The 57671-nt window shown below is 50.2% G+C and carries 29 protein-coding genes (1 of these 29 running past the window's edge); 10 read left to right on the plus strand and 19 right to left on the minus strand.

The window, feature by feature from the left end:
- Together VIS48_10225 and VIS48_10230 are read right to left on the minus strand one after the other, a co-directional pair.
- Positions 1-1907 (minus strand): cohesin domain-containing protein (locus tag VIS48_10225; protein ID HEY9166524.1); only part of this gene is annotated, 1907 nt, incomplete at its 3' end.
- Positions 1908-1972: 65 nt separating this feature from the next.
- Positions 1973-7294, minus strand: a complete 5322-nt coding sequence (locus VIS48_10230; protein ID HEY9166525.1) for a right-handed parallel beta-helix repeat-containing protein — start codon at positions 7292-7294, stop codon at positions 1973-1975.
- Positions 7295-8839: 1545 nt separating this feature from the next.
- On the opposite strand from VIS48_10230, the gene nagB reads away from it, so the two are divergent.
- Both nagB and VIS48_10240 read left to right on the plus strand, forming a co-directional pair.
- Positions 8840-9622, plus strand: coding sequence for a glucosamine-6-phosphate deaminase (nagB, locus tag VIS48_10235; GenBank protein HEY9166526.1), 783 nt, complete (start codon positions 8840-8842; stop codon positions 9620-9622).
- Between the two features lie 126 nt (positions 9623-9748).
- Positions 9749-11032, plus strand: a complete 1284-nt coding sequence (locus tag VIS48_10240; protein ID HEY9166527.1) for a GlmU family protein — start codon at positions 9749-9751, stop codon at positions 11030-11032.
- Positions 11033-11164: 132 nt separating this feature from the next.
- Here VIS48_10240 and VIS48_10245 read toward each other — a convergent pair whose 3' ends face one another.
- Positions 11165-12574 carry a C45 family peptidase gene (locus tag VIS48_10245; protein HEY9166528.1) on the minus strand — a complete coding sequence of 470 codons (1410 nt, stop codon included), beginning with the start codon at positions 12572-12574 and terminating at the stop codon, positions 11165-11167.
- Between the two features lie 203 nt (positions 12575-12777).
- On the opposite strand from VIS48_10245, the gene VIS48_10250 reads away from it, so the two are divergent.
- Positions 12778-13935 carry a uroporphyrinogen decarboxylase family protein gene (locus tag VIS48_10250; GenBank protein HEY9166529.1) on the plus strand — a complete coding sequence of 386 codons (1158 nt, stop codon included), beginning with the start codon at positions 12778-12780 and terminating at the stop codon, positions 13933-13935.
- A 2-nt stretch (positions 13936-13937) separates the two neighbouring features.
- On the opposite strand, the gene VIS48_10255 is transcribed toward VIS48_10250, so the two are convergent.
- Genes VIS48_10255 through VIS48_10265 form a run of 3 tightly spaced genes read right to left on the minus strand, consistent with a single transcriptional unit; the run spans position 13938 to position 18737 of the window.
- Positions 13938-14783 carry an ROK family protein gene (locus VIS48_10255; GenBank protein ID HEY9166530.1) on the minus strand — a complete coding sequence of 282 codons (846 nt, stop codon included), beginning with the start codon at positions 14781-14783 and terminating at the stop codon, positions 13938-13940.
- Between the two features lie 28 nt (positions 14784-14811).
- Complete coding sequence (locus tag VIS48_10260) at positions 14812-16095, minus strand: MFS transporter (protein HEY9166531.1); 1284 nt, start codon at positions 16093-16095, stop codon at positions 14812-14814.
- Positions 16096-16127: 32 nt separating this feature from the next.
- On the minus strand, positions 16128-18737 hold the full coding sequence (locus VIS48_10265) for a sugar-binding domain-containing protein (protein ID HEY9166532.1): 2610 nt from the start codon (positions 18735-18737) through the stop codon (positions 16128-16130).
- A gap of 243 nt (positions 18738-18980) precedes the next feature.
- Here VIS48_10265 and VIS48_10270 point away from each other — a divergent pair, with 243 nt between their 5' ends.
- On the plus strand, positions 18981-20483 hold the full coding sequence (locus VIS48_10270) for a peptide MFS transporter (protein HEY9166533.1): 1503 nt from the start codon (positions 18981-18983) through the stop codon (positions 20481-20483).
- Positions 20484-20638: 155 nt separating this feature from the next.
- Here the strand turns inward: VIS48_10270 and VIS48_10275 are convergent, their stop codons facing one another.
- The 13 genes from VIS48_10275 to VIS48_10335 form a co-directional block, all read right to left on the minus strand.
- The gene (locus VIS48_10275; protein HEY9166534.1) at positions 20639-23647 is read right to left on the minus strand and encodes a glycoside hydrolase family 3 N-terminal domain-containing protein; all 3009 of its coding nucleotides are present in this window, start codon (positions 23645-23647) and stop codon (positions 20639-20641) included.
- Positions 23644-24579, minus strand: coding sequence for a BadF/BadG/BcrA/BcrD ATPase family protein (locus VIS48_10280; protein HEY9166535.1), 936 nt, complete (start codon positions 24577-24579; stop codon positions 23644-23646). Before VIS48_10280 ends, VIS48_10275 begins: the two co-directional genes overlap by 4 nt.
- Before the next feature lie 127 nt (positions 24580-24706).
- Positions 24707-27304, minus strand: coding sequence for an Ig-like domain-containing protein (locus VIS48_10285; protein ID HEY9166536.1), 2598 nt, complete (start codon positions 27302-27304; stop codon positions 24707-24709).
- Positions 27301-28770, minus strand: a complete 1470-nt coding sequence (locus tag VIS48_10290) for a transglutaminase-like domain-containing protein (protein ID HEY9166537.1) — start codon at positions 28768-28770, stop codon at positions 27301-27303. Before VIS48_10290 ends, VIS48_10285 begins: the two co-directional genes overlap by 4 nt.
- A 30-nt stretch (positions 28771-28800) precedes the next feature.
- On the minus strand, positions 28801-31200 hold the full coding sequence (locus VIS48_10295) for a T9SS type A sorting domain-containing protein (protein HEY9166538.1): 2400 nt from the start codon (positions 31198-31200) through the stop codon (positions 28801-28803).
- A 115-nt stretch (positions 31201-31315) separates the two neighbouring features.
- Complete coding sequence (locus VIS48_10300; protein ID HEY9166539.1) at positions 31316-33628, minus strand: Ig-like domain-containing protein; 2313 nt, start codon at positions 33626-33628, stop codon at positions 31316-31318.
- A gap of 28 nt (positions 33629-33656) precedes the next feature.
- A complete protein-coding gene (locus VIS48_10305; GenBank protein ID HEY9166540.1) occupies positions 33657-34289 on the minus strand; it encodes a hypothetical protein in 633 nt (210 codons plus the stop codon).
- A 78-nt stretch (positions 34290-34367) separates the two neighbouring features.
- Positions 34368-36740, minus strand: coding sequence for a family 10 glycosylhydrolase (locus VIS48_10310; GenBank protein ID HEY9166541.1), 2373 nt, complete (start codon positions 36738-36740; stop codon positions 34368-34370).
- Positions 36741-37075: 335 nt separating this feature from the next.
- Positions 37076-38449, minus strand: coding sequence for a T9SS type A sorting domain-containing protein (locus tag VIS48_10315; protein ID HEY9166542.1), 1374 nt, complete (start codon positions 38447-38449; stop codon positions 37076-37078).
- A gap of 137 nt (positions 38450-38586) precedes the next feature.
- Positions 38587-39843 carry an IPT/TIG domain-containing protein gene (locus VIS48_10320; GenBank protein ID HEY9166543.1) on the minus strand — a complete coding sequence of 419 codons (1257 nt, stop codon included), beginning with the start codon at positions 39841-39843 and terminating at the stop codon, positions 38587-38589.
- Positions 39844-39901: 58 nt separating this feature from the next.
- Positions 39902-40951 (minus strand): PorV/PorQ family protein, encoded by a 1050-nt coding sequence (locus VIS48_10325; GenBank protein ID HEY9166544.1) that lies wholly within the window; start codon positions 40949-40951, stop codon positions 39902-39904.
- A 5-nt stretch (positions 40952-40956) separates the two neighbouring features.
- Positions 40957-43506 (minus strand): T9SS type A sorting domain-containing protein, encoded by a 2550-nt coding sequence (locus tag VIS48_10330; GenBank protein HEY9166545.1) that lies wholly within the window; start codon positions 43504-43506, stop codon positions 40957-40959.
- Positions 43507-43612: 106 nt separating this feature from the next.
- Positions 43613-46663 (minus strand): TonB-dependent receptor, encoded by a 3051-nt coding sequence (locus tag VIS48_10335; GenBank protein HEY9166546.1) that lies wholly within the window; start codon positions 46661-46663, stop codon positions 43613-43615.
- A 1136-nt stretch (positions 46664-47799) separates the two neighbouring features.
- Here VIS48_10335 and VIS48_10340 point away from each other — a divergent pair.
- The 6 genes from VIS48_10340 to VIS48_10365 form a co-directional block, all read left to right on the plus strand.
- Entirely contained in the window at positions 47800-51006 is a 3207-nt protein-coding gene (locus VIS48_10340) for a TonB-dependent receptor (GenBank protein HEY9166547.1), read from the plus strand.
- 8 nt (positions 51007-51014) lie between these two features.
- Positions 51015-52433 (plus strand): glycosyl hydrolase family 18 protein, encoded by a 1419-nt coding sequence (locus VIS48_10345; GenBank protein HEY9166548.1) that lies wholly within the window; start codon positions 51015-51017, stop codon positions 52431-52433.
- Positions 52434-52474: 41 nt separating this feature from the next.
- Entirely contained in the window at positions 52475-54634 is a 2160-nt protein-coding gene (locus tag VIS48_10350; GenBank protein HEY9166549.1) for a hypothetical protein, read from the plus strand.
- 37 nt (positions 54635-54671) lie between these two features.
- Complete coding sequence (locus tag VIS48_10355; GenBank protein HEY9166550.1) at positions 54672-55700, plus strand: PorV/PorQ family protein; 1029 nt, start codon at positions 54672-54674, stop codon at positions 55698-55700.
- A gap of 82 nt (positions 55701-55782) precedes the next feature.
- On the plus strand, positions 55783-56736 hold the full coding sequence (locus VIS48_10360; GenBank protein ID HEY9166551.1) for a GNAT family N-acetyltransferase: 954 nt from the start codon (positions 55783-55785) through the stop codon (positions 56734-56736).
- 67 nt (positions 56737-56803) lie between these two features.
- Positions 56804-57671: the 5' portion of a DUF5009 domain-containing protein gene (locus VIS48_10365; GenBank protein ID HEY9166552.1), read on the plus strand. The gene runs 269 nt beyond the window's last position; only the first 868 of its 1137 coding nucleotides appear in the window; the start codon lies at positions 56804-56806; its stop codon lies off the right edge, out of view.

Genomic DNA, 57671 nt, shown 5'->3' on the forward strand with positions numbered 1-57671 from the left:
CTGATGCCTTTTGACGTCGCTGCCACTCCACTCGTGTCATAAGTAGTCGTGGCAAATGTCGAGTCAGTAGACACCTGCAATCTATAGCTCGTCGCCCCAGCAGACGCATTCCATGTCATCGTTGGGTTTGTCGGTATCCCCGTTGACCCGTTTGCCGGACTCGATAATGTCGGTGCAGCGGGCGCTGTCACTTGCGATGCAGTGACAATCCCATTCACAGGAAGTACCCGGGGGTTTCCTTCGTTGAAAAGGAACTGCGAGACATTCAATCCTGATGACCTTCCCAAGGAGACATACGACGGGACAAAGAACCTCAATTTACAGACAACGCCCGGACCGGTGAGACTGGTAGTCCCTGCTCCAGCAAGGATTACTTGTGTTCCGGAAATGTTGACCGAATAAGTCCACCCGCTGGAGTTCGTTCCGGCACTTACGACTCCAATCGCATGAACGACACTTGAATCAAAAGTTACTGTCGCTTGCAGGCTCTGAACGTGTTTGCCGGACGACAATGCAGACACGTATACAGGGACATCGACCGTATCGCCTATAACATCTGTTGTGTCTGCAATCGATACCCGGGCATCGTAAATCTGAATCGCTCCCGAGACTCCGCTTCCGCCGTAAGTATCTATGGCTTGAACCGTAACTGTTCCGCCCTTTATCGCAGTTAAGTACCCGCTGTTCCTGATCGAAGCGAGCGTGGAATCACTTGATGTCCATGTGTATGGCGGAGTCCCACCGGATGCGGAAAAGAGCAAACTATCTCCGGCAACCATGCTGGCCGTCGAAGGGGTAATATTCAGAATTGCCAGATTTATCGTCTGAAAGTTTCCATTACTGGAATTTCCCAGCAAACTTTCATTGAAAGTAATTGCGCCAGGAGAAATCGTTGTTCCGCCAGTATTTATTTTCGACACCTTAAACTGGAGGTAAACGAGTACGCCGCTCCCGCTCAACGGAGTACTTCCAGCAAACGATAAATTTAGGAGCCCACTGCTGCTGTTATTGAACGCAACGGCGGGATAAGAAGAAAGGAGACTCCCGGTCTGGACAACTCCTGTAGGAGTCAGGATGTTCTGATTGAACTGGACTTGAAAAGATCCTGAGGTGACATTCAATCCCGTTAAGTCGGTTGAATAGACTGGCAAGTTGAACGTCTGACCTTGAATGAATGAAGTGTCTCGAACATACAACCGGAAGGCCCTGATCTCTACGACTCCGTTGATAGTGTCAATCGTCCCGTTAAAATCCCTCGGCACTACCTTTGTAAATCCCATGTGAGTCGCAGATAGAAGTCCGTTCGAATCAATCGATGCTACTGATGGATTTGTAAGCGACCAATGATAAGGCGCTGTTCCGTTGTATGCGGTAAATTGTTCTTGATCGCCGACTGTTAACAACCCACTTGTGGGAGAAACGTTGATGGTTGGGGGAGCTGCTATATTGACGGAGCCGTTTGTGGTTACAATTGCGGGAGTCCCTTCATTGAAATAATTGGAGGCACTTCCTCCGGAAAATGACAGCGATATGTATCCGGAATTCAAAAGTCTGAAGCGAATGTAGATCAACACACCGGTCCCGGTAAGGGCGGTTGTGCCGGCCGCGGCTATCTTGATGATGCCTGGAGTGGTTCCGTTGTAACTTACTGAACCGAGTGTCTGGCTTAGTGTTCCTATCGATATTACGCTGTCAAGCGACATGTAAGTTGAATTATAACTCAGCTGAATCTGGTACGACTTTACTCCCAATCCTGTAAGGCTTGAATCCACGTAGACCGGCACAGTAATCTTATTTCCGCTGACACCACTTGTGTCTGGAATAGACAACCTCACTTGTGCCATGGCCGCAGATGAGCAGGCAGCCAGCAGGAGCAGAAGCGTCATATACTCTAAAGTTCTAACCATTTAACACCTTTTTGGGCTGAACTACGGCTCACCTGGAGGGTGAGCCGTAGCTGGACTTTGGTTGATTACTTAAGTAGTAAGAGTTTCTTCACCTGCGAGAATTTGCCGGCGGCGATCCTGTAGAAATACACACCGCTGCTGACCTGCACGCCGGAGTTGTTCGTTCCGTCCCATGTCGCCTTGTAATTTCCGGCGTTCTGGTTAGCGTCTACGAGCGTTCTGACTACCTGGCCGGTGATGCTGTATATATTCAGCACGACATGAGTGTTGTCGTCCGGAAGCTGGTAACCGATTGTCGTAGTCGGATTGAAGGGATTAGGATAATTCTGGTCAAGCTGGTACGACGTCGGCTTTCCGATTATCTGGATTTCGCCGGGAGTCGCGAGTTTCGTCAGATCGGTTTCATTCGCCAGGAACTTCGTGATAGAGATCTTTGACGTGAATTTGCCGCGCAGGTCGTACGGCACCGCAAATGTTACGTATGCGATATCGCCATCGCTCTGCATCATCGTCGAGCCAGCCATGGCGAGATGGAGAACTCCCCTCCCCTTGTCATCGTAATAGCTGATCTGCATATCTTTCGCGCCGTCGGATATCTTTGCCGTGCTGAAGGACATCATCGCCGGATCGTATTTGAGAACAAGGTCGACCGATGCCACGCCTGCTACGTTTTTCAGATTGACGGGGACTGTAAATGAATCGCCGTGCGCGGCAGTTGTATTCCCGATCGAGAGCTGCACGCCGGAGACTTTCTCCAGAGTGAATATGTCCCTGGTCGCGGGAGTGATCTTAGTGGTTTTGGCGCCGACCTCCGCTGGGAATCCTGAAATCAAATTAACGACATACTGCAAAATGAGAGAGGCATCATAAGCGGTAATGCCGCCATTGCCGCTTACATCCGCGACAGACTGCTGGATGGCGTTCAGCGTATCGCCGCTCGGATTGACAACATATTCCAGAATGAGTGATGCGTCGTAAGCTTGAACAATTCCGTTGAGGCTTACATCACCCATGAGCGGGTTCAGTGCCCCGTTGACACGGTATGAGCCATAGTTGACGGAATCAGTGATCGCTTGCCCGGTACCTCCAGGGTTACTGGCAATTGTCGGTCCCGAATTCGATCCCCACCAATTCCACCTTGCATCAATTGTAAAAGACTTATTCACGTTATTAACACCATAGTTGGTGTTGTTATAAAGATCGCTGTAATTAATCACCGGATTCGATGCCCCAGTTGCGGTGACACCGTTGTAGTTGTTCGTTATCGCGCAATAAGTAATTGTCGGACTTATGCTGTTTGCGGTGATTGCGGAACTGCCATTGCCAATGCCGGCATACTTGAAGATGCAATGACTAAACTGGCACAACGGGTTCAGCGATTGATTGGTAAATGATATCCCGCTCCAACCGGGATAATAGCTGTTCGGCGAGGTAGCTGTACTATCAGCATTCGAATCGCCCCCGTAATTATCGTCACGCAAGTCGGTAAAGACTATCGTGCTGTCAGGAGTCGAACCTCCGACAGCCATGAGGCCTTTGTTGACAGTTATTCCAGTCCCGGGGAAAAATTTCAAAATTACACCCGGTGCAAAAGTGAGAACCGCGTTGGTCGCAATCGTATAATTTTGAAACAGGTAAGGGATATTGTTATATCCGGCAAAATTCTTCTTGGACAAAGTAACGTCCTGCACCAACGTTTCGCCACTAAGGACACCAATCCCTCTGTAGGTCGTGCCGCTGATCGAATCGCTCAATGTGGATCTCGGATAAGAGACGAGAGATGTTTGCATCGGAGCATAAGTCAGATTCCGGAAGAGGCAGGAATCCAATGAGGGATTCGAAACACCGTTGAGGTAGACTCCCCAATTCGTCTTGTCAAACGTGCAATGCGTGATACTGGGGGATGCCTGTTGCAGATATATTCCTCCGTCCGTGAATCTGAAGACAGCGTATTGCAAAACACTCAGGCTATCCGTGCTCACATCCGCGAAATAAACCCGATTCCCTCCTTGAATAGATGGGTGCGTACTGGAACCATCCTGGTTTGTATCAAACGGGTTTCCATAATTATCATCTGTGGGATCAGTGAATACTACGTTCTGGACCGCCGTGCCATCAATTGCAAGCGCACCGTTTATCACCCAATTACCGCCTTTGAATACCACTCCAGCCGGGATAGTTATGGTTGTTCCCGTGTTGACTGTGCATGTCCCGTAAAGTAGATACGTAATGTTTGTGTATCCCGCCAAACTACGAATCGGCACGGTGTCACTTAAGGAGTAAGTCTCCGGTATTACGCCAATGGCCATGTAACCGACGTTGAGAGCTGTGATATTAGAGAATGTCGGGTTTGAAAACATGCTCATCGTAACCGGCGTCAATGCAATATTATTCATCTGGACATTTGAGACAACCGGATGTCCACTCCCGAATACTCCCACGGCAGACGTACTGGATTGTTCGATGGTGGTCGAATCTACGACTGCTTTCGCGTTAAAATCACGGACAGTACCATAATTGCTGTAGGTGTTACTTCCTCCGTATCGGATGACGCAGTGAATCAAGGAATTTAGGCTGTCTGAACTCGAGGCGTCAAAATCAATCGTGCTCCAGTTTCCTTTTGAGGGAGCCGTCGCATTTCCGTCGTTGTTTGTATCTCCACCGAAAGAGTCATCCTCGATAGAGGTAAAGACCACAGGTTCAGTGGCAGTTCCGTCCGCAACGAGTGCCCCTTGAACGGTAATTCCACTGTAGTAGCTCGGGAATTTTATTACAACACCAGGCCGGATTGTCAGGCTAGCGCTTGGCGCGACTGTGAGGCCGTTCACGATATAAGCGATGTTGGTGAAACCGGCGATGCTTCTTTGTGCAAGATTGGCATTTGATGAAAGCGTTCCTTCCAGAATATCAATTCCGTTACTACCGTTCGCTGCAAAGGTTATGTTCGTAAATGTAGGATTAGACAGCAGGGACATTGCTATAGGATCAAGCCGTGAATTCTGAAGAACGACATTTACAATCTGCGGAGTCGAGCTGTTCTCGCACCGCACTCCATAATCATTAGAGTTTGAGATTGTTGAATTAGATAGTCTGCTCCCTGCATCGGTATATGTCACTCCTCCCCAGCTACCGTTCCCCCCAAATTGGATAAGGCAACTATCCAAGACTGAGAACGAATCATCGCTGGCGGCCTGGAATCTGATTGTGCTCCAGTCGCCGCGCGCAGGAGATGTGGCGGAGCCGTCGCCGTTAGTATCTTTGGGATTTCCGTAGTTGTCATCTTTCAACGAAGTAAACACGACATCACCCGCGGCGATTGTCCCCTTGGCTTTGAATCCGCCGTTGACGTAAATCCCCGCGCCGTTAGACTTAATTACCACACCAGGATCTATAATTACATTTGTGCCGGTATTTATCGTAAGGTCGCCGAGAAGTATATAAGTAATATTTGCAAACCCCGCAACGGTTCTCTGGGTTACTTCGCCATTCGCTGCGACATATTCACCGAGGATGCCGAGTGCTTTCCACGACGTATTAATGAACTGTATCCCTGAAAATGTTGGATTTGCAGAAACCGACAAAGCAATCGGAGTGTATTGAGTATTGAATATCGTATCACTCATAATTTTGGGATTAGACGATAACGCGGCATATATGCCATAGGTCACATTTCCAATGTTGCAATTGGAGACCGTAGGGCTTGCATTGAATGTCTCAATCTCGCCGCCTGAATAATATGTACCATTATAGTATTGGGAATATGGCTGGTTCCCATAAGTAAGTCGGCAATAGTTCAAGACTGAACTGGAGTCACTCCCCGGCTGGAAAATGATCCCTCCCCAGTCTCCGTCGGCCGGGACTGTCGCGTTCCCATCTCTGTTTGTGTCGTGTGGATTTCCAAAGTTGTCGTCTTTGGCGGATGTGAAAACAATTAAGCTGTCCGCAGTCCCATTTGCAACGAGCTTGCCTTGCACTACGATTTGCTGACCACTGTTGTAGGCTTTGATAACGATTCCCTTATTGATCGTCAGCATGAGACCGTTAGGTATGATGATCTGAGCAAGGAGAAGATACGTAACGTTTGGAATGCTGGTCACGGACCGAATTGGAAGTACCGAGTTGGCAGGGAGAGTCCCACCTAACAATCCGATTGCATCATAAGTATTGTTTGAAAATGAAAATACATTATTTGTAAAGACTGGGTTCGCTGAGAAAGACATCGCGATTGGGACAAGCTGGCTGGAACCGATGGTGTTGTTCGTAAAATTCGGATTTGACACCCCCTGCATCATCGCTCCATAATAGTTGGTATTCAGGCTGCAGCTGTCTATTGTGGGGCTAGCATTGATCATTGAAATACCGCCAACATTTCCGCCGCCTGCAAAATATACCCAACACCGCCTCATTACCGAGAGCGAATCCATTGGTGAACCGTTAAAATAAACTCCGCCCCAGTTTCCTAGCGAGGGAGCGGTTGCAGTTCCGTCGGCATTGGTATCCCCGCCTAAATTATCGTCTAAATATGATGTGAAGTAAATCCCTTGTCCTGAACCTGCTATTGCAACTAAGGCCCCGCTTACGTATAAATAGCCGCCATTAAATTTTAGAATATCCGTACTTGCAATCTGAAGCGTCGCACCTGAATTTACTGTGAAACTGCCAGGAAAGTAATATGGTACAGCGGCGGTGTCCAAAACCAGGTTACCTGTTGAACCAAAGTTCATGTAAATGCCATTATGGGTGTTCCCGGTCAGACTATTTACTCCGTTAAAGATCAACGAGGCTGGACCATTATACTGGATGGGCCAATTACATGAGGAGATGCTGGAGGAGCCAAGATTAATATTTGTACCCCCGGCAAAGATAAGTCCAACAGTAGTTGCATTGGAAAGGGTCGAGTTGTTAACCATCAATGTGCCCGATCCTGCGTATACACAATTCGTGCTCGAACCTGTCACAGTTGAACCCTCGACGTCGGTGGTCCCGCTGTAGACATAAAGCTCCGCAGTGCCATTTGATCCACCGAACTTGATCTGGCAGGTATCTAACACTCCGCTTGAGCTAGACCCATTACCGATCTGTATTCCAGGCCAGTCACCTTTCTGAGGATTGCCACCAGCGGTATCTTTGCTTGAAGTGAAAGTCACCCACCTCGCATGGAGATTTCCGCTCACATATAATTGCGTCCCGGACTGAAATCTCATTACAACACCCGAATCAATTGTTAGGGTGTGCGGTGAATTTATCGTCAAACTGCCTGTCACATTGTATGGATTTCCTGACAGTGTCAATGTGGAGTCAGTGGCAATCGTTCCGGACAGATTAGTCTGGGAAAATGCCGACCCACCTAAGAAGAAAAACAGAACGACGGTAATGAAGTAGCGCATGTTATGCTCCTCCTTGCATGTTTTAAGCGCGGCTGGAGTGATGTGACAGTTAGAATTGGGGACTGCTGATAACAGAAGTGGTGATAGGCTGCATCTCTCCAAGATTCTCTTCACAACTCAATTTGTGAGCTGCCTGTGATGACAACCCGCAAATAATCCTCCTCCTTGTTGTAAAGCAAAGGTTTCTCATCCCTATTCCGATCCCGCTCAGTGTACATCTCTATGAACAGCACTTCTTGCGACGGAGCGCTCACAGAGTATTGCTCGGGCACTCTGATGAGCAGGAGAATAAAAGGCTTTTGGTCTCAGTGCAACTAGCCGAATGTACGGTTTTTGATGAAGCATGAAAAAGGAATCTCAGTAAGTCAAGAATAGATGTTACGCGCACACTTTCACGGTTTATTTCGGACTGCTTATTCATGATACCTGAACCACGCTTACGTCGCCGAAGATCAAGAAAACTGCACTTGAACAAAAGCAGTAACACCTTGTGATTCCTCTTGAGTTCCCTTTCTGCGTCACACCCCCTTCGGCCAAGTCCGTCAGGAGTGCTTATAAATTTGTTAGCTCCTTTGTTGGGTATTCTAAACCTGGGTGTATTGTCCAAGCGGTAGGATGTGAACGGACTTGAATGGAATAAGGTAAAAAAACTCTGCATCTCTCCTCCTGAAAAACTTCCCTCCCCGCTCCTCCTGCGAGCGGATGAAGGATAACCAACTGCTCCTGTCAACGTATCGTCGGAGTCTGTTTCGAATTCCAAACGACCGCGCAAGATAGAACTTGTCAAACATATCTTGTTATGATTCAACGCACACCATTCTGTTAAGACCCACTGTCGTCTTGATTCGCGAGCGATTCAAATCCACAATGCGAACAGGATTCGATGAGATAGAATTGATTTTCGAGTGCGTGATGACCAGATCGACTGCCGAAGAAAGATGCGTGTATGCTTTTGAGGCGGAATTGTTGAAACTGATCGCAAGATCCCTCTCGGTCGGTAACGCGAATTCCCGCACAATCCTCCTTACGTTTTCTCTTGAAACGAGAGACGCATTGTGTGCTGCTCAGGCACTCCCATAGATCAGAAAACTACCGGCGACAATCACCTGCGGTTGCCCAGCTAACGACTTAATTGTTTCATGACTTGCTGAAAGAAATTATCAAAAACGGACCCGTGTCACTTCCAGATAATCGTAAGAAACGACTCAAATGGGGGTGCCATAGTTCCCAGGTCAACGGATACATTCCCCATGAGGGCTGCCCACGAGGGGACCCGAGTCGGATCCTTGGGGTCTGACATCGCCCGGTCATTTCATTTTCCGAGGTTTTCATTTGGACTTTTAAATCAGGACAACTCTTCGTCCGTAATAAAGATTTCTTTCACTCTTCGGTCTGTGATTTGTTTGATCTGATTCTTTTGGTTACGTTTCAATAACAATCAAAGCGACGTCTTAGAATGCATTCTTTGTTTGTTGGAAGACAATCATTGCGCAGCTATTTGCGTTTTCCATTCTACCACTCAACCCAAAAAAGGAGATTGAATACATGTTAGTCGTCGTACATGAAAACTACGATGCCATGAGCAAGAAGGGAGCCGAGATCATCGCGTCCAGGATCAGGCGGAAACCGAACCTGGTGCTCGGCCTGGCGACAGGCAGCACACCTCTCGGACTATACAAGGAGCTCATTAAACTCCATAAGAGTGACGGGCTCGATTTCTCAAAAGTGGTGACATTTAACCTGGATGAATATGTGGGTGTTCCTCCCGAGCATGATCAGAGCTACCACTTTTTCATGCGGGAGAATCTATTCAAACACATCAATATCAATCCGTCCAATGTACATGTCCCACAGGGAATGTACGGCGATCTGAAGATTTCTTCTTTCGAGACCGATCCAAAGATCGAGCAATTTTGCTCGTGGTACGAAAATCAGATGATCAAGTATGGCGGTGTCGATATCCAGGTGCTTGGAATCGGCGGGAACGGGCACATAGCGTTCAACGAGCCGGGCTCGTCTCTCGGATCGCGGACCCGAATAAAGACGCTCACTGAAAAGACGGTGAAAGACAACTCGAGATTTTTCAAGAGTGTCAAGGAAGTCCCCCGATACGCCATAACTATGGGGGTCGGGACAATAATGGAGGCGAAGGAACTCCTCCTCCTTGCGAACGGGGAAGGCAAGGCAGACGCAGTGAAGGCCGCAGTCGAAGGCCCCATCACCGCGATGTGTCCGGCATCGGCGCTTCAACTCCATCGCAAGGCGATAGTCCTGGCAGACAAGAAAGCCGCAGCCAAATTGGACGCTGAATTCGTCACTTACGGTTGATCGTCAGAGTCGAACCACATAGCTTGATCATGCCGGACAGCCCCATCCGGCATGAACACGCGGTAAATGGAATTCTCTGTCGGTCAATAATGCAAAATATTTTTTTTAAAAGCGTGAGGATTATTTATGCATTTGTGCATTTTTGAAGATGAACTGCACGGCAAGCTCCTTCCGCTGGTGCACTTCAGACCAGTTTATGACCTTAAGTGTGGCGCGACCACGTTGCTGCAGAAGATTTCCAGATTGTACCCGGATGCAACTCTCATCCTGAGCATGAGAGATTACCTGACGGCCGTTGCGAAGGAAAGGACTCCCGCTCTCCGGGTGAACGAATTCCCAACTGATGCCGCCAATGTACTTTTCGTGAACGGCAGGCTTCTGATGTCATCGAAGGAGGCGACTCTCCTGGGCAACAAGTACCCTGGCGCAGATGTCTCGTACTGGAAAGGTAAGAACCTGGTCGGCGCATGGGTTTCCGGACAGAACCTCGAACGTATCAAGGGGGAGCTCAAGGGGCGCGTCGTTTCATCCGCACTTTTCTCATCGATCAACAAAAAGGAAATTCCCGACGCACGACTCATCTCGTATCCGTGGGAGCTAATACAACAGAACGGCGCCCAGCTCATTTCCGATTTCGCTTTTCTGACGGGAGGCAAACCGCAGCTACTCGGGAAAGTCTACGAGGGCGTCCATCTCCTGAATCCGTCGCAGATCCACATCGCAGAGAGCGCAAAAGTAAAACCCGGCGCAGTGCTTGACGCGGAAGAGGGTCCCATCTACATCTCAAAAAATGTCAAGATCATGCCCAACGCAGTGATCGAGGGACCGGCGTTCATAGGTGAGAACAGCATCATTAAAGTCGCGGGCAAAATCTACGAGAACACCACTGTCGGCGATACGTGTAAGGTCGGCGGCGAGGTTGAAGAATCAATAATCCATGCTTACTCCAACAAGCAGCATGAAGGTTTCATAGGTCATGCTTACCTCGGAGAATGGGTGAACATCGGCGCGGACTCAAATAACAGCGACCTTAAGAACGACTACGGGAACGTGAAAGTCTACAACGACGGTGCGTTGGTGGACACCGGCTCGCAGTTTGTCGGCCTGACTATGGGTGATCACTCCAAATGCGGGATCAATTCCATGTTCAATACCGGCACTGTAGTCAGCGTCTGCTGTAACGTTTACGGCGCCGGCATCCTGCCGAAGTACGTCCCTGCGTTTTCATGGGGCGGTGCTTCCGACGGACTGGTAACTTACAAGATCGATAAGGCAATTGAAGTCGCAAGCAGAGTGATGGCGCGCCGGAAGATTACGTTGAGTGATGCCATGCGAGATCTGCTGAAAAGAGTTTACACTCTCACAAGCGGAGAACGAGCAGCCGGTGGAATCAAGGACACCGGAAGCTGACCGGCGCTCCTATTCGCAATGCCTCATCACAACAGGATGTCACGCCGCCTCATTCAGTGGTGTGACATCCTCATGTTATGCTGATATAAAGACCCATGTCGGGTAGCAAAATCCTTTAAATAAACTCCAACTTCACTTTTCTCCGGCCGCGAATTCCGTCCATGGCTCTGACGGGCGCTCCTTCATTAAGCCTTCCATCCAGTCGTACTGCGGATGTTCGGAGATGAATTTCTCTGCCGAAAACGCTGTCCCGCAGGAAGAGCCCCATCTCGCGATGAAAGACATCTTCTTCGCCAGCTTTGCGTCCACCACCTTGCCATCCAATGTTCCCCACGGGGAGAACGGCGTGTCGGAACTGTTCATCCGTGCGTCGAGATCGGAATGACCGCACAGCGTCCTCGAATCCGGCTGATCCTTTCCAAGGTAAGTATCGAAGTGGTCGGACTCGAATTTCTCCGCCAGCTTTGCATCTATCTTGCCCGCATATTGTTTCATCAGTTGGTGCCATCTCACGTTTCGCGCGACGGACGAAAGCTTTATGTTAGTCTCCTGCTCCGTTGTCTCGAACCGGAGTATCTTCTTATTAAATACAACGTTCGATCCGACGAAGTACCCGTCCTTCTTCTTTTCAAATCCGACATACTTCAGTCCGAGTTCGAGTCTACCGATTTCATTTGTCTTGATGTCACCAAGCAGCCAGGCGTTCGCGTAGCCGCCATTGTCCCCGTCTTCCATCATCTTGCTCCACTCATCAATTGAGTTCGCGTACTGAGTAGCGTGTCTCATGCGCGAAAATTCGGGGACGCCGCCGGCATCGAATCCGGAGAACGATCCTATCGTGGTCTCGGATCCGACGAGTCCCGCGTCGGTTATGAAAAAGTCCGTACCACTATGGATGAAGCCCGGAAATGTTTGCATGAGGATGCGATGCCCGTTTTCCGGAACGATATCTATTATGACATCGCACAACGGCTCTTCGTAACCGCCCATCGTGTTGTGTCCGAGGACGATATTTCCGTCTGCCGTCATGCTTCCGGTCGCAATAAAAGAGCTGCATGATTGCTGCTGAGGCGGAGGAGAGCTTATTCTCAAAGAGTCCGCGACTCTCGGCCACCAATAATCGATCAGCTCCATGTAGCCGTTGTACGCGACCATTTCGTTCTCGGTTACCGTGTCGCCCGCCGCTGTCAAACCGTCGACAATGCCGTCAATCTCATGCAAGTTCTCCGCGTCGACTTTAGGAGTGAGGATTCTTCCGGCCTGATCCACATAATAATTCCATTTCATAGCGCTCAGGTATTCCCATCTCGCCCGCAATACTCGAAGCGATTCCTTTATTTCCTTCGCAAGGAGATACCCATGCTGGAATCCCCTTTCCTCAGGCGAACCTTCTATGTGAAGATAGATCCATCCGTCTTTTTCATGTCTCTCAGCTTTGGAAATCCATGACTGCTGTTGTTGAGTGAGCTGCCCCGTCTGAGCGAACAGCTTCACTGAGAAGAGAAGAACGACGAGAGGAAATAGTATCGATCTTGGTCTCATCCTTAGCTCCAGGTGTAAAAGTTGAACAAGTCGTCAAACAATCGCGGCCAATCGGAATCAACACGAAACGCTCTTTGCATTTTCCGGCTTCACGAAAAGGGTTAACTTATTTAGCGATGCATCACATAATTTCAAGAAGACTAACTGATATGCGATTGGAAATCAAGCGGCAGAGACCGTCGCGAGAGTCAAGGCAACAGTAAATGACCCCAAAAGAACGCGTCAGGGCGGCAATGGAGCTGAAGACTCCGGACCGCGTTCCTCTGATGTGCCAGATGAGCATAGGACATATGCTTCAACAACTCCCGGTCTCTCCGGTCGAGTTCTGGTTCGACGCGGACACTTTCGCCGCCGGCCTTGTCGAGCTGAGAAAGGTTTACGGGTTTGACGGCATACTCGTTAGCCTTCACGGTCACTTTCGGAATTGGAGAGAGAAAATATTATCTCGAAAAGTTGTGGCAAATGGCGAGGAGGTCGTCCTCGTCAACGGGAAGCGAATCCTGTTCACAAACAACGAACTACCGCAGAACCTGATTGAACAAGCCGCGCACCAGAAATCGAAAGCGCCTACGGATGATTCCCTCACTTCGACATTGGAGTTGAATCGATTACCAGATGAAATCGACTTTATCCCCGTCTCGCAGGGACTTCATTTCGATATCGATCCAGGAGATAAATTCAGATGTATTGAAAATATAGTTTCATCATCCGGGAATGAGTTTTCTATTCACGGCGAGATAACTTCTCCCTTCGATTACTTTCTCGATTTTTCCGGACATCAGGAAGGTTTATTCGCATTGATCGCCGAACCAGACAAAGCACAAAAGAGTTTGGATCATTTCACAACTCTCCTGGAGAAATTGGCAGAAGAAATGTGCAAAACCGGCATAGACGCGATAAAAATCTCATCGCCGTTTGCAGGATCGGGATTCATCTCGCCGGAATTTTACGGGGAGTTTGTCGCTCCGTATGACGGCCGGCTTGCCAGAGCAATCAGGACTAAAGGGGTACACGCGTACATTCACACCTGCGGGGCGATCGGGGACCGACTGTCGATGATGTTCGATCTCGGCGCATCGGGAATCGAATGTCTCGATCCGCCGCCGCTCGGGAATGTCGAACTCGAAACCGCAATGCGCATCGCTAACCGTCGGGGGTTCATTAAGGGCAACATCGATTCAGTCAACATTCTCTCGAACGGAACTGAAGAAGAAATTCTCGCCGATGCCCGAACCCGACTAGACATTGGGAAGAAATACGGCGGATTCATACTGAGTACCGCGTGCTCGATCGCGCCAATGGTGAAACGCGAAAGCATTGTACTGCTTAGAGAAGCGGTCGAGAGATGGGGATGGATCTAAGACTACTTTGCGGCTTCGTCGTAATAGAGCGCGGCAGCTCCGAGTATCGCGACATTTTCCACTTCTGACACTTCTATCTTGATATTCTGTATCGACCTGGAGTAAGCGAAATCACTGATCGATTCGAACATTTCATTTTTGAATAGAGGAAAGGACTTGCTCACCGATCCTCCAAGGACGATGATCTCCGGGTCGACCGCATACATTATCAGCTTGATGGCCTGACCGAGGTTCATTCCAAATTTTGAATAAATATTTTTTGCCTCTATATCGCCCGTCGCCGCTTTCCGAGCCAGTTCCTCGCCGGTAGCGTGATATTCATTTATAAAGAATTGGCCGCTGCAATAGTATTCGTAATTCTTTTCTCTGTACGCGATCGTTCCGAATTCACCCGCTCCGCAGTTCTTTCCCGCATAGAGTTTCCCGTTTATCACGAGACCGGCGCCCATTCCCGTGCCGATGATGAGCCCGACTATATTTTCATAATGTTTCGCTTTTCCAAAATACTTCTCTCCCACCGCAAAACAATTAGCGTCGTTGTTGACATATACCGGGACACGGAACTTCTTCTGGAGAATTTCCTTAAGATGAACTTCTTTCCATGAAGGGATATTCTGAACGTCGTACACGATCCCCTTTTTCACATCAACAACACTCGGGACGCCGACACCTATTCCCGACACAATGTTCATCGGGAAGCGCTCGATAAGATTTGAGATATCTTTGACGACGTCGTCGGCATTGTCCGATCTTGTAATCGGTATCGCTTCGAGTCTCGCCAGGGAATCGTTTTCGATTAGACCTATCCGGACGTTTGTTCCTCCGAGATCGACTCCTAAAATGCCCATGGATAACCTCTCATTCGGCAGAAGTTAATCAGCGGACTTGGTCCTCCTGAGTCGCTTCACTCATCCTTTTCTTGCGCCTCATACTGATCGTTTCGTTATTGATTACAGGTTTTGCCCAGATCCCGATGCTGAAAATGTAACCGAGAGTCAGATATATGATGAACATTCCCGTCCTCAGGCCGAACATGTCACCCAGCCGGCCGATAATGATTTGAATAATCGCACCTCCGATAATTGCCGTGCAAAGTATTCCCGCGAATGAACCATGATGACTCTCGAGCGAGTTGAGCGCCAGCGAGAAAACGATCGACCACATGACCGACAGAGAAAACCCGACCATCGGAAATGCTATTAATGCAGTTTGTCCTGATCCGAACAGCGCGAGAGAAAGAAATGTGGCTGCGAAGAGAACGGCGACCAGGAGAATCCTCCTGCTGTCAAATAACTTCAGGAATACAAGTCCTATGAGACAGCCGACCGACATCATACCCCAGAACCAGCCGACAATGGAAGCGCCTACGGTCAACGGATCGAAATTGTGATATGTATAAAGAAATTTGGATAACCAGTATGACACGCCCTGCTCGGTACCGACATAGGCGAAGATCCCGATGAAGTAAAGTATAACTGTCTTTTGCTTGAACAAATTTTTGTGCGTCTCCCATGTTCCCGCCTTTTCGTCTTCCTTCCTCTCCACAGCGGGGAATCTGGAGAACTGAATTACGACTATCATAATAAGCGTTATCAACGCGAACACCCAGTACAGCGAGGTCCATGGCAGATTTTGCGGAACCAATCCTGAAAATGCCTGCTTCACCAGATTACTTCCCTGCGATTGCTCCAGGCTGGCTATAAGATATGTCAGAAACATCGGGGCGATGAAAGACGCGCCGCCAAATACCAATTGGGCCATGACCGAGTTGAAAGCGAAGTGTTCTTCTCCGCCCGCCACTCTCAGCAACGGATTGATGGCGACCTGGAGCATGGCCATACCGGTTCCCATCAGGAAAAGAGAAATCAGGAAGACGAGATAGTGCGGGTACAGCGAGAACAGCAAAGCACCCGCGAAGGCAACGATAAAAGCAAATACCATCGTTCGTTTTTCTTTGTACTTTTCGACGAGCATCCCCGATGGTATTGACATCACTCCATACGCGATGAAAAATGCGAAGGGCAGTAAACCCGATAACGTCAGACTCAAGTTGAAGTCCTGGATCACGTCCGGGTTAAGAGCGCCCAGGATATTCGTGATGAAAGAGATGACAAAGAATGTAAGGAAGATGAGCGCTACTATGTAATAGTTTCTTTTCATTTCATTCCCGTAACGGCTTGTTGTTCAATATTTCATTTGACGTTCCATCCTGAGATCTCAAGCCGAGGCGATTCGCCCTGGAGATCTACCGCGTGGAACGAGCCGCGGATTGTCCTTGACTCACCCGGCAGAAGAGTGAAGTAATTATCGTCCCAGAATATCGGCAGGACCGATTCGCCGGTGTTCCCTTTCCGAACCGACAGGTAGACCATGAAAGCAAGCTTGTCGGTCGGGTTGTGAACGGTCGCAGCCGCAAGGAAATCATCGCCTTGCTTTTGAAATTTATTATTCACCTCAAGCTTCACATCCTGCAGATCGTTAAGTTCCGTCAGATCTGCATAAGAAGTTTCCGTGACGAACCATGTTGAGCTTTTCCAGAGCAATGAATCCTGCCGGGTTGACAGCGCGTAGAAATTTGACGTCACAAGTTTGCCTTTCTCAAGAAGGCGTAGGTCGAGAAAATAAGTCCTCGAAAGGCTGTCCACATCAGGCACTTCTCCAATTTCAGCGGCTGAGTTCGCGTCGATGCTCACGGATTTATCAAGTTTGAATTTCTCTTTCAAATCGAAATTCAGAATCTTCACTTCAAGCTGCAATTTATCTGCGGGCTGAAGAGTCGAATTGACAAGGACGATCGCGTGAGTGGCAGAATTATACTCGACATGTATCGGTTCGCAGGCTTTTTGAGCGCCGTAAAAAGCTCCGGTCGGATCCAGGTAGTAATCGAACAGCTGCCACCACGTCTTGGGCCACGCGGCATTGTACATCCACTGTATCAAGCCGGTCGACTTGAATTTTGCGCCCGCGAACGCCTCGAACATCGCACGCATGCCTTCATAATTTGTGAATTGAGCTTTTCTTTCGTAGTCAACGAGGCTCGTGGGCGTTCCGAGCCGATGATCAATCGCGTCGTTATACCTACGCAAGTCGCGGAATCTTCCGCGGGACGTGTGATAATTCCATTCGCCGTTGATGGGCCAGAGCGAATCGGGCGAAAGCATTTTCTTAAGCGATTCGGTCCTGGGAACCTCAGGACCGGGTCCTGTTTCCGTATTGAATCCGAACGCGCCGCCATACGCCGTGTCCGCAAACCAGTAGACGGGCGGGACATAATCGTAGGGCCCTCTCATCTTGACTGCACTCGGTCCCGTCACCTCGCTCTTATGTTCAGCCGCCGAGGAGACTGAAGGCCTCGTGTTGTCGCACTCGCTCAGCACCTTCAGGTATTTCCTTTCAAGTTCCGGACGCGGGATGAGATCGCTGCCATATGCCCACACAAAGATGCTTGGGTGGTTCCTGAGCCATTTTATTTCATCCTCAAAGGATTGCGCGGCAGTCGTCATGTCTTCGGGCGACTTGATGCATCCGAAATCATCATTTGGTTTCCCGAAAATATTTTCCCACTCCCACTGACAGCTTACGCCGACCATGAGGAGAATTCCTTTTTCGTCGCAAAGATCAAATATGTCGCCGTTCTCTCCCCAGAAACCTTCCATCCTGATTGTATTCAGGTGCATGTTGACGGCGTAGTCGATCTGAGCCTCGAGATTGCGTTTGTCCTGGTTGAGAAATATATGGTCTGTCCATCCACCGCCGCGAAGCAGAATCTTCTTCCCGTTTAACTTGTAACCACGGAAGCCGGCTGAATTTATATAATCGTTTACCTGCCGTATACCGAATTTGAAATCGGAGACGTCACTGCTTACACTCCCTAGTTCATACTCAAGATGAATTCCGTACAGGTTAGGTTTGCCGAAATCGTGTGTCCACCACAGCTTTGGGTTCTTGATTATAAGTTGGCGGAAATCGGCGGGAGCAAATGTGACAATCTTCCTTTCGTTAGAAGACAAAGACACTTTTTGTGAAAATGCAATCGTTCCTATCTTGCCCTCCAGCACGCCGGTAACGTTATGGTCCGACATGTTCTTCAACTCTGCTGAGACGGTAAGCTCGGCTTCCTTTAGCGTGGTAGTGTCGACTTCGGGTGCGACAAACGGATTTTCGATAGCAACATCGCCGGTGATGTGGAGTTCGACGGGGCGCCAGAGACCCATATCGCGGTCAGGCGGAAACGGGTTCCAGTCTACAAATCCCAAAGTAAGAGCTCCTGGTCCCTGCCTGAAGATTCTTACCGCGAGAACATTAAGCTTCCCGAATTCAACGTTTCCCGTTATATCGAATTCAAATTGTCTAAATCCGCCGAACGTGGAGCCGCTATCGGCGATCATCTTCCCGTTCACCCATACTTCAGCGCGGTAATTGATTCCAAGAAATTTCAGGACGACATGACTGTAACCGACTGAATTAGGTGGTAATGAAAAATCCGTCCTGTACCACCATGGCTTACTGAAAAGAGAGTCGGGGATCTTATCGAGGTTTCTTCCCTGGAATGGGTTCTTGAACACACCGTCAGCCACGAGTGTCCCCACGACTGTCGATGGGACGGATGCTTTGTACCAGTCTCTATGATCGTAAGATGCGATTGAAATTTGGTCACCGGATTCGTGAACGGCTGCACTGGATTGGATTTGCCAATCTTTCGAGAGCGTTATAAGCCTCTCAGCCGAACCCTGAATCGCGGCGGAGCATATAGAGGAGTGAAGAGTCAAAGCAGCAGACAAAAGCAATAAGAAGTACTTCATATTTCACCCGATCTTTCTTCGCATGCTGAAAAAACTAAGCGAGCAATGCACAACTGAGAATCTATGCGTGGATTCGCAGAAATACAAGCTGCGATGGTTCACACTGGAAAAATATTTTCATTGCCAATTTGACTTTAGCATGCCTCATGTCTGCGCGTCTGACAGTTTTTCTGATTATATTCATGTGAATTTCCTTCAACAAATGTAAATCAGAATTGAGATCATTTCATCCGGGACTCAACTATGTTTAAGGGTCACCCAAAAGGTTTATTCGTCCTGTTCTTCACAGAGATGTGGGAGCGGTTCGGTTTCTACACTGTCCTCGCGATATTCGTCTTGTACCTGCAGGAAAACTTTCACTGGGACGCAGCGACAGTCGGAAACATCTACGGTCTCTTTATCGCGGCCACATTTTTCCTCCCCCTTTTCGGCGGAATGGTAAGCGACAGGCTGCTCGGCTACGGAAGAACGATTCTTGTCGGTGCTTGCACGTCGGGAGTAGGCTACGCGCTTCTGGCGATACCGACCAAAGAACCTGCACTTCTCTTCACCGCTCTCTGCGTAATCGCAATCGGGAACGGATTGTTCAAACCGAACACATACGTCCTTGTCGGCAATTTATACTCTCATGCGAACGGTTCGCTGAAGGACGCAGCGTTCAACATTTTTTACATGGGAATAAACCTGGGGGCATTTCTCGGACCGATCGCGGCGGCGACGACGAAGAAGTTCATGCTGACGCATTTTCATGTTCCGCTGGCGCAGGCGTACAACGCAGCCTTCGGGGTCTGTGCAATCGGACTGGCAATCAGCATCACGATATTCCTTACGTTTAGAAAACATTACAGAGCGGCAGATTACAGGACCAAAGATTCCACGGCACCAAAGGAAGAGATAACTCTGACCAAATCTCAGGAGCGCGAACGTATTACTGCTCTCCTGATTACTTTCGTCATCATCATATTCTTCTGGATGGCTTATTACCAAAACGGATTCACATTGACTTTGTTCGCGAAGAATTATACAGCGGATAAAGTCGATCGGCTGACCTATCTATTATTCGACCCGGTAACGCTCGTTTCAATCCTCGGACTGATCCTGTGCGTTACGCTCGCGGTGAGAAAAACCGAGTCGGTCCGTTCGCGCCTGATTGGTTTGTGCGTGGCAGTCGCTGCAGCCGGAGTAATAGTAATGAAGTGTGTGACATTTCAGCCCCTTAATCCGATTTCGCCCGAAAGCTATCAGTCTTTCAATCCGATGTTCATAATTTTCCTGACGCCGATGATCATCGGATTCTTCGGCTGGCTTAACCGGAAAAGGATCGAACCTTCATCGCCGGGAAAGATCGGGCTGGGGATGTTCATTACTGCCGTTTCATTTACAATCATGATTTTTGCTTCGATCGGTCTACCTGCGCCCGGTGCGACAGCCGCAAGTACGTTTACCCGTGTCAATCCGTACTGGCTCATCTCGTCTTACTTCGTTATAACTCTTGCAGAATTGTTCCTGAGCCCGATGGGGATATCGTTCGTGTCGAAGGTGGCACCGCCGCGGATGAAGGGGATGATGATGGGAGGCTGGTTCGCGGGCCAGGCAGTTGGAAGTTACTTAGCCGGGTATGTCGGACGGTTCTATGTCAGACTTCAGCTATGGCAGTTCTTCCTGATACTCGTTTTTGCCGCGCTAATTTCCGCCTCACTCGTCCTTATCTTCCTGAAGAAACTCAAGCATGCCACGACGGCATAACAGCGTCGGCTGGTACTAATTTCGCGAGGCAGTCGGCCGTTCCGGCTGGATCAAGATCTCTCGCGGGCTTTTCCGAAAAATCTGGCACCCGAATACCTCAGAGAGACATTGAACGAGAGAGCGGACCCTGCCGCTTCAAATCACCCAGTCAATTCTCATTTGGTCTCGTTGAGCGCCTCGATCACCGCATCGTGAATCGACGGTCTCGCTTCGTCCAACTTGTGATTCTCACGAGTAGGACAGACGCGGTTGGTGAGAAGGACGACAAAGAGGTTCCTTTCCGGATCGACCCAGATGGAAGTCCCGGTGAATCCTGTATGGCCGAATGAGTTCGGAGAGAAGTAATGTCCCGCGCTCGAATATCTCGGGCGTGGCGCTTTCGTGTCCCAACCCAGACCTCTCGTACTTAGATCCGATTGCTTCCTCGTAAAGAGGGCAATGACCGAATCCTGCAGGTATTGTCGCCCGTCATATATGCCACGGTTGAGAAGCATCTGAATGTAGACCGCCAGGTCGCCGGCAGTGGAGAACAATCCGGCGTGACCGACGGCTCCGCCTAGTGAGCGCGAATTTTCATCATGCACAACGCCCTGGAGCAGACAACCGGCTGCCGAGTCGTACTCGGTCGGCGCGCAGGTTTGAGTGAGCCATGCCGGTGGAGTGAACATCGTGTGAGTCATCCCGAGGGGCTTGTAGAAATTCTGTTCGACATATTTGTCCAGCGACATTCCCGTTATCCCCTCGATGATCTTCCCGAGAATAAGGAAGTTAATGTCGCTGTATACCATCTTCGTTCCGGTAGGATAGTCGAGCCGGCTCGCGTACAATGAATCCCACATTGCTGCGTGTGCCGCATTGAAATTGGTCCCGAAGGAATCCGGGATCACCAGCCACATCGGATGCTTCAGAAGTCCATCACGCTGCTCCGGAGAAATAGCGGACGTGCGCCACAGGTATCCCGGAGGATCGGGAGGGAGTCCGCTGTTGTGTACCATAAGATTGCGGATAGTAATTTTGTCCTTTCCGTTCTGCCCGAATTGAGGGATATACTTCACGACCGGCGCTTCAAGGTCGAGTTTTCCCTCGCCGTAAAGCTTCATCGCGGCGAGCGTAGTCGCGCAGACTTTTGTCAACGATGCGAGATCATACATCGTGCTGAGGTCGATCTTTCGCGAGAGTGGTGAGTAATCGTAGGTCCCGAATGCCTTGTCGAAGACAACCTTTCCGTTTTTTGCGACGAGAAGTTGGGCGCACGGGAAAGCGCTGTCGGCGATCCAAAAGTTCACGATCGAGTCGAGTCTCCCGAGCCTGGCAGGATCGAATCCCGCTACCTGCGGTTCAGCAAAGCGCAGACTTGTCTGGGGGATATCGATCCCGTCGCCATACTTTGCCGCTCCTGGTATGGTGACAGGAAGTTTTCCGCCCACGTTCGTTTCTCCGAAGATCGCTTCAACCGCGGCCTCTACAGACACTCTCATGTCGCCGTAAGCGCACACGTATGCCGACACCCGCGGGACGCTGCGAAGGAGATACGGATTGCCGAACGCGATCATGACCGTAGGCTTACCGGCTTGCGTAAGTTTGTCAAGGAAGTCCTGCGTAGGAGCGGAGAAATCTATTTTCCCCGTGCCGGACCGCCAGCGTACGTACGCCGGGACAATCACGAGATCGTGGTTAGCAACCATCGCAAGATCGTTTTGGTAATCGAGTGAGTTCGACGTAGGATCGATCTGGACGAAATCGACATTATCGCATCTGTCACGGATCTCTTTCCTGAACTGGTTCGCCACTGTCGGATCTCCGTTGTCGGCGATAACGAGGCAAAGGATCCTTTGAGGCTGGTGATATTGGAGAGGAAGGATGTTGCTGTCGTTCTTGACAATTGTTACGGAGCGCCGGGCAGCGTATTCCGCAAGAAGTTGATGGTCCTCAGTCCCGACGACTTTTGAAATGTCGTTCAGGTCGATGAACCTGTTCCTATTCAGACCGAGTTCCGATTTTAGGGTGAGGATCTTCCTGACAGAGTTGTCGATCATGGCCACGGTTACCTCCCCGCGTCCTACCGCTTTCACGACCGCTTCGATTGCCAGTTCATTGTCGGGCGGCATCAGTATGATGTTCGCCCCTGCTTTCACGGCGCGGATAGCAGCGTCCGCCTCGGAGAATTCCTTCGTCACTCCCCTCATCGTCATCGCGTCGGTCACGACGAGGCCTTTGAAGTCGAGCGAATCCCTCAGCAAATCGGTAACGATATTTCCTGATAGGGTCGCAGGGATGTTTCCAGCCGTATCTATTTTTGTGAACGCGATGTGAGCTATCATAATAGATTTTATTCCGGCAGCAATGTCTCCGACGAACGGGACCAGCTCGAGCGTATCAAGTTTGTCGTAGCCGAATGGTATCACGGGGAGATCTGAATGAGAATCGACCTGAGTGTCGCCGTGGCCGGGAAAATGTTTAGCGGTCGCTATTACGCCCCCGCTTTGACTTCCTTCCACGAACGCCGTAGCAAGCTTCCTCACAAGTTCCGGGTTTTCGCCGAACGACCGGACATTTATGATCGGGTTTTCCGGGTTGTCGTTGACGTCCGATACCGGCGCATAGTTCTGACCCACTCCTACTGCTCTCGCCTCTTCACCTACAATGCGGCCGATTCGATAGACGAGTACCGAATCGCGGGTCGCGCCGAGCGCCATGTTACTCGGAAACGATATTCCGCCCTGCAGACGCATTCCCAATCCATTCTCGTAGTCTGAAGAGATCAACAGCGGAATGTGTGAAAGTCTCTGAAGCTTATTAAGAAGAACCGCTTGCTCATAAACATTGCCGACAGACACAACGATGCCGCCGACCTTGTCGTCCCGAACCTCGTGAACCAGATCAAGATAATCCGGGTCGTCATCACTGAAATATCGTGTGGTGGAATAAGGAACTATCATCTGCGCGACCTTTTCACGAAGAGTGAGGGACCGCAACGTGCTCTCCACCCACGCCGAATCCGTTTTCCAGACATAGTTAGGCGTGTTTGTCTCCTTCAATATGGGGCCATCCGAGTCGGCGGATGACCCTCCGGGTGTTTGTGAAGGGAGGAGTCCGGTGGTCTGATACTTTTCGGCGGAACACGAAATGACAAGAAGAGCGGATAATAAAAGGTACGACTTCATCTTAATGGACCTCCGAGTCTGTAAGCAATCAAAGCCGCGCCTACCGCAGGCGAAAATTCCGGTTCCTGAATTCTCACGTCGGGGAACTTATCGGCCATCTGTTTCCTGAAAGTGCGGGAAAACGAATTGTCGGAGGAGAGAACTCCCCCGATGAGCGCAAGAGGCAACACCTTCTTGAGCTTTGCGAGCATTGCGTCGACATGCTGAATCAATTCTTTGACATTCCAGTCAATCACTTCTATCGCAGCGGCGTCTCCATTGGCTGCGGCTTCGATCACGATTGGAGCCACCGATGCGACGTCAAGATTGTTCTGGTACAACTCCGTGATAAGAGTCTGTGCTCCATCGATTTTAAATCTGGATCTCAGGAGATCGGTCATCATGGTCTTATCTCCCCGCCCATCGAGTTCCCTGACGACCGCTGTGAGGGCGCCCCGTCCCAGCGAATACCCGCTTCCTTCGTCTCCTATGAATCTTCCCCACCCGCCGACACGGTGCAACACGTCATCTTTCTCCTTCGCGAATAGAATGGAGCCTGTCCCGCTTATCAGGATCATACCGGGTTTGCCGCCAAATGCGCCCTCAAGAGCGGCCATGGCGTCACTTTCAACGAACACTTTCGGGACTGGAAGCTGCTTCTTACGCAGCAGGCCGACATAATGCGCGCGGATCTTTTCAGAATCATCTTTTCTACCGGCACCGGCGAGACCCATGCAAATCGCAGCAACATTTGAAAAATCGGATTTCAATCTCTTCGTGATCGACTCGACGACAAAATGAATATTGGTCACCGCAGCGTCGGCACCAATGATCTGAAAGTTTGCCGCTCCCCCGGTCACCTCGGCCACCACATTTTTCTCAGAGTCTATCGCGACTGCCTTTACTTTCGTCGCTCCGCCATCGATGCCCACGTAGAATTTGTCAGCTGTCATCTTAATGAACGGGTCTCGATCTTAATATTGCCTCCGTCATCACTTCGTGTTTGCGTCTTTACCTCCTGCTGCAGAATCGAGAATGATCATTATACTTCATGTACGTCTTCAAGTTAATCTCATCCTGTCATTTCACCATGAGCATCTTTCTGATGCTCCTAGAGTTATCGGTGACGATTCGATAGAAGTAGACACCACTCGGTAAATTGCCGGCGTCAAATACGACGGAGTGATAACCGGCATTCTGTCTTCCATCAACGAGCGCCCCGATCTCTCTCCCGAGCACATCGTAAACCTTCAGTGTCACATAGCTGTTAGCTGACAGCCGATAGCCGATGACTGTTGTCGGATTGAAGGGGTTTGGATAATTCTGGTAAAGCTCGAATGATGCCGGCTGTACGGATGGACCATCATGTATTCCCGTTACTCTTCCGTTCTGTTGTACGTCGTCGATATACAATGTCCCGCCGGCGAGCAGCGCCGAGGGAAGGCGTCTGACTGCAAGGCCTCTCAACAAGGCGGTCGAGGCATCGGCGTTATCCCGCCACATGCCGATGTATTTCCATCCGTACCAGTCGATCGTGTCGACGGCGACGAGTTTCCGGGTGGAAGAGCCGAAAATGTAATCGAGTTCGTTGCGGCTGTTATCTCCGAAAATCCACATCCCGACCGAGTATGAGCCGCTGATATCGAACCCCTGCAAATTTTCTACTGCACATTCGGCATGCAAAGAATCAAACCGGTACGTTAATAAGCCGGAGGAGCCGCCGTCATAATATCTAAATGAAAGTGCGAACGAACTTGCGCTTGTGTCGATCCCGAAGGTCAGAGAGCTTGAAGTCGGCTGCAGCCACTGCCCTGTTGATGATTCAAGGCCGTCCATTACCGAACCGCCCGAAGGTCCGGAAGTGTCTGCGATGAATGTGATCGCATAAGTACTCTTGCTCAGGTTCCCGTAGTAATCAGCGATTCCGGGCGAAAGAGACGCGGTATACTTCATACCGGGTGTAAGACTTGAAGCACAACGCAGTGCCATAAGAGAAAGGTTATTTGCGGTTATCTGGAAAAAGTCTTTCGTGAATGACACTTTATTTCCGTTCGAGTCTACCAACGCGATGCGCGCGGGGAGGGAGTTATATTGGACAGGTTCGTTCAGGATGAACTCGAAGAACGATTTCAGCGCTGAGATGCCGCCACTTTGCGGAGATGCGACAAGCAGGGTTGGGCCAGTGGTATCAATCGGAACGGTTGTGAACTGCGCGACGTAAGGCGCCGCGATGTGTCGTCCGTTCGATCCTTTCGCCGACGTATCAACTGTGATGGTATATGTCGTGGACCATCTCAAAAGTGAATCGGGATGTGTAAATGTCAGCTGCGTCCCATTTAAGCTGAGTGAGGATTGACCGTCCACGGAAGGCGTGATGCTGAATGCAGATAAGGTCGTTGCAGGATCCATAGGATTACTGAATGTTACGTTAAGATTCGCGAAAGCGGGGACAGCAGTGTCGCCTTCGGTTGGAGTCGAAGATACCACAGATGGTTTCGTGGTATCGTAAGATCGGATGAGATCGAAGTAGTGGTGCCAGTTCCAATATTGGCCGGGATCGGTATGATCATTACAGGTCGCATAACTCGAGCCCACGTATTGGGTGTACTGGGAGAACGGTATCAGGTTGAACCACGAATAAGTCCATGCGTCATGTCCGAATATATGAAGTGAGTCTTCGGCAATGGCGTACTTGGCGCAAAGGTATTGAGTAAGATGAGCGGATGACTCGTACATTACTTCCGTAAAATAAGACGGGTTGCTCACATAACCTTCATGTTCAATACTAATCGTGATCGGGTTCCAGCATCGGACTCCCCACGCCTCATCGCTTTCGTGTACAAGCTGCTCGATGTAGCCGTCCGAGCTTCTGATAATATAATGTGAACTTGCCTGTGCTGCCGGATTAAGCAGCCACGAAACGCTCGCGTCGAACGATCCTTCGGTATCATGGATTATCACGAACACAATCGGCGCACCCGCCCTCGAGCCGTAATTCTGACTCGGATTCCAGTAAGCACCAGGATAGTCTGCACCTCCGCTTTTGATCGACTCCGGTTGTTCGGCCCTCGTAGACTTTTGATTCATCCACATGCCCTTCGCTTTAACTGAAGCCGGGAAATTCGTCAGGTCAACTTTTTGAGGAGGTATATAGATCCCGCTTTCGTTCACACCCTTCTGCAGATATTGCAAAGTATGGTAAGCAAATTCTGCCGCGATATCCTCTTGCGGAATCCCACTGAAGCGGGCGATGACTGACGACCATGATGAAAGATCCTCTCCGACAGTTTTCGTGGTTTCGTTTGCCTCATCACGGTATTCCGCAAGAAGTGCGGCGGCACCCCTGACATTCTCGTAAGCACTACTCTTAAGCGTGTCAGGAGAAAGTGCGACGAGCCTGGCGGCGCTGTCGAGCGAATGACCGAACCAATTGTCGTCGCGGAGCCCCATCACGCCGAATGAAGGCGGCTGCGCCTCTGAAGGACGATTCGCAAGCTCCTGCGGAGTGTAAGAAATCTGCGTCCACCTTGTTTGGATGTAGGCCATCCCCTCCAGAATGGGTTGCGGGACATTGAATTCACCCGACGCAGATTGAAAGTATTTTTCGAGTTCCTCGGTTTTTTGTCCAAAGACATCCAACGAAAATAAAAGCACTACAGGAATAAACATCCATCTCATCTCAATGTCACCTCTTCGACAGAAAGATCGTAATCAGATTTATTAAAGTATATGTTTCCTGTCTTTGACTCCAGTTCACCCCTCTGAAAATCGACATTATCGGATCTGAAGAATTTTTTAACGGGAGAAAGAGACTGGTTATTGTCAGAATTTGCGGACATTCGATATTGATCGAGGCCGCCGAAATAAAAATCGCGGATCGTTTCTCTTTCCTTTTCTGTCAGGTCGTTCATGTATCGCGTCGCTGCGATTCCCATATACGGATCCACCGGCACCCACCCGTATGGAGGGAGATAGATCTCGGTCCAGTCATGGATGTCCTTCGCGTTCGGAAAAGTAAACCATCCCGACTGCCAGCGAGCGGGGATGCCGTTGTACCTGCACAGGGTGATGAACAGCATCGCCTCCTGGCCGCAGTCGCCATACTCTTTTGTAAGACAATAATCGCTTATGTTGCTGATGGTAGAATATTCTCTCGCAAAACTGTATTTGATATTTCCGGAAACCCAATCATAGATTTTTCTTGCCTTCATGAGGGGATTTGTTTCATTGCCGATAATTTCCGTCGAGAGTCTCTTTATTTTGTCAGTAAAAATTATATTCGGACTTTTGCTCGTGAATTTCTTAAACACACTATCGGTTGTGTCGTATGGAAGAATCTTATTCCTGTCGAGATTAAAGTGGACGCCGAGTGTTCTATATTTGTAACTAATTTTGAAATCCGATCCGCCGGTGGAGTCAGCCGGTTGTTCCATGTAAAGTGAACGTATGGTGCTCCCGGGCGACGAAATGTTGAGCGGTCTGGACGAACATGAGGCCAGTCTATAGTTCACCTGGAAAGGAAATTCCCGGGGAATCGGCAGCCAGGCTCTGATGATTTCACCGGGGACCGCTGCTCCAGAATCAGCAGTCAGGTTCATGGTGACGTTGAAGTCCTTAGGGAGAACATACGGTGTGCCCAAACTGTCCGCGGCCTTTTCAATTGAAATGCAGTCACGCAGTAGCGCCGTGTGGAAAGCACGCTGGTCCGGGAGCGGGAGCCTGCGATCGGCAATTTCAGGATTCCGGAAAAACAGGTTGCTTCTGCTCGTTCCCACGAATCGAAGTGTGTCGTTAATGATCCTCGCGTCGAACTTTCCATCCCGGATCCAGCCGTCAAATTCCGGTCTCGTGATGTCCCTGACCGTCCGTTCAAGTTGGGAGTACAGCTCATCTGCCGTGAGCGAATAATCGATCCGAATCCGTCTCATTCTTTCAATTTCATAGAGAATCTTCTCGCTGTCGGCGGGAGAGACCGAAGTTTCGCCTATCAAGCCCGACAACATCGACGTCGCTTCCGCGAATTTTCCTTCGTCTTCCAGGCGCAGAGCATCATTGTACGTTTTTGTCTGCGAAATACAAACACGAAACGGAGTCAACGACACAAATGCCGCTACGAAAAATACGAACCGAAAGTATCTGATCATGTTGTTCCTGTGTTTAGTCCGGAGACAAGTTTATTTCATCAGGACAAGTTTTTTAGTTTGGACAACCTGTCCTGCGGTCAATGTGCAGAAATACACTCCGCTCGCGAAACGCGATGCGTCGAATGTTACAGAGTGAAGTCCGCTTGCCTGCTCGCCATCGACAAGCGTAACGACTTCTCTTCCAAGCACATCATAAATATTAAGTCTGACCTTAGAAAAAGATGAAAGCCGATAGCTGATCACCGTAGTTGGATTAAACGGATTTGGATAATTCTGTTCCAGTTCGGTGGTGACGGGAATCCCTGAGCCGTTGTCTCGTGCAAGCGCCGGTGAAAGATATGTCCACTTCATCGCATCGAAAACCAGCATCTGTCCTACGCTGTCGCTTCCGTCGCCCAGTTCGACGTAGCCGCTGTCGCCCTTCTCGAATGCGAAAGTGCCGATGGTCGCCCACGAGCTGCTGACTTTGCCCTGATCAATTACGACAGTCGACGAGTCGCCGCGATAATGAACCTTATAGCGAGCTGCCGTTGAAGTGCTGAATAAAATGTATGCGGACACCTGGTAGTTCCCCGCCTGAGGCAGAGTCGGCCGCCAGACTGCGGTGCACGTGTCCGAGGCACGAGTGTTCGTATACCATTCGTGGCCATCGAACCCCGCACTCTTATCGAACCACATTGACATCGATGCCGGTTTTGAGTTGTTGAGAGTGAATCCGTCGTTGAACTGGAGATCGTCCACGATCGAATCACTCCTGTCGATGGGAGAATAGCGGACGGATACGCCCCAATACGCGTTGTTCAAATTCTGATTCCCGTTGTTGTAGCCGGGCCAGTCGTACGCTACATCCTTGCCGTTAGGGGTGGGATATGATCCGGAGTTCTTATTCCCGTACGGATCGTTGACTACCAGTGTGCCCGGTTTGATCCCGATGCCGTTGATCACGATTATGTGTCCTGCCGTCGTCAACCCGTTGCACAGCGTATATGGATGGCCGGAGTTTATTTCACTAATGACAGTGTCGAGCGAGGGCGCATCGAGCTCAGAAGCATTGAGGCCATGATATTTGTAATAGCTTGCCATCATATGGTACGGGTCGCTCGAGTTCCACATGTACCCATATCCGCCGCCTGAAAAATAAACGCCGTGGAAATGGTAAGATTCCAAAACATAATTCCCGTAAGGGCTCACGTGCCTCGTCGGGACGGCGAGCTGACAATTCCACACGGGTAGCAAGCCGTAATAGGCGATTACCATGATTGCCGATGTCGGCCCGCACGCGCTGCTGCCGAGGTTACCGAATCCGTACGGCGTGTCCCAGACCTGATTCGTGTATGGCACTTCGAAAAATGCCGAATCCGAAGAGACCGACCGAGGAAGATTCAATCCGGATCCTTCTGTGGTCTTCTGCGACAGATCTCCCACAGAAATATTTTGGGACTTGATCTCGATTGAACTATTAATCTTCAAAGTCCTGTCATATGAGGCAGAGTAAAGTGAATCGTTATTATACGCGGCGAAGAGGATTTTGCCACCCGTTCCGATGCTCGGTTCCGCTTCAAGAACTGTTTCCGTTTCTGTGAGCCTGCCGATCTGCTTACCGTCGTATGAAATAAGGTAGAGATCGGAATTTAGAAGAGAGTCACCTTTGATCGTCTTCCTGACAACGATGAGTGATTTGCCATCCTCCGTCCATGCGGGATCCGAGCCATTCCCGAGAGCATAGGTCTCGACGGTGCTATCGTCATACACGAAGATCTTACCGTCCAGGCTTGAATAGCACAATCGTTTACCGGAAGGAGACCATATCGGCATCACGCAACCTTTACTTGAAATCTTTCGGCCCGTACCCGATGCGACGTCAGTGGTGAATACAGTACCGTTGCCGTCGGGATACGCGATGGTCCCGCCGTCAGAAGAAATCGCTACAATGTTCGTATAAAACCCGATCGGAATTTTCTTCGTCGACGATCCATACCGGATGATTGCCTCATCGTCTATTGAGTAAGCGATAATTCCGTTCGTGGAAAAAGCGACCTGTCCGGCAAGTGGGGCAGGAGGATGGAGAAGTGTGACCTTCTTTGTCGCGATGTCCAGCAATGCGGGAGCTTGCGTTCCGTCGGGAAAGATTTCTTTGAACCCGATTTTCGAACCGTCAGGTGAAACAGTAAAGTACATCCCGCAACCGGGACCGGAAAACAACTCTTCCGTATTCTCCACACCTTTGCCTGAGGTCCGCGCAAGACATAAAACAGTTGCAGTCTCATTCGTGAAAACTATTCCGTGCGGAGTGTCGACCGCATGATGAGCATGCCACTCGGAACCGTCCGACCGTCCCGCACAAATCATAATCACGCCGCAAAGAACAACGACTATTCTTTGCGCCCTCAGTGAAGACCGCCGATTACCTGTAGAGTAGACTTTTTGCATCACTCAATTCAAATTCAATATCGTGACTTCTGTGATCAAAATTAATCAGAAACCGGCTCCTTTCCATTGCCGTACTTCGCAATCACACTCTTCAAGAAGTCGGAACGGCGAGCAATTACTTTAAGACGATCATCTTCATTGTCGCTGTGAACGATGCCGCACTGAGCCTGTAAAAATAGACTCCACTCGGCAGTCTCGTCGCATCAAAGGTTGCGGTGTGGATCCCGGCATTCTGTCTCTCATGAACTAATGCAGCGACTTCTCTTCCAAGCACATCATATATATTCAGTGTCACGTCGCTGACGACCGAAAGGCGATAACTGATAATAGTCAACGGATTAAATGGATTCGGATAATTCTGGAACAGCGCGAAAGATACAGGCTGCGGCACCTTTCCCTGTGCATCAGTTATTTTGCCGCCACTCTGTATATCGTCGACATACACAGTTCCTGCCGGGAGTAGAGCCGATTGTAGGTGCCTGATCGCAAATCCTCTGAACGTGCTCGTGGAGGTGTCCGACTTGTCCAGCCACATTCCGATATACTTCCAGCCGTACCACTCGATTGTGTCGATGCTGACATTCTTCTCCTGCGAAGATCCGAATATGAAATCGAGCTCGTTCCCGCTGTTGTCGCCGAAAACCCACATTCCAAATGAAGATGAACCGGATATGTCGGATCTCTGGGTGTTCTCCACTTCACAAATCGCGTTTGCATTCGTCGTATCGAATGTGTACTGCAAGCTTCCGCCGTAACTGCCGTCATATTTTTTGGAAGACTCGATTGTGAATGCCGTGGACAGAGTGTCTGTTCCGACCGTGCCATGACCGATCGCTGCGAGAGCCCAGGCGTTTGTCGTCGATTCAAATCCGTCGAGGACCGAACCGCCCGATGCCTCGCCGGTTTCGATTGTGAAAGTAGTCGAGTACGTATTCCTGGTGAGGTTGCCATAATAATCAGCCACTCCGGGTGAGACGGAGGCGGTGTATTTCATCCCCGGAGTGAGAGTCGAAGCTGATCGAAATGCAATAAGCGACAAATTGTTGCGGGTCAACTGGAACATGTCCCTGGCAAGCGAAATCTTTTTGCCGGTTGAATCGACGAATGAGAGATGTTGCACAAAAGAATTGTAGCTGACCGGTTTATTCAATATGAATTCGAAGTAAGTATGCGAGGAAGACAGGCCGTCATTCCCGGGAGAAATCGCGAGAAGGACTGCAGGGGATGTATCACGGGGCACGGTTGTAAATGTAAGCGTATACCTTGAAGATAAATGAGCACCGAGGAGCGATTCCGCAGAGGTATCAATGGCAACGGTATATTCAGTCGACCACTGGAGGAGGGTGTCGGGAACAAAGATCCAGCGGTTGAAGTCCGGATTGAAAGTCAGAGTCCCGCTCACGGGAGGAGTTATACTGAATGCCCCGTTCACGCTCCCGGCGTCCATTGGTGTATTGAAGTTTATCATCACTGTGTCATACGCCGGAATGTTCGGACCTCCCGGTGGTGAGGCGCCTGCGACCTCCGGAACAACCGGCGGATTGCTCGCCCAACTGGACGCGTAATCTCTCCAGTTCATCGTATCCATTTCGGTATATTCCCACAAGCTCATTCCGACGTAGCCCGCATTCTGCGACAAGCTGCTGAATTGCGAAATATCACCGAACTGTTCGTTGTAACCGTCCCCCTCACCGTATTCGCAGCCGATCGGAACAATCGGTTTAATCGACGCAGGGTATCCGCCATTTATCCAGATTTGTTCCCACGATTCAAACTCATTTCGCATTGTGGTGAATTCCTGCGAAGGTGATTCAGGTCTTAACGCCCAATAAGCTTGTGGCATATTCACATCGCAGCTCTTCAGGAAAGTCGTCCAGGGGATTGGATGACTGCTCACTCTTGCGAACGAAGTCAGCGCCACGAAACTGTGGGGGTGAACTGCGCGTATGCTGTCTACGTAATTTGCAGCTACCGCATCCATGCCGGACGCTTCGAATTCCACTTCAGCATCTATGATGAAGCCGTCCATCCCGTTAACGTCGAGTATATCGTTGGAGACGTCAGCTTCGGTTGGTTCACTTCCGCTGTATTGAGGCGCGCCATAAACGTACTGCCAGCCGAAGAACTTAATTCCATTTCTATGGAAGCGGGCGATAACACTGTCCAATCCGTTGTAGCCGGTCACCCAGGTGTAAAACGAATGTCCGGGAGTATTCCACTCGCTATTGCTGTCGCCGAGTTTGACCGCAACCCAGGTTACTCCCGTCGCTTTCAGTCTCGAGATGATCGCGTCCAGATTCCCGCCCTCGGCATTCCAGATCTGCCATATCCACATCCCCTTAGCAGTAGTCGGTATCGTGGCAGCCGAAGGGGAACTCATGACTGTAATCACCGTGAGTAAAAGACAGAAGGTGCTTATGTATTTCATTTCAAACTCTCCCCGATTTCTTGAAGAGTCATTTCGAAACTGAAAACGAGCCGAGAATCCCGCTAAAACTTTTCACATACATAGATGTAGTGTCGCGCATTTCATTCACCAACTTATTCCTCAGTTGATCCCTGGTAATTTTGATGCCGTTAACGATTTCACCCGGCATACCGATTCTCGAATCGTGCTCAAGCGAAACGACATAGCATTGACCATCATCGTACGCATAGCAGTTGATAACGGTCTCCCATTCTCCGTGTCCCGCGTAAACAGCCCAATAGTCGCGGGCGAACTTCAAGCCATTAACGATCAGCGAGTCTCCGGCGACGCGGTTGGACATCATCCTGTCGCCGCTTTTGTTGTCGAAGTAATAACTGCCGCCGTAAGTCCCGGGAAGATAAACGAACGGCCGTTGCCCGACAAAAACGCGAACGTACGCCCGGTCGATATCACCTTTCGATGAAGACGGAAGTCTGATCGCACATTCGTTCCCGTTATGCTCATCCAGAGTCCCCTCGTACTGCAAACTGAAATGTCCCGCCGGACTCACATATTTATTGTGCTGTCGGTTGTCCAACTGATTATTCTGCGCTTCGATCCGACTTCCGGACAGAATCAGAAGTGCGCCGACGATCACGCCGTAACTCATTCCTCGTTTCATTTCAATTGCCTCATAGGTTGATCTTCCCGGATCAGATACTCCGGCACCATGTTCATTCGATATCCTGATCCCAATAAATCATTTAAGCAGGAGGAGTTTGATATAAGCTACGTTCTGACCGGCGACGAGCCTGCAGATATACACGCCGCTGGGAAGAAATCTTCCGTCGAATGTAGCGTTGTACGTACCGGGCTGAAGCTGGCGATTCATGAGTATTCCGACTGTTCTTCCGAGTATGTCGTAGACTGTGAGTGAAACACGCTCGCTCTGGGGAATCGCAAAAGAGATTGTCGTGGCCGGATTAAACGGATTGGGATAGTTCTGGTAAAGTACAAACTGCGTCGGCATTGTCCGGGCACCGGCGACCAGCGTCATGTTGGTTGTACGGAAATTGATTGAGCTGCTGAAATTGCTGAACCCGTAATTGTTTCCTGCGCTGACTCTCCATGCATATATAGTCACAGGTTTAAGCGAGTCCGTGTCAGTATAAACAGTATCTGCGATTGTTGTGTCGATTACAAGCGGCGGAACGAAGAGAGCTCCCTTCGTAAGCTGAAAGCGATAATTCTTTGCGCTGTCTGCTCTGTTCCAGGTAAACATGGGGACAAGAGAGACATCAACAGACGCCGGCGCCGGCGAAGCTAGCACAGGGACGAGGGGAAACGCCGTTGTAAAATCCCGAGAAGTCGAATATGCACCTGTCCCACCGGCATTCGCGGCGTTCACGTGCCAGTAGTATTTCTGAAGTCCTTTGAGTCCCGTGACCGCCATGCTCGTATCGCCTGGAACAGAACTGTTTACAGCGATACCGCTTGAGAAGGAGGGATCGGACGAGACCTGAACATTATAAGATGCCACAACCCCTGGAGAGTTCCAGATCAACCGGGTCGTGTCTCTCGCGTAGTTAAATCCGCCGGCCGGTTGAGCGAGGAGGGGAGCAGTTGGAGCATCGATCCGCAAAATTGAAGTGGGCGAGCTTTCATCGTTGTTTTCGTCGACAGCGGTAACGGAGTAGTAGATAGGTCCGGTTCCGGCGGGCAGAGGAGGATTCGCAGATGTTGCACCCGTCACAAGGATGATGTTGGACGAGTTGTCAAAATCGGAGGACGCCGCCCCGGAGTTGGGGAACTTGTAGAGTACATATCTTGCCGCCGTGTCTCCACCAGCAGTCTGAGAAGGAGTGTTCCAGTTTAAGAGTGCCGGCATTCCGGTAACTTGCGAGTAAGTCAAATTCGAGGGAGAGTTCGGAGGCGTGGTGTCTTTCCACGCCATTTGCGGCACCAGTGAAGGGAATCGGTAGTAGACCTTAGACAGCGAATCGATAATATCCCCGAGGTTGTCAGTAAGACTGCTGGAGCTGAAGAAAATGCTTCCTGCCACTTTTCCATTCGTTCTGTTTTGAGTAATCTGTCTCTCCATTTCGCCGGCGGTCCAATTCGGGATGCGGTAAGCACCCTGCCCGATGTAAAGCTGTCTTCCATTCGAAGCGGTTGAATCCGCCCACCACGGCATGAGCTTGGCGTAATCCTGTCCGCCACCATTCGGCCAGTAGAGTTGCGGTACAATATAATCGACGGTTTTCGAATCCAGCCACGCCATCGGATCAGAGTAGATTGTACTGTACTGGTCGAGTCCGGTGGTTCCGGTCGGCACGCCGTCCTTCCAGATACCGAACGGTGAAATCCCCCATTTAATTTGCGGATTAAATGTCTTCAAGCTGTCATGAATTTCTTTGACGAGCAGATTGATATTGTCACGCCGCCAGGAATTGATGTCGGTGAATCCGCGTTTGTATATCCTGAACGTTGCAGTATCCTGGTACGTTATCTGCGTGGGAGGATACGGATAAAAGTAATCGTCCATATGAATCCCGTCGACTCCGTACCTTCTGGCGACATCCATGAAAACGGATGTAATGTAATCTCTCACTTGAGGAAGTCCGGGGTTGAGATACTTCGTCGGTCCGGAGAGGAGGATCCAGTCGGGATGTTCTACCGTCACGTGATTGGGCGCGGGTGAATCATATGATTGAGTCGTATCACGGAGAGCCCTGTAGGGGTTGAACCACGCGTGCAATTCCATTCCACGTTTATGCGCCTCCTGTACGGCGAACTGGAGCGGATCATAAAACGGACTGGGAGCCATTCCCTGTTTTCCCGTGAGCCAGTATGACCACGGTTCGATATTCGACGCGTACATGGCATCGCATTCCGATCGTATTTGAAAAAACACCGCATTGATTCCCATGGACTTCAACTGGTCGAGGATGGATGTCAGTTCTACCTGCTGTTGGAAGGGCGGCAAGCCGGGTTGTGAAGGCCAGTCGATATCCGTTACGGTAGCGATCCACGCGGCGCGCATTTCCCGTTTCGGCAGTGACGCAAGCTGCGCGCACGAAACGCTCACGAGTGCTGATTGAACAAATACCAGAAGGAGTAAAAAGTATCTCATCTCTTGCTCTCCGTGCTGATGTCATCAACTAATTTCTCGAGTGAACCCGGAGAATATCTTTGAAGCTAAGATAGGAACTCTCTCATGGTTAACATCCTTTCAATTAGAATGCGGCGACCTTAGGTTGAGATTGCGTTAGGCAGGATCTTTATTGTTACTGTAGAACTTCAAAAGACCTGTAAACACTACTCGATCTTCTGTCCCACACTATTACGTACAACATGCCTGCCCCCCATAGTCCCCTTCGTCAGGCAGACATAAATCAAACACTCAGCCCCGGAACTCCCCTTCTCGAAAAAATTCGAGAAGGGGATTGGGGAAACACGAAGAGAATCTTACTTCATCAGGATCATTTTCTTCGTGATCTTGAAGCCGTCCGACGTCACAAGCGAATAGATGTAGACTCCGGATGCAAGATTGCTGGCATTGAACGTCGCGGAATGTTCTCCGGCCGTAAGTCTGCCATTAACGAGTGTTGTCACTTCTCTTCCGAGAATATCATACACTTTCAAAGTCACTTTCGTGTTCGACTTGAGAGTGAAATCGATCTTTGTCGAGGGGTTGAACGGGTTTGGATAGTTCTGCGACAGAGAATACGAGGAAGGACCATGAGGCGGCTCGTTCACCGCGGTTGCCGGCCCAGTGAACATCTCAACCGCTCCGGGTCCGCTAACGTTGAAAGCCGCAACGTAAGCGGTGTCGCCAGTTACGCTAAACGCGATACCTCTCGGCCTCGGATCGTTCTTAATGCTGTCACCGGAAAGACCGGTGGCTCCATACCAAAGAAGGCTGTCCTTCAACACGGGGTGGGATGGATTGGTCATGTCGAACCCGTACCAGGCGTATCCACTGTAGGGCGCACCAGGCATTCCGCTGGTGACGTTGCCCGAGCTTACCCACAACCGTCCGGTTCCAGGCTGCCATGCTGAACTCTCAACAACCAGACTGTCGAATACGGTGTCGGCGAGAGCATACGGTCCGAGGGAACCACTGCCTGAATGGTAATGGAATGTTCCCTGCGCAATGTGGTGAACAAAGACATCGTTCCCGTCCGAAGTAACCGATACGTTCCGGCTATAAAAACCCCACATACTCGTGTCAACCGAAGTGATAACTGAAGAGAAGTCAGACGCAAGGGCTATCGGGCCGACAGTATACGTCGGTGACACTGAGGTTAGGAAGACATCTCCTGCTGCGTCCAGCATCGGAGTAGTTATCGAGCTTGCATAACCCGGGATTGGATTCTTGATTTTTGCTATTTCTGTCCCGTCATGATAATCTATCTCGTAGAGCCAGTAACTGGTCCCAGCAAAGAATATATTCCCATCTGGACCGGTTGTCATCCCATATGTGTAGGAACCACTCATGGTAACGGCGCTGAGCGTATCCTTTATGGTTCCATCCTTACTCTGTAGAACCGACATGGGCGAGAAAGATGCCTGCGAACCGTCCGGGTTATAACAATAGATTCTCTCCACCGGAATTTTGGTCCCATCACTTCGCATTAGGCTGTCAGCATACCTGTACGATGCCATCCAGATTCTACCCATCGGATCAACGGTGATGCAATTGTTTATGCCGCTTCCGCTGATGGGAGTTGGGTTAAAGCTGTTGTCGGGAAATACCTTGGTGAATGTCCATTGTGCATCGGCTGAGCCGAAGCCCACCACCATTACCAAACCAAGTAGAAACACAAGTCTTCTTACCATTTTGTACCTCCTTAAGAAATCTGTTTGTTTAGACAAATATACCGGACAAGGTTTTGTCCGAAATCCTAAAACTCAATGTCTGGTCTGCACCACCTCCCATCAACGCCAAAACATTAATAAAACAGTTGAACAGTTGTTTACTGAAGTCCGTAATAAGGAGCACCTGGCTTCCGAACCAGGATTCTGATCATTTCGCCGGAAGCCGTTGTCGTGTAAAGATCGGTCCCGATCCAGGCAAAAGACTTGCATGGAGAATTAAGTGCCCCGCTCGCCGCATATAGCGAATAAGTTCGTTGAAACTGTCCATTTGGGTGAACGACTATCAGGTAATCCGATGAGTCCACCCCGGCGTACATATCACGATCGGCGGAGAAAGTAATGGCATAAATGGTCGAGCCACCCGATGGATCCGTCGAAAGATCGAAATACAGCTCGGGGGTACCTAGTGAACCCGTTGATACCGGGGCTCTGTAGACCTGACCCCTAACGTTTGTATCCCCACCTATGATAACATTCGTGGCTGCAAAGTAAAGATAACCGTCGAAGTAACGAATGCTGTGGACGTTTCCGTTGAAAGCAAAGGCAGCAACACCCGTGTCCGGATTTATTCGATATATGCTCTTGTTATTCCCTCCGGCCCACATGTTGTGGTCGGGATCGAAGTCCATCACGGAAAGATTCCCTACGTTCTTGGCCGCCCATAGCTGAGGGGCGGTTCCACCTCCAGGGCTAAACCTGTAGACCGCCTTGGCTCCCTTAGCCGCATACAGGTACCCGCTGGGACCAAATTTGAGGTCGGTCCAGGACAAGTTAAGGCTAAGCGGCAGGGCATAAGGGAACCTCATTCCATCCGACGTAAACCTGAATATGCCTTCATCTTTGGTACCGGGGAGTGTAGGATTGGAAATGGACACATACAGATTCGTATCACTTCCGGCAGATATGCCATTCGCCGTCTCGCCGATCAACAGCTTGCCGAATGGGGAGATTGCCGCGAGCAATTTGTAAGTCACAGTAGAGCTGAAATTCACTGCACCGAGCACGTAGACTCTGATGCGTATGCTATCACCGGAAAGCGCAGGTGCCTTCACGAGGAGTTTGTTCGCAGAGGCACTTATTATGGATGCACCGTTCATGAGAGTGGAATTGAAGTACACACCGTCACTGTCCCTGGCAGGCGAAAAATTCTTCCCGTAGATCGCAACCGTATCAAGACCTGCCAGCGCACTCCCTGCAGGAGAAAGACTGTCAACGACCGGCTGCGGTAAGCTTTTCCAGTTGGGATCATAAATACTTGGACTCTCTTGTGGCTTACAGCCGTTTAGATTCATCAGCAGGGAGGCAAGAGTGAGGAAAGCTGCTGACCCGGCAAAAATTTTAAAAACTTTTTTCATCTTATGTTCCTCGGCAAATTTAATTTAGACACGAAGAATCGTCTCGATGTTCTCGGTCTCAATAGGCGACTTCAAAAGAGAGTCTTTGTACATCTGCAAAACCGCCTGTAAAAGGAGTCCATGAATAATCTATACCAAGATTCACTCCCGCGATATCCTTATGCAATCCCACACCGCCGCTGACTCCATAAACATCATTATTAAACATATATCCTGCACGGAGCGATATCATCTGCAAGAAAGTATACTCGGCCCCGACATTGACCTGCTCAGGATAGTCTCTCGGGTGAGAGGCATCGACCGCCACAATCAGCGACTGCGTTTTACTGTCGATGTCCCAATTGTCCAGAACGTTCATGGAAATCCCGATCTTGAAGATAAGAGGCAGATCGAAGCTCTCCTGGACGTATTTGAGCTGGCGCGAAAAATTTCTCACGTCCATTCCGAAGGCAAGGCTCTTGTATCCGGTTTTGTAAATCATGCCGAAGTCGAAGGAGACAATGTTGAGTTTTGACCTCGAAGTGACATAACCTCCACTCGTGCTAATGCTCGTCACGCTCGAGCCGAGGTCCTGGTTCACATAGTTCACGTCGCCGCCTACAGCAAACTTATCGCTCAACGCTTTAGCATAACCGATCCCCACGGAATACGCTGTCGGTGAGAAGGTGCCAAGATCCGCGTATCCGTTAGCGTTGCTCGCAAGTACCGTCTCGTCCATTTGACCATAGTTGACAGATCTGAAATAAAGGCCGATGACGCCGTAATCGCCGTGGGACGGGCTGAACGCCGCACTGGCATAAAAATGTTTGATGTCCGCAATCCACTGTACCTGCCCAACGGAGAGAGACACCGCATTCTCAAGTCTTGCCATGCTGGCGGTGTTGAAAAACATTGCTGTCGAATTGCCGTCGAGCGATGTCGCAGTTTCTCCCATGCTTTCCATACGGGGATCAGTGGCGACGTTTAGGAAGTCCATTCCTGATTGCGCCAACTTCTGCTGCGCGGTAGCTATGGTTACCGAAAATTGGAGCAGCAACAAGACACAAAACGCGATTCCCGCTTTTGAAAGAAGGAGCTGGCATTTTCTCATTTCAGTTTCCATTTTCATGTGGGTCACCTAATGACTACGAATTTCTTTATTGCGGTCTGCCCTTGCGGCGTTTGAAAGACGACTATGTAAACACCGCTCACCACGATCTGATTGGAAGACGTCGTCAAGTTCCAGTATTCATCGCCGCTTCCGTTACTATGCTGGATCGACTTTATCAGCTGCCCCAGCTCAGTGTAAATCTTGATCGTACAGATCGGGGGTATGTTCAAGAAGCCGATCTGGTTCGGCTCGCCGGGATACAGCAGTTTGTTCTGGTCGGCGGAAATATTGTATGGATTCGGAACCACCCTGATGATATCGCTCAGACCGATGCGGGCTTGCTGGCTCTGATTGACTGAGAAGAAGAGAGTATCCGGTCCCTCTGTACCTGAAAGTACAAGTTGGCCAACGCTCGGTGGGGCGGCAGTCCCCGTACATCGGACTGACCCGGTGTAGTTGAACAGGTATTTATAAGTTGTATCTGGTTGCCCATTCACCGTATCTATTCTCGCTATCGTGCTGGTTTTTATAGAATCCAGGAACGTCAGACTCGCGGATTGGACAGTATAGATGCTGGCGCCGGAGGTATAAACCGCGTACGTAGGCAGACCGGTCATTATTTTGCTGTGCGTTGAGTCGATCGTGAAGACAACTTTCACCGGCTCAGGCACTCCGGGCCGCAACAATTTTGCAGGGTCAAATGTCTGGGTGTAGTACCGTCCACTTTCCAGCGCCACTCCGGCAGGTGTATCGGCCCCGCCGTTGTTGTCTGCGGGATCGCCCACAGAAGTGATGTAGTAGTAATAGTCGATGCCGCGAACCGGAGTTACGTCGTCATAACTCGTCGAGTTCGGCGAGCCCTGGTAAATCAGATAATAAGTGCTATCGACCAATCCTTGTGCGCGGTAGACGTTGAACTGCGTAATGGTTGCGCCGCCTACCGGAGGTGTCCATGAGAGAAGTATTTTGTCACCGCCCGATGTAACTGTGAAGTTCGACGGTGGCAGCGGCGCCTCAGGCAAGCTATATCCCGAATGATAATTCGCCATTGCTCTTTGGAATGTCTGGAAAAGCGAATCCCTGCCGGTGTAAACCGAATCGTCCTTCTGAGCCGGGGTAATCTGACCAAGCTTGAACTCGCGTCCGATCCTGATACATGCTTCGCGACTCAGGCCGGCTGCTGCTTCGACCATTACGATGTGGAAACTCTGTCCGGGAGCAAGATTATATGGGCCGTAACCGTTCCCGACAGACATTCCGCCGGTCGTACCTATTGATGGATCGCCGTAAACTCCCACTTTGTCAGCCATCCGCTGTCCGGACCAGCTCACAGCCCCATTGAGCCAGCCAACATCCTGACCTAGAGACATCATTTGGTAGTCGGTCTGCATTATCGAACCATTGAACTGGCTGATGCTGTTGCTTTGATTGAAAGCATCATCTGAACTGTAGTAAGCGGTTGTGCTCGGCTCACCTGGATCGTCCGTCGTGTCAGCGGCCGATTTATCTGCATGTATAGTCGCAACTCCGATGAATTGAGCCCCCCCCAATCTGCCAAGAGTGTCTCCTGCCGGCGGACCGGGTTGAGCGAAGGCGTTTAACCAGATAGGCCCTCCTATATTGTCGCTCGTCGGCGCGCCGTTTCCCAACCCAGGCATCCCTGGCACTGAGAAATCATAACTGCTACTCTTGTAGTTCCCCTGCCACGAGTAAATCGCCCTGATGTTGTCGTATTTATTTACCGGCTCATTTTTCAATACCTGCCCGCCAAAAAATGTTGTTGCTGGACTCGGGAAATCGCCCCGCACGTCGGCGTCATTATTTATTCCCCATCCCGAGGAGTTTGTTCCGACTATATACCGGGTATCCGCGCAAACCGCGTACCTGTATTCGTACAGAAGGCGTATGCTGTCTAGTGGCTGGTTAGAAGTGTTCGTGAATGTGTAGTCGTAGATCACGTAATTATCGTGGAACTGCTGGCTAAACCCGATCATCTTCCTCACCATGGTGAGACCGATATATGTTTGCACGCTGTCAAATATCAGGCGATCTTCCTTCAAGTTCGGATTCGTATTGTCTTCGTCGGGCGGAATATTGTATGAGGGATTTCCATCAACAAAAACTTGCGGTAGCGCAAATCTGTCTGTCGTTGTCAGCGCTTGAGGAACGAACTCGGACGCATCGCCATCAGGCCTGGGTCCAAAATGGACAACCTTATATGGCCAGAACGAGTGGTCTTTCGGATCGGTCCAGTTTCTAACCCCAATCCATATACCCTTAGCCGCCTCCATATCTTGGTTGGGATAAATCGCCGGCCAGCGATCGCCATCCTGCTGTACCAAAACTCTCTGTTCTTCATACTCGCTGCCTGCACTCGCATAAAAGCTCTGAAATGATCCTATGTCCATCCACTTTATTGCATATTGAGCGCGGGCAGATCCCCCCATGACAAGAAGCGTGAAGATAATGCTCCCAAGAAAAGTCCAAAGCCCCAACTCCTTCGGAAGGAGTCTATTCGGAGAACCCGACTTCGGTAATTCGAAGTATTCTTCCGTCTCAATGTTCAATTTCATTTCTTCCTCATAGTTCTTTTGCAGAGAAGCAACTGCGGCTCACCTCGAAGCATAAACGACACGCTTGTCTTCATCAAGAAGGTGAGTTGTGGCTTCATAGGATGATTTACGGTATGTCATAAGTGAATCTGATTCCATAATAAAATGTTCTCGGATTGAGCATAGCCAGCTGCCAGAGATACGGCATTTTGATGTACGGTTTGCTCGACGACTGATAATCCCCCGGCGTGTCATTTCCCGGCGTGTTTATGTAACCAAAAACCTGATGCGTTGCGTCTCCGGCGACCGAAGAAGGAAGGTGTAGAGATTCCATGTAAGCCTTGTAATCTAACGCGTTAGGACCAAATCCATCGTCGTAGGACATGTACTTGTAATTGAAGATATTATAAATATCGGCAAACAGCTCCATATCGACGCCATAAAAATGGAACCCGCGGGTGATTCTCAGATCAAAGTCAAGGTAGTCTTTCCATTCGACGTTATTCTGGATGCCGGGGATGGTTTCGCCGCCGGACCAGGTGAACCATGGTCCCGCAGACCAATTGCCGAGTAAATTGATGTGCCAATCCGCCAGCACCTTGATTCCGCTCCAGTCCGGACCCAACCAGTTCGGCGTGAAGAAATCCAGATTTAATCTCGCATACGGCTGCGGAATAGGCTTCGTCTGGTAAAGGTCGGTATAATTATTTAAATCATAAGTCCGCTGGTCGGCCGGACTCTGAAACTGATAAGCGTATCCGAACTGGCCGTTACTGGACACCATGTAGGTATAGTTTACAAAGCCCCGGAACCAGTCTCCCGTATTCTTCGAAAGGGTAATCTCGAAGCCTCTGATATCCTCGTAGTAGTTGCTCGTATAGAGCGAGTAGTTAACCAGACTGTTTGAACTGACGAACGTCGTTGTTGTCCTCTCATCGGAGACATCTTTGTAGTACCCGGCGATGTGTATCAAGTATTTGTCGAAAAGACTTTGCTCGAAGCCTAATTCGTATTGAATCGTCCGCGGAAGAGGAGCGTTCGGATCGGCAACGAGAGTGACGTTATCTGTACCCAGCAGTCTGCGAATCATGTATAGATCATCAGCCGTGGGCATAGAATAGAAATGACCGTAGTTGAAGTATAATTTTGAGTTCTCGGTCACCGGGAAGGATATCCCCAGGCGAGGTTCGACTTCTACAAGGTACTTGGTCGATTTCTTTGAGACGGTGTCAAGCCCTACCTGATCTGCGCCGGAAAAGATCGGGGAATACGCATCACTGGTATTGTACCATTGGCCACCGGCGTGGGACATATCAACTCTAACTCCCAGGTTAGCAATCATGCCTTCGAACTCTAATTTGTCTTGCAGATATGCAGACGCACGAACAGGAAATGTGTGCCAATGCGACCAGTTGTTATCAGAAGTCAAAGCGGAGTCTATCAGTCCGTAATTGATGTTGTTGTCGGTATAGTTATACTCCAGACCTGTCTTAATCTGGTTATGTTCGTCGACCTGGCTTGTCAAATCGAATTTCACATTATACACCGCGATCACACTTGTGTCGCGTGAATCGCTCATTCCCAGTCCATTATTATTGAAACTGCTCAGGTAAGATGCGTAAGACGGCGCTTTGGGGTAGTACCCGAATGGGAATTGATTTGCAAAAGAGAAATAATTCCCGAAGGTCGGGCTTGGAGTAGTACTCCTGTCGGCGGGGATAGACGTGTGGTATTGAGTCCCTGTCTCGCGAACGTTTATCTCATAAAAAGTCGAGGGACTGATTACGTGAGAAAGCTTTGCACCGAGCAAGTTGAAATCGACCCGACTTGGATTCCAATACCAGTCGGTGAACATTCTTGTGTCGATGTACGATCCTCCAAGAGGTCCCAATGAAGATAAATAGTCCGCAATCTGTCCACTGTTTTGAAAAATTCCGGGCTGCCCGTTCCTGGTATATGTAGTGCCGGTCTGCTCTCCCAGCATTCCTTCGAGATAGAGTTCCATCCCGGGGCCCACATCCGACGTCAACTTCAACGAACCGTTGTAGTTCCGGTAAGCGTCCGTCGTGAGAGGGATCATATACATCGACTGCTGCGAAACGTAAGATCCCCAGAAACGAAGGTTGCCAAGCTGCTTGCTTATGACGGGGAATGGTCCGCCGAAGCTCGCATCGATATTATAGTTGGGCTTCAGTACACTGAAGTCCTTCCGATGCACCCATTCCCAAACTCTTTGAGCAGCGGTGGGAGTCAAGAACTGACTCGAGTCCCCCGACGCAAGCGATTTCTGAGATTCGGCAATCCACCCGTCGAATCCCGGATATTGCGACTGTGTGGCTGCGTTCCATGCGCCGTCGTTTGTACCATAATACGCCACGGCGGGGTCAACATATGGTCTTACGAAATAGGTGTTGAATCCATTCAACGGCCCGCCGAAATTCTGTGCCTGAGGTGGAGCAATTCGTGCAAGGACACTGATCGTGTAGTGATCCGTGCTCCCATTGTTCGTCGTGACGTTTACGACGCCGGACCTGATGTCGCCATACTCGGCATTGAACCCGCCCGTCTGGATCTGGATATCTTTCACGGACGTCAGACTTATGGTGGTGTATGCCCAATTGTTCCGCTCGTCGCGCAGCGTGAAACCATCCACCATGAAAGCGGTCTGGTCGCTTCCCGCGCCGCGAATCACTAGACCGCTGTTGTTGCTTTGAACACCGGCCTGCAATAGAACCGCGCCTGCGACACTGACAGTAGGTATCGACGCCACTTCAGCGGGTGAGATGTTTGTCGTACTCGCCGAAACGTCCTTCTGGATGACCGGCCTCGATGCGACGACAACCACTTCCTTGGTCGAGATCGTGGTCTCGGTCATCTTGAAATCCGCCTGAGTCGTCTGATCGATCGCAACGCGGACATCCTCAAGTATCAGAGGAGCATAACCGACAATAGATGCTCTCAGGCGATATGTACCCGGCGTCAGATTTAATATTACGAAATATCCGTTCAGGTCAGTCGAGGAGCCGAGGGTCGTTCCCTCAACCAAGACGGTAACACCTACAAGTTTTTCACCCGTCGCCGCGTCGGTCACCGTTCCTGAAATCTTGCCGGTGGTCTGCGCAAAAGTCATCGCAGCGAATGTGAGAATGAACAGACAGCATGTTGCGAGCTTACTCATATAACTACACTCCTATTTAGAGTCAGGCAGTGTCTTTGGATTGATGCAATTCTGGTGGGCGGATATTACTCCGTGAAGGACAGAATCAGTAAACACTACTCGATCTTTCCTCCTGTTCTTGGATGTGTTGAAATATCAATACTAATAGTGATTATGTCAAGTCGACTGCTTGAAAATTCAAATCTATTTGTTTGAGAAATTTCGCGCAGAGAATAATTGTTTCTTGCTTGAACGAGGAGTCTGCGGAATCATCGCGGGTTCCATGTTAACCATAGATTTCCGCGATCCCCCAAGTGAAATCATATTTTTGAACCGGTATGATTTTGTGAATCCCCTTTTTTACAGTCCGCAATCCGCGAACGTCAATCCGACGAACAGAATTATGTGGTCGTTCAATGCGTTTACGCCTCCTCAGCTCATGGAAGAATGTGGAAACAGCAATACAGCAATTATTACCAATGATTTGAGATTTTGACGATGTCTCACTTTGCCGTTTACTCGCGCGAAAAATTTAGACGCACTCTGTGCAGATTCGTGAAATCAGATTTACGGTGTTGTTCCGCTGCAATAGCAGTAATGATTCAACTTATAATTCCCTGGATTCCCGGACATCCGATGTCGGTATCGTCGACTCTGAAAGAACAAATCACAACAGCTTGTGCCCCACTCCGGCAGGAGAAGTCCTAGTGGGGGCGCTTCTGAGATTCTCGTCAATGAAAGTATGTGTTCTTCTCTCTGGAGATCACCAAGAGTGAACGAAGTCTGAGTAAATGTGGAGCCTGTAAACTCACGCATCAGGAGTGGCTGCATATTGACAATGTTCGTCAGGAGTATTATCATAACTCGTCGATCATGACGGGCTTGCGGTTTTGCGGCTCGTGTGTGTTGTGCGATCAGATTACACATGGAGGTTTGCGGTATTCGCGGCCTGAACAAATATTCAGGAGAGTTATCCTCTTCTAGTATCCTGTCCCTAGCAGGATCAATTCCGTCAGGCGTAAGTCTAACCACAATCTCTCCAAATCGCTGCCGATGTAATCAAAACCCGAAATCCCGTTCAACTCTCCCGCCAGGACGTGCAGGATTACAGAAGTGGGTAGATGTCAACTTTGCATTTACGCGAAGGAGGAAATCGCATGAGATGTTTTTTTCACACTAATCGAAATTCCTTCTGGGCTACAACTTTCGCTTTCATTCTCCTGATCATCAACGTGGTTCAAGCCGCGAGCGGTAAAATAGCCGGCAGAATTGTTGACTCGAAAACGGGGGAAGGCTTGACGGGAGTCACCGTAATAATCGATTCGCAGTGGGTTGCGGGCCGTCCGGTGAAACTGGACCAACGGCTAGGTGCAATGACCGACGCGACCGGCTACTACGTCATCCTGAACGTTTCACCCGGTACTTATAATGTCACCGCTCGAATGCTGGGCTACGCTCCTGTAGTTCAGCGAGGAGTGACAGCCGAACCCGACCGGACCATCACCGTAGATTTCTCGTTAGAACAAAGTGCTATCGAGATGCAAGGTGTGGAAGTAGTGTACCGGGCAAACATTATCAAGCCGGACGTCGCGGGCACGCAAGAAGTTATTCATGCCCTAACGATAGACTACGCAGCGGTTACAAGGGTTGACGAATTCATGGGAAAGCTCCAGGGTGTGGAGCTGGTCGACAACAACCAGGGACATGGACTGAGCGTGCGCGGCGGAGCCATAAGAGAAACCGATATACGTCTTGACGACATCTCGCTTCAGGACCCGCGATCCGAGAATTCTTATCTGTCATTCAACTCCACCACCATTCAGGAAATACAAGTGATGACCGGCGGCTTTCAGGCAAAGTACGGCGGGATCCAGTCAGGATTAGTCAACGCGGTGACAAAAGACGGCAGCCGCGAAAAGTATGGTTTCTCTCTGAACTACAATATGACTCCGGGAAATTATCAGAAGTTCTTCGGTACAAATCCGTGGAGCGATCAGTCGATGATCTACCAGGTGTTCACCGGAAAGTACGCGATGCACGGCATTCAAACTCACGCCGACAGCCTCGCAGTCCCTCCGGAGTTCTGGGGATTCAAGGGCTGGGCGACAAAGAAATCGGGCCGATACTCGACCGGGACATACACGACACCTTACGTAAAGTTCCCCGCCGGTTTCACACCGCAAACTATGCTTGATTCGACTCAGAGAATGAAAATCTGGGAACTCAGGCACCCGCAATATCCGATAGCGACTCAACCCGATTATTATCTCGAAGGAAATCTGAACGGTCCGCTTCCCGGTGAAGACATACCGCTTTTAGGTGAATACCTCGGACATACCACTTTTCTACTCGGCGGGAAATACGAGAACACACAGTTTGCATATCCGCTCGGAGATCGTAGTAATTATGCCGACTGGAACACCCAATTGAAGCTCACGACAAATTTTACTACTGGTGACAAGCTCACAATAGAAGGGATGTTCGCGAATGTAAACACTTTGAATAACGGCCAAGGGAGTACATACGGAGGCGCGCTTCAGGAAGGCTCGTCCAGCTTCGGGTTCATGACAAACACAGAGAGCTCCATCATACAACAGGCATCTCTCCTCGGCGGCGGAAACTTCCCGCAAATTTTCAATATCAGCCGTATGCAGCTCTATGACCAGCAATACATAATCGGTGGATTGAAATACACACATACCCTCTCACCTGAAGCTTTTTATACATTAAGCGCGCATTTCCAGTCTTATGCACCCCGATTGTCATCGTACTCACTCGACACGAGCCAGACGAGCGCATGGTATTACATGGTCGGCGACGATGTCTATACGACGCCGCAGCCCGGCGCTATCAAGATCATGAAGGTTCCCGCAGGCGGCACGCCAAACGGCTCTACGAATTTCGTCGCGGACGAGCTCGGGATGTTTCAGCTGGCAGGCGGCGAACAGAGAGTCGACTCTTCGCATACGTGGGAGGCGCAACTCAACTGGGACGTCGTGTGGCAATTCGACAGGCACAATGAATTCGAAGCGGGTTTATCCATGCAGCTTACCGATCTCCATGTTTACACGGGCACCTGGCTTCAATCACAAACATCATGGACACCCGACCTCTGGCAATATTACGATGCCAAACCGCTGACGGGAGGAGCTTATGTACAGGATAAGCTCGAGTTTGAAGGAATGATAGCCAACCTCGGCGTGAGATTTGACTACTGGAATCCCAACAGGAACGGATTTGATATTACCAATCCACCCTCACCGGCGTACTCGGCGCTCTATAATGATTACTATTCCAATCTCCCCGGCGCGTTCGGTTCGTACCAGAGATGGCTGGCATACGAAGGACTTATCGCATCTCCGCCAGGGTGGCCGACCACTCCAAACAAAGCGCAGGTTGCGGTTTCGCCGCGTCTGTCCGTTTCGTTCCCTGTTACCGAGAGCAGCAAATTGTATTTCAATTACGGACATTTCTATCAGCGCCCTCCGGTTTCATTTCTCTACGACCTCGCGCTTTACCCGGCAGCGGCAACTGTACCATCACCTGCCCTCGCCATGGGTAAGACAATCTCATATGAATTCGGGTATGAACAGTCCTTCCTCCAGCAGTTCCTTGCTACGGTTTCTTTCTATTACAAGGATGTCAGAAATCAGCCGCTTCCCCAGACGTATGTCGATTACTATCACGAGAACGAAGTTACCCAATACGTACCGGATGCCTACAACATTGTCGAAGGTTTGGAGCTGAGATTGGAGAGAAATATCGGAAGCTGGGTGACCTTTTGGGCCAATTATGACTACATGCTGCTCAGCTCAGGAGAGAGCGGTCTGGCTTACGTATATGAAAACCAGCTTGAAGCCGCAAATGCCCAGCGGTCCGCAAATCTCACCACGACCAATCCCAAGCCGAGAGGGCACGTCGATCTTAATCTGCATACGCCCCCGAATGAGGGCCCGATCATCAGCGGCTGGTACCTCGATATTCTTTTTGACTGGCAGTCGGGTGGAAGGATGCTCTGGAACGGAAGTGCTCCGGTCAAGGATTGGGAGTGGATCGATGTAGTCGATTACTCGAATGTTGATTTGAGACTGACGAAGACTATCTCATTCAGCAATCTGAACATGCAGCTGATTCTCACCGTCCAAAACGTTTTGGATGAAAAGCGATTAGATGTGGACAACATGACCCTGGATCAGTTGAACAACTACAAGAATTCTCTCCATCTTCCATTCAATTCAGGCAGCATGAAGGGAAACGACAAGTGGGGTGAGTACGACAAGTCATATATCAACATCGGATGGTGGACCGCACCGCTGTTCCTTAACCCGCGCCGGATACTTCTCGGATTCAGAGTCGACCTATGAAATTGTCAATGACAAGATTTCGCTCGTCGGCAAACGAAGTCGCGCAAAGATATCTGACGCTACTCAACGTCATCATCGCGGTTGTATTCGCCGGCTCTTTCAGCAACTCGCAGGCGCAGAATAAAGCAGTGGTCGGATACTACTACTTCTGGGACAAGTCGGCATTTCCCTACACGGAAATCGAATTCAACAAGGTCACATGTATTTCCCACGCGTTCATTGTCCCGAATTCCGACGGGACTCTTTCTCCCGAGCCCGGTGCGACAATGAGCGATTATCTTTATCCCCAAATGATAACCGCGGCGCACTCCGCGAATGTGAAAGTAGTAGTTACAGTCGGTGGGTATGGAGACGGGAAAGGCTACGGTTTCTCTTCTATTGCCGCAGGTGCGACGGCGCGAGCAAACTTCGCCGGCAACCTGAAAGATTTTTGCCTCCAGTACGATTATGACGGAGTGGACATCGACTGGGAATACCCGGGAGCCGGTGACAGAGCGAATTTCGTACTCATGATGAGGGCAGTTCACGATTCGCTCGCTTCGGCAGGCCGCAATCTTTCCCTGAGTGCCGCTGTACCAGGATACATCGGAAGCGGGTATGATTTTGGCGCACTTGACAGCCTTCTGGACTGGGTGGGAGTGATGACGTACGACTACTATGGATCGTGGACAAGCGTGTCAGGTTTCGTCTCTCCGCTCTACGACCCGGCTCCAGGAGCGACAACAGATAACGAGGGTTCGATCAATTCCTCGATGACTCAGTTCCTGCAAGGCACAACGATACCTTCATCAAAGCTTTTCATGGGACTGGCATTCTATGGTTACAATTTCCAGGCAGCCGGGCTCTATAAGCCGCGAACCGGTGCCGCGCCTTCAGTGTCATACGCGAACGCTGTCGCCTACCAGAATTCAGGCTGGACTTATCACTGGGACGACGTCTCGAAGGGCCCCTACCTCACCGATGCGTCCGGCACTCACATCATAACATTTGACGATACGAATTCGATCGCGCTCAAGTGCAACTATTTGAAAAACAAAAATCTCGGCGGCGTGATCATCTGGCGCCTCGGACTGGACTATGTCAGCGGCTCACAACCCTTGCTGGAGACAACCTGGAAAAAGTTGAATACACCAACTGCAATTGTGTTTCAACCGAACGTCCCCGATCGCACAAGCGCCCTGCAAAATTTTCCCAATCCGTTCAATCCGATAACAGTTATCAGCTATAAGCTGTCAGCTAACAGCCATGTCGGCTTGAAGATTTATGACGTGCTCGGTAGAGAAGTCGGACTCCTCGTTAACCGGATCGAGAATGCCGGACTGCATGAAGTCATGTTCGACGCTACAAAGCTATCAAGCGGTGTTTATTTTTATGTCCTATCCATAAACGGAAAATCATTTTCAAAGTCGATGCTTTACTTAAAATAATTTCTTTCTCGAAGGGTTCAATCGAGAACAGGAGCAAGAAGATGTTGAAGAGTAGAAGACACGCACAAATTGTCGCGGCCTTTGCAATCGTGATGCTATACCAGTCGGTTGCAATGAGTCAGGCCGATTACACCGCCCCTCCGATGACAATAAATGTCAACTCATTTCAGTGGATACCGAGCAAGACCCGCGGCGACGGCGGAATGATAAACGAGTACAGCTGGGACTTCGCCACCGATGATGCGGCCGCGACAAATCCCCAGAACGGTTTCGACTTCTTCTGGCCGGCTGACCATTACCTGTCTAACATGCTCTTCCAGATATTCAGCCCGATATGTCTTTCGGACACAGGATTGGTGGATACTTCCGGCGTCAGGCATCCAGAGTTCGCAGACTCCCCCTACATAAGTGCGGGCACTACCGATTGGACATGGGAGCGTCGCAGATATCGGCCGCCGAATGTTTATGTCGACGGTATAAAACTCAACCCGCAGTACAACTGGCAGGTGGATCCCACTTTGAAGGCAGATGAAATCTGTGAGTTCAACGATCTTATAACCGCCTATGGGATGCGAGCGCACGTAAGAATCTACGCGTTCAGTAACCCGGAGCTTTCTAACGTCGCCATCTGGCAGGTCACATTGACTTTTACGGGCGAAATAGCTTTGGCGAAACAGAAACCACCGCGACGTCTCCCCGATCAGACGATATCAATGTGGTGGCCATTCTCCATGAGCTTCGGTCCTTCGATACTTGGAAAGGAAGCCGTGTACAGCTCCTACGGCTACGAAAGTGAAGATGTATTGGACAGTTGGACGACGAAGACGAGCCAGCTTGTTACCGACGATCCGAGAAAAGATTTGCTCATCGCTTACTACTATGATTTTTGGAACAACGGACTCGCCGGCTCTCCGACTTACACCAACGGCTCGCAGGATAACAGCGGAGATCCTGACAGGATCACGGGCCATCTCTACTCAACTCAAATCCCCGGTTATGCGCTTCTGTATGCGCCGGTCTCAGTTTCAAACAGTGCCGATGACCAGAACGAACCTTTCTCCATGCCGCATGCGAGCATCACTGCTGATGTGTGGGGAAGGCGCGATCTCGGTTTGCGAGACACATACATCGGCACAGATGGCCGGGGGAAATTTCCCCTTGACCCGATAACCGCGGGACTTGCTACGAGCCCGCAGAAAGGTCCGATGCGATTCATTACGTCGGGTCCGTACAGCTTTACCAAGAATTCTGTGTCGGGCGAATATGATTCCATAACTTTCGTTTATGCGATTGCTTCGGGTTCAGTCCCCTACGAGGTTGGCGACAGCATCGGACGCGCATGGTTCAACGGACAGATCACGGATGCGGTGAAGGACAGTCTCATATTGACCGGCGGAAAAGATTCCCTCGCGAATTCAATAGACCGCGCATACTGGGCATGGGACCAAATCAGTCATGGCAGAACTATTCCGGCACCGCCGCCTCCGCCGGATATCGACGTCCACAGCGCGCCGGACAGCGTTACAGTGAACTGGTCTTATCCCGACCAATCTTATTTTAGAAACGCGATCACAGGTGTGGAAGACTGGTACGCCTGGCGCGTGTACAGGAAGAAAGGCGCATACTACGTCGACGATCCGAACGATCAGGGAAGCGGCGCAACGTGGCAGCTGGTGTACCAGACCACGAATAGGACCGAGACTACGTTCAAAGATACGAGCGTGGACAGAGGAGTAAATTATTACTATGCTGTAACAGCTCTGGATGATGGCACACAGAACAACGGCTTGTACCCGGGCACGAAGCTGGAAAGCTCAAGATACGCGACACGAACGTCACTGGCCGCATCACCGTTCAAACCGGGTCTCAGTGTATCCGGTAAAGTGAGAGTTGTGCCGAATCCCGCGACGATTGCTTCGGGCGCTTTGGGTCTTCCCATACGAACTGGAGGAGGCGGACCCACCGATCAGATTTCATTCTATAACCTGCCGGTCAAGTGCACGCTCTCTATCTACACAGAAACCGGCAACCTTATCAAACGGTGGACCCATTACGGACCGGCAGACGATACATGGGACCAACGGACCGCGAGCAACCAGTACGTCGCCAGCGGAATCTATATTCTGGTCGTGAGCAACTCACAGGGATTGACCGGCCAGAGTCTTGCCGACCAGTTCGTGAAATTTGTAATCGTCAGGTGATTACTCTTTATGGGAAGATCAGATTGGAGATACTGAGATGATGAAGATTCGTCATTATCTAATGATTGCGGCGTCGACTTATTTTCTTCTAACCGGCAGCGCCATGGCACAGACCGAAGAAGCACAGGCAGGTTTCCGGTTCCTGGAAAATCCCGTCTCAGCCGAGGCGATGGGTAAGGCCGGCAGCGGAGTGGCAACGATGACCAATTCGGACGCGGTGTTTTGGAATCCCGCGGGACTCGGCTGGATCGACAAGCAATTTGACCTGAACGTCAACTACACCGAAGGTATCGCAAACATAAACTACTTCGCTCCTTCGATTGCCGTGAAGATCGGCGAACTTGGCGTGCTCGCTTTCGACGGAATGATTATGGACTACGGAGATTTCTATGGCACACGGTACGCTGCTAACCCGCAAGGATATGTCGAGACCGGTACATTCACCCCTCAGGCCTTCGCGCTTGGCATCGCTTTCTCCCAGAAAGTCAGCGATAGATTTTCTTACGGTGTACATATTAAATATGCCTACCAGAATCTGGGAGATGCCTGGGTTTCAACTGCGGGGACGAGTCTTTCCGATCCCGCATTACAGATAGCAACAGTCAGGTATTCGCATGGAGAACCCGCGTTCGATGTAGGCGCATTGTATGATTTCAAATTTCATGGCGTCCGGTTCGCTGCGGCAGTCCAGAATGTCTCCCGGCAAATTACATATGAGCAACAGGCTTTCTTCCTCCCATTCTCGGTAAACTTCGGCCTGACCGTCGAACCGCTTTCGTTCCTGATGGCGGACTATTCGTCCTCCAGCCAATCTTTCGTCCTGAGTGTTCAGTCGACTCACCCGCGGGATTTCAACGAGAGCGTCCGCGTGGGAGGCGAATACAACTTCGCGAAAATGCTTTCACTGCGAGCCGGATATATGACAGGTCTGGACGAAAGAGGGTTCACGGGTGGAATTGGCGTCTCACAGAATTTCGGAGGCATCAACCTGCATATCGATTACGCATACGAACCGTTCGGCGTTTTCGGCGCTGTTCATTTCATCTCGTTCGGCACTTCATATTGAGGAGCAATCAGCTTTCAGTGGCCAGTATTCAGCCCGAGATTGTTTGTCGGTGTGGACTGACCGTTGTTTCGAAAGGACCAGCATGAAAATTTCAATCAGTCCGATTTCTAAAGAAGATCTGGATAATGTCATCAAATTGTGGAATGAGGTTCTCCCCTTAGACGCGATTACACTCGACAGCCTGGAGTCGCGCGTCCTGCTGGACGAGAACTTTGACGAGAACACTTTTCTTGTCGCGAAAGAAGACAAAAGTGTCGTTGGATTCGTCGTCGGCACATACGCCCGGAGAGTCTCTCTCGGTGACCATGACCCCAAAGGAGACCGCTGCTGGATAACGGCATTCGGAGTCGACCCGGAATTCCGGCGGCGCGGAATCGGGAGGCAAATGATTGATTCCCTTCTGGGGAAATTCAAAAATATCGGGAAGAGCGAGTGCCTCATCGCGACTTACGCTCCCGGTTACTTCGTTCCGGGTATAGACATAAAGGAATATTCCGGCGGTATAGCTTTTCTGAAACGGCTCGGCTTCGAGGAAATCGCCCGCCCGCTAAGCATGGACACACAGCTACCGCTCTTCAGGATTACTCCAGAAGCAGAGGAGAAGGAAAAACGCCTCGGCGAATCAGGAATCTCGGTGAGGCCGTATAAAAGGAGCGACCTTTTTTCATTCATTGAGTTTCTCGGGTCGAATATGCCCGCAGACTGGGTCCGGGTCTCAAGAATAAACCTCAGGGATATGACTCGCGGCATTTTCCATGAGGACCAGATCTTTGTAGCGGTCAACGAAAAGGATGGCCAGGTGATCGGCTACTGCCAGTTCGAGGGCGCTCACTTCGGACCGTTTGGCGTCGCGGAAAGTTTTCAGGGAAAAGGAATCGGGACCGTCCTCCTCGGCAGAACTCTTGAGCGCATGCGTGCGAAAGGACATCACAACGCTTACGTCCTCTGGACAGACGATATCGCGGCAAAAGTCTATTCAAAATTCGGATTCAAAGAGACAAGGCGATTCGCGGTAATGAAAAAGCCGATCTTATAATCCGATCGAAATAATTGAAGGCAATTCTGATTCGCCGGTCAACGAAAAACGGAATTGAGGTATGGAAATGACTGAGGAACAAACTCACGATGTCCCGTCCGGGACAGGAAGACTGATCTCGCTCGACGTATTCAGAGGAATCACGATCGCCGGGATGATACTTGTAAATAACGCCGGAGATTGGTCTCATGTTTATGCACCGCTCGCTCATGCTGAGTGGGACGGATGGACTCCGACGGACCTGATCTATCCGTTCTTCCTGTTCATCATGGGAGTAGCGATGCCCTTCTCGTTCGGGAAAAGGGCGGCGAGGGGCGAAAGCAAAGGCAAACTCGCGGTCCACATTCTCATCCGGTCCGTGATAATGTTTGCGCTCGGGATGCTTCTATCAGGGATTCCGAATTTCAATTACTCACATAGGCTGATTCTCAATGTCCTTCAGAGAATCGGAGTGATATACCTGATGTCGGGTATTATCTATCTGTTCTCGAGCGTGGCCGCGCAAGCAATCGTCGCCGTGTTCTGCATCGTCCTCTATTGGCTGCTCATGATGCTCGTTCCCGTCCCGGGTTACGGAGCTGGAGTTCTCGCGCCGGTCGGCAACCTGTGGTGGTACATTGACAAGGTTCTTCTGCAAGGCTGGCATTATCACGCGGAGGGAATACTGAGCCTGATCCCGTCGATCTCCACAGTGCTTTTCGGATCGCTGACAGGTCATTATCTCAGAACGAAGAGAAGCGATATCGAGAAAGCTGCCGGCCTACTGGTCGTAGGTAACTTCGGACTCGTGATCGGCGTAATCATGTCGATCTGGTTCCCGATCAACAAACTCCTGTGGAGCAGCTCGTATGTTGTGTTCACTGCCGGATTCGCCATGGAGATGCTCGGCGTCTCCTTCTGGCTGATCGACATAAAGGGATACAAGAAATGGGCGG

The organism is Candidatus Kryptoniota bacterium, from assembly GCA_036567965.1.
Classification (GTDB): Bacteria; Bacteroidota; Ignavibacteria; order Kryptoniales; family JAKASW01; genus JAKASW01.

Excerpts from the sequence above, each read along its gene's own strand:
- VIS48_10335 (HEY9166546.1), bottom strand. The coding sequence starts at position 46,663 with ATGAGTAAGCTCGCAACATGCTGTCTGTTCATTCTCACATTCGCTGCG.
- VIS48_10240 (HEY9166527.1), top strand. The coding sequence starts at position 9,749 with ATGCATTTGTGCATTTTTGAAGATGAACTGCACGGCAAGCTCCTTCCG.
- VIS48_10260 (HEY9166531.1), bottom strand. The coding sequence starts at position 16,095 with ATGAAAAGAAACTATTACATAGTAGCGCTCATCTTCCTTACATTCTTT.
- VIS48_10255 (HEY9166530.1), bottom strand. The coding sequence starts at position 14,783 with ATGGGCATTTTAGGAGTCGATCTCGGAGGAACAAACGTCCGGATAGGT.
- VIS48_10305 (HEY9166540.1), bottom strand. The coding sequence starts at position 34,289 with ATGAAACGAGGAATGAGTTACGGCGTGATCGTCGGCGCACTTCTGATT.
- VIS48_10295 (HEY9166538.1), bottom strand. The coding sequence starts at position 31,200 with ATGCAAAAAGTCTACTCTACAGGTAATCGGCGGTCTTCACTGAGGGCG.
- VIS48_10360 (HEY9166551.1), top strand. The coding sequence starts at position 55,783 with ATGAAAATTTCAATCAGTCCGATTTCTAAAGAAGATCTGGATAATGTC.
- VIS48_10250 (HEY9166529.1), top strand. The coding sequence starts at position 12,778 with ATGACCCCAAAAGAACGCGTCAGGGCGGCAATGGAGCTGAAGACTCCG.
- VIS48_10285 (HEY9166536.1), bottom strand. The coding sequence starts at position 27,304 with ATGAGATGGATGTTTATTCCTGTAGTGCTTTTATTTTCGTTGGATGTC.
- VIS48_10230 (HEY9166525.1), bottom strand. The coding sequence starts at position 7,294 with ATGCGCTACTTCATTACCGTCGTTCTGTTTTTCTTCTTAGGTGGGTCG.
- VIS48_10275 (HEY9166534.1), bottom strand. The coding sequence starts at position 23,647 with ATGAAGTCGTACCTTTTATTATCCGCTCTTCTTGTCATTTCGTGTTCC.
- VIS48_10355 (HEY9166550.1), top strand. The coding sequence starts at position 54,672 with ATGATGAAGATTCGTCATTATCTAATGATTGCGGCGTCGACTTATTTT.
- VIS48_10350 (HEY9166549.1), top strand. The coding sequence starts at position 52,475 with ATGTTGAAGAGTAGAAGACACGCACAAATTGTCGCGGCCTTTGCAATC.
- VIS48_10245 (HEY9166528.1), bottom strand. The coding sequence starts at position 12,574 with ATGAGACCAAGATCGATACTATTTCCTCTCGTCGTTCTTCTCTTCTCA.
- nagB (HEY9166526.1), top strand. The coding sequence starts at position 8,840 with ATGTTAGTCGTCGTACATGAAAACTACGATGCCATGAGCAAGAAGGGA.
- VIS48_10320 (HEY9166543.1), bottom strand. The coding sequence starts at position 39,843 with ATGAAAAAAGTTTTTAAAATTTTTGCCGGGTCAGCAGCTTTCCTCACT.
- VIS48_10310 (HEY9166541.1), bottom strand. The coding sequence starts at position 36,740 with ATGAGATACTTTTTACTCCTTCTGGTATTTGTTCAATCAGCACTCGTG.
- VIS48_10300 (HEY9166539.1), bottom strand. The coding sequence starts at position 33,628 with ATGAAATACATAAGCACCTTCTGTCTTTTACTCACGGTGATTACAGTC.
- VIS48_10280 (HEY9166535.1), bottom strand. The coding sequence starts at position 24,579 with ATGACAGCTGACAAATTCTACGTGGGCATCGATGGCGGAGCGACGAAA.
- VIS48_10290 (HEY9166537.1), bottom strand. The coding sequence starts at position 28,770 with ATGATCAGATACTTTCGGTTCGTATTTTTCGTAGCGGCATTTGTGTCG.
- VIS48_10340 (HEY9166547.1), top strand. The coding sequence starts at position 47,800 with ATGAGATGTTTTTTTCACACTAATCGAAATTCCTTCTGGGCTACAACT.
- VIS48_10265 (HEY9166532.1), bottom strand. The coding sequence starts at position 18,737 with ATGAAGTACTTCTTATTGCTTTTGTCTGCTGCTTTGACTCTTCACTCC.
- VIS48_10315 (HEY9166542.1), bottom strand. The coding sequence starts at position 38,449 with ATGGTAAGAAGACTTGTGTTTCTACTTGGTTTGGTAATGGTGGTGGGC.
- VIS48_10270 (HEY9166533.1), top strand. The coding sequence starts at position 18,981 with ATGTTTAAGGGTCACCCAAAAGGTTTATTCGTCCTGTTCTTCACAGAG.
- VIS48_10345 (HEY9166548.1), top strand. The coding sequence starts at position 51,015 with ATGACAAGATTTCGCTCGTCGGCAAACGAAGTCGCGCAAAGATATCTG.
- VIS48_10330 (HEY9166545.1), bottom strand. The coding sequence starts at position 43,506 with ATGAAATTGAACATTGAGACGGAAGAATACTTCGAATTACCGAAGTCG.
- VIS48_10325 (HEY9166544.1), bottom strand. The coding sequence starts at position 40,951 with ATGAAAATGGAAACTGAAATGAGAAAATGCCAGCTCCTTCTTTCAAAA.